A 56,668-nucleotide genomic window follows, 5' to 3' on the forward strand; every position below is an offset into this window, starting at 1 on the left:
TCCCGATCCCCAGCATGGCCCGCAGCTCGTCCCGCAGCAGCGGACCGAAGGGCCAGCCGGTGCGCGCGTGGGCGAGCGCGGCGGCGAGTACGGCGTCGCAGAGCGCGGTGAGCACGAGCAGCGCGACGAGCAGCAGAACGTAGGCGGGGCCGCCCCAGGCTTCGAACACGCCCTGGTTGTAGAGGGGTTGGAAGCAGATGGCGGCGAACCCGGCGGTGAGCACCCGGCGGGCGAGATGGTCGGCGGTCGGCCCCTGTCCGCGCGCGACATGCGGTACGCAGCCGACGAGGGTGGCCGCGACGACGACGGCGACGACCTGAAACGCCCCATGGTGCGTGGCCCGCCCGGCGTCCTCCCCGAGCAGCGCGTACGACAGCGCTCCGGCGGCGGCGAGCGGCGCCGCCTCCCGCGACTCGGGCCCGCTCCACCGCGTCAGCTCCCCGAGCGTGACAAGCAGCCCGAAGGAGAGCGCGACGGCACGCCCGTCGAGGCCGGACCAGAAAGTGTGGGCGAGGGAGAGAAGGGTGAGAAGGGCGGCGGCGGCATGAACGAGGGCTCTCATGTCACCCCGCCGTCACTCCGAACCTGCCCAGGAAGGGGAACGGGAAGGGAAAGGGGATCGGGGCCGGAGTCGGGATCGGGGCTGGGGCCAGGGCCAGGGACACGGCCGGGGAGGCGGCCGGAGTCGGGGAGACGGCCGGGGCCGGAGTCGGGACCAGGGACGGGGCCGGGGCCGGGACCGGGGCCGGGACCAGGGCCGGGGAGACGGCCGGGGAGGCGGCCGGAGTCGGGACCGGGGCCGGGGAGACGGCCGGGGACAGGGCCGGAGTCGGGGCCAGGGAGACAGCCGGGGACGAGGCCGCTGGGACCGGGGACAGGGCCGGAGTCGGGGCACGTTGGTGTCCGACTGGAAACGGGCGGAGTGGGTGGGTAATCACGACGGGACTGGACCCCGTCAGCTGTCACCACCGGATGCCACCCACCCCGTCGGCCGAGCGCACGCGTCAACGCCCCCACCATCACCGGATCGAACTGCGACCCCGCGCACCTCTCCAGTTCCGCCAGAGCAACCCGCACCGGCCGGGCCCGGCTGTACGACCGGGTCGACGTCATCGCGTCGAACGCGTCCGCGACGGCGACCACACGCGCGAACTCCGGGATCTGGCCGCCGACCAGCCCGTAGGGGTACCCGCTCCCGTCCAGCCGCTCGTGATGGTGCAGGATCGCCGACCGGGCCTCCCCGAGGAAGCCGATCCCCCGGACCATCTCGTGTCCGTACTCCGGGTGCAGCTCGATCACGCGCCGCTCCTGGGGGGTCAACGGCCCGTCCTTGCGCAGCAGCCGCGTGGGCACGCCCAGCTTGCCCACGTCGTGCAGGATTCCGGCGAACCGCAGCAGTTCGACCCGCTCGTCGTCCATGCCCAGTTCCCGCGCGATCATCATCGACGCCTGCCCGACCCGCTCGCTGTGCCCGCGCGTGTATCCGTCCTTGATGTCCACGGCCTGCACGAGCGCCCTGATCGTCGCCTGGTGCGCCGCCCGCTCCCGGTGGTACTGCGCGAACACCCACCAGGACACCCACATCGGCAGCAGCACGAGCAACGCGGCGACGGGCCCGTACGGGCCGCGCCACAGGACGGCCATCATCAGCCCGGCGAGCCCGTGCACCCCGACCGGCACCAGTGACCGTACGAACAGCCCCCGCCAGGCCAGCCGCACCGGCACCCGTTCGGCGAGCGCCAGGATGCCTCCGTCGAGCAGGGCCAGGACCAGGCAGAACGCGACAACGGCCACCCCGGCGGTGACCAACGTGTACGGAAAGTAGGAGGAGACGACCGCGTCCGGCCCGCCGAGCGACCAGTGCACCCACGAGGCCGTCCAGGCGCCGATCCCCAGCTGCCCGGCCCGCCAGACCCGACGCGGCCAGGGCGTTCGCTCGCCGCCCCGGACGAGCAGCGCGCCCGGCAGCGGCACAAGGGCGGCAGCCGCGGGCGGCAGCAGGAAGGCAGCGGCGAGCAGGACGGGCGTGTGCCACCGGGGCGGCCCGCCACCGGCGCCCCCGGGGCCGGTGGCGCCCGGCCCCTCGTGCCCCCGGCCCCCGCCGAACCGGCCGACCGCGAGCTGCTCGCACGCGGCGCACAGCGCGGTGAACAGCGCCACGGCGCCCCAGGGGGCGTGCGCGAACCGGACGGGCGCCGCACAGAGGACGGCTCCCACGGCGACGGCGATGACGTAGACACGCGCCCACGGCGTGATCGACCGCATGGCGCTCCCCTCCCCCGCGTCCCGGACCGGCGCCGGCCGGGCTGACGTTCGGCACCAGCCCGTTCAGGCTCCGGGACATGGAGGATAGGACGGCCGACCGCGGCCGTACGGAGGGATTGACCGAATCTCAGGCCTCAGGAACCGCAGATTAGCCCGTTAGGGTGAGCCGACCTGTCGGGTCGACAGACCGGCTCGGCAGATCAGGTCGGCAGGTCGGCAGGTCGGCAGGTCGGCAGGTCGGCAGGTCGGCAGGTCGGCTCAGTACGCCACATCCGCCGCCAGCACCTTGGTCAACTCCTCGACCGTGGCCGGGGATTCGCGCTGGAACGTGGCGATGTCCAGCCCGTCGTCGCCCACGACGGTCAGCAGCGCGCGTTCGCCGACGGCCAGCACGATGACATGCCCGGAGCCGCACCGGGCGACCACCTCGCGCAGAGCGCCGATCTTCGCCTGCTCGGCGATACGACGGCTGACCCCGAGCGTCGCGGCGGCGAGCGCCGCGACCGACTCGGGGTGCACGGTGTCCGCGTCGGCCACGACGAGAAGGCCGTCCACCGTGGACAGAACGCTCTCCGAGACTCCCATCACCCGGTCTCGCAACGAGATCAGGATGTCGGTCAGCTGGGCGGACTGGGGAGATTGAGGGGATCGGGGAGGCTGCGGATTGTCGCTCAGGGGACTCGGAGGGCTCAGGGGACCCATGGGACGTACTCCTTGCGGTCAGTCGGGCTCAGGAAGAGCACGCAACGCATGGCGGACCCGCCGCAGCGTCTCGACAGAGGGTTGATCGGCGGCCAGCTCTTCGGCCGAGGGGCCCAGCTGGGCAGGGTTCGCGGCACCCCGTACGGGAAGCGCCTTCCGTACGGGCAGAGGGGGTTCTCTCACACCCGGGTCGTCTTGGACCGCGTTTCCCTCATCGTGTGCCTCATCGATTCCGTCAGCACGTCGGTCGGTGCTTCCCTCAGCACTTCGGTCAGTGCCTGGGTCATCTCTTCCATCGTCCGCACTCACTTCCCCCCTTTCTCTCCGCCACGGGGCGTGCGCCTCGGCAGCGGCTCGGTTCTCGACGGCACCGGCGGTGGGCCGGCGGCCGGCGTACGGCCAGGGGTGACACGTGGCGCCGTGCTGGGCCGGCCACCGGGGACGGTCGGGGTTTCCCAGCGGAGGAACCCGAGCGTCTGCATACGGATCAGGTCCAGCGTCACGGCGTACAGCCCGCGCCCCAGTGCGAAGGCGATGTCCCGGGCCGTACGGCGCCCGTTGACCTGGTTCAGAATGTCCTCGTGCCGACCGGACAGCGGCCCCTCCACAACCCCCATACCCGGTACGGGGCGCACGCGGACCAGCTCGCCCGGGGGTCCCCACAGGCGGCTGAGCAGCGAGATGCGCCGCGTTGTCTCGGCGGTCAACTGCCGTGGCTCCACGCCCGGTCGGGCGAGGAGTGCCGGCTCCGGGTCGCCCAGCTCCCAACTGCCCGGCGCGCCCAGCGATAGGGCGAAGGCCGCGTCGAACACGGCGGCCGCGCAGACGACTTCGAGTTCGGCGGCGCCCACCAGGCCGTCGGCGACCAGGCGTTCACCGAGCAGGTCCGCGCCGCGCTGCGCGGCGCACGCGGCGAGCCAGTCCTCGTCGCCGATCCGGCCCGAGGTCAGCAGTGTGGAGGTGGCGGTCGGCGCGCCCGGTGTCTCGATCGCGCCCACCAGTCCGTCGCGCAGGTGGATCGTGCCGCCCGGGGTGCCCGCGACCCGTACCGTGCCGCTGAATCCCTCCTCGCGCAGTCCCAGCAGCAGGGCGGGCAGATTGCGCGCGGCAGATGCCCTCATGCACTCACCCACGCTCTCGGGCCGGTCGTACGAGTGGTGCCGGCCGGGCCGGTCATGCCAGCACCTCGCCGGCCAGGTCGCCCATGCTGCGCGCGGCGAGCGCGAGATTGACCCGCGCCCGGTCGAGTCCGGCTGTCAGCAGGAGCGGGTCGCCCGCCGGGCGGCCCACGGTGACCAGGACCTGATGGCGTCGCAGACTGGTCGTGACGACGCTCTCCAGCTCGCCCTCGGCGCCCGCCCGGCCCAGCCGTTCGGCGACGAGGGCGGCGAACTCGGAGCTCTCCGAGCCGTCCCCGGCCTCGGCGGTGTCCCCCGCCACTCCGTAGGTGAGGCCGGTGACGGCGTCGACTAGGGCGACACCGGTGACGCCGGGGGAGTCGAGGAACCGGGCCAGCGAAGCCTCAACTGCCGTCGACATTTCGCCATTCCCCCTTCGCGTACGACCGCTACGCAGTACTTTGAGCGACAACTTTCGTAACGCACAACAAAGTTGATGTTTTGTGACCCGCAAGTCGCTTGAGTTCGATCGTAGTTGCACGGACAGCGACCGGTCAGCGTCACTGAGGAATTGGGGCAGCGGAATGAACATCGAGACAGCGCTCAAGGAAGCCATGACCGTGGACGGGGCGCTCGGAGTGGCGCTCGTCGACTACGACAGCGGTATGTCGCTCGGCACCCTCGGCGGTGGCCCGGGCCTGGACCTTGAGCTCGCGGCGGCGGGCAACACCGAGGTCGTCCGGGCGAAGATGCGCACGCTGGCCTCGCTGGACATGAACGACAGCATCGAGGACATCCTCATCACGCTGGGCAGGCAGTACCACCTGATCCGCCCGCTGGCCAGCAGCAAGGGCGCGCTCTTCCTGTACATCGCGCTCGACCGGTCGCGCAGCAACCTGGCGCTGGCCCGGCACAGCCTGAAGAGAATCGAGAACGGCCTGGACGTCTGAGGTTCGCGACCGGGCGGAAGGACCAAGGGAAGAGATCAAGGGAGAAACGACGATCGGCCCCGCTTCCGCGGGGCCGACGGCGTACGGCTGTGGTCCGGCCGAGTCAGCTCTCGGCAGCCACGTCGTGGTCGGGCACCGCCTGCCCGGAGCGGATCATGTCGAGCCGCCCCATGACCTTGGCGCGCAGGTCGGCCGGCACGTCGTCCTGACCGCAGCAGCGCTTGACGAGCTTCTTCACGGCCTGTTCGAGCCCGTACTTCTCCAGGCACGGAGAGCACTCCTCGAAGTGGACCTCGAACTTGGTGCAGTCCGAGTCCGGCATCTCCCGGTCGAGGAACTCGTAGAGATGATCGAGCACTTCACTGCAGTCCGTCTCGTGATGGTCTCCGCAGCTCATGACCCCGAGCCTTTCGCTTCGTTCGACTCTCCGGCACCGGCCGGGACAAGGCCACGGTCACGGGCGTAGTCCTCGAGCATGCCGCGCAGCTGACGACGGCCTCGGTGCAGCCGGGACATCACCGTGCCGATGGGTGTCCCCATGATGTCCGCGATCTCCTTGTACGCAAAGCCCTCTACGTCCGCGAGATACACCGCGATCCGGAATTCCTCCGGAATCGCCTGCAGCGCTTCCTTGACGTCCGAGTCGGGCAGGTGGTCGAGCGCCTGCGACTCGGCGGAGCGCAGACCGGTCGACATGTGCGACTCGGCACGCGCGAGCTGCCAGTCCTCGATCTCCTCGGCCCCGCTGCGCTGGGGTTCGCGCTGCTTCTTGCGGTACGAGTTGATGAACGTGTTCGTGAGGATCCGGTACAGCCACGCCTTGAGGTTGGTGCCCTCGCGGAACTGGTGGAAGGACGCGTACGCCTTCGCGTACGTCTCCTGCACCAGGTCCTCGGCGTCGGCCGGGTTGCGTGTCATGCGCAGCGCGGCGGAGTACATCTGGTCGAGGAATTCCAGCGCGTCCCGCTCGAAGCGCGCGCTGCGCTCGGCGGTCGACTCGCTCCTGCCCGGACCCTCGGGCTGCTCCGCCTGGCCGTGTTCGGTCCCTGCGTCGGTCCCAGTGACCGGACCCACCTCCTCCAACGACGTGGTGAGACCGAAACCGACCCCACTCGAATCGGAGGATAGACGAACATCGTGTCCGCCCGCCGCCCGAACAGGGGCGGTCTTCGACGCGTGCAGCACCGTCCAGTCCAGGTCAGCGCTGCTGCGGCGATTCGGGCAGATGGTCGAACCCATGCGGCGGACTTCCTCTCGTACGAACGGTCACCCCACGCTCGTGGTGTCTGATCCGCACAACAGTGGTCCGCCGCCCGGCATTCCCGGCCCTCACCCGAGTGACGCGACCCACTCCACGACCCGACCGGTGATCACCGCCATCGCCTCCTCCTGCCCCACGGATGCCCGTTTCGGCACGGCGAAACCATGATCGCCGTACGGCACCTCCACCACCTCGTGATCCCCCGGCGGGAACTCGGCCGGTTTCCCGAACGGATCGTTGCCGCCCTGGACGACCAGGGTGGGCACCCCGGCCCCGAGCAGTTCGGCGGCCCGCGACTTCTCGGGCCTGCCCGGTGGGTGCAGCGGGAAGGAGAGCGCGAGCACGGCCAGGGCGCCCAGTTCCCCGGCCGTACGACAGGCCACGCGGGCCCCGGCGCTGCGCCCGCCCGCGATCACCGGCAGCCCGGGTTGGGCGAGCGCGGGCCAGATTCCCCGCCACCCCACGTCCAGCGTCTTCGGCGCGGGCGCCACCTTCTTCCCGGCCACCCGCCAGGGCTGCTCGACGAGCGCCACGGTGACGCCGTGCGCGGGCAGCTCGCCCGCGAGCGCCCGGAGATCGCGCGCCTCGATGCCCCCGCCGGCGCCATGGCCGACGGCGAGGACGAATCGGGCCTTCGCGGCCGGATGCCAGGTGACGCGGGCGGTGCCGGCGTCGGTCTCGACGGTCTCGATACGTGTGTCAGAAGGGCTCACGTCAGAAGAGTGTGCCCTCCTCGGGCCCCTCCAGCTCGGTCAGCAGCTCCGGTCCGTTGTTGCGGACGTTGCTCACGGCCGTGGGGACGGGATAGGCGCGCATCAGCCCGGTCGGCGGCGGCGCGAGCAGCTCGCGCAGGTCGTCCACGTCGGTACGGGCCGGGTCCAGCCAGGCGTCCCAGCGGTCCGGGGTGAGCATCAGGGGCATCCGGGGATGGATGTCGGCCAGGGCGCGCGGGCCCTCGGCGGGAGCTGCCGCCAGCGGGGAGGTCTCGGCCTCGGTGGTGATGACCGAGCACGTCACCCACCAGGCCAGCGGGTGGTCGTCGGGCAGGGTCCGGTCCCGCCAGAACTCGTACAGGCCCGCCATCGCGAAGACCGATCCGTCGGCGGGCGTCACGAAGTACGGCTGCTTTCGCGGACGCTTCTTCTTCCCCTCGACCTCCAGCTCCCGCTCGCCGGTCCCGGTGACCCACTCGTAGTAGCCGTCGGCGGGCAGGATGCAGCGCCGGGTGGTGAAGGCACGTCGGAACGAGGGTTTCTCGTGGACCGTCTCCGCGCGCGCGTTGATCATCCGGGCGCTGCCCTCGGGCGTCTTGGCCCAGGACGGGACGAGCCCCCATCTCAGCTTCCGCAGCTGCCGAACCGGATCCGGATCCTCGGCGTCCTTGAGAGGGCGGTCGAGGACCGCATAGACCTCTTTGGTCGGGGCCACGTTGTAGTCAGGGGCGAGTGTCTCCTCGGGATCCCACTTCTCGGCCTCAAAGATTCCTGCGAGATCCTCGGGCGCACGACTCGCTGCATACCTACCGCACATACGTGCCACACTGCCAGATTCGAAGCGACGCTAGGGAGCCTCCGCCCACAATGGACAGCACCGCATCCACCTCGCTGGCCGGCCTCTGGGACGAGATATTCGGCAGCCAGCCCGACCCCGACCTGTGGGTGGTGATCGCGACCCTGGTGGCCGCGCTCGCCGTGATCGTCCCGCACCCGCTGTGGCGCCTCTCCCGCAACGCGATCACCATCGCGCACGAGGGCGGTCACGGTCTGGTCGCGCTGCTGACCGGCCGCACCCTCACCGGCATCCGCCTGCACTCCGACACCAGCGGCCTCACCGTCAGCCGGGGCAAGCCGCACGGCCTGGGCATGATCCTCACGGCCGCCTTCGGCTACACCGCTCCCCCGCTGCTCGGCCTCGGCGGCGCCGCGCTCCTCGGCGCCGGTCACATCACCGCCCTCCTGTGGCTGGCAACGGCGCTGCTGGTGGCGATGCTGGTGATGATCCGCAACGCGTACGGCGCCCTCACGGTTTTCGTCTCCGGCGGCACCTTCGTGGCGGTGTCCTGGCTCACCGGCCCCCAGATCCAGGCGGCGTTCGCCTACGCGGTGGTGTGGTTCCTGCTGCTGGGCGGAGTCCGCCCTGCCTTCGAACTCCAGGCCAAGCGCCGCAGGGGCGGCGCGGGCGACTCGGACGCGGACCAGCTGTCCCGACTGACACATGTCCCGGCGGGCCTGTGGCTCTTCCTGTTCCACGCGGTGAGCCTGTGCTCGCTGATCGGCGGGGGCAGGTGGCTGCTGGAGGTATGAGGCGGGTCGCCCCTGTAACGCGCCCCGAAGGGGCAGCGTTACAGGGGAGCGGGGCTGAATCCCTTGTGCGGCTCCGCCGCGGGGCGCGACCAGCCACAACGGCGCCGCACCCGAATAACGACCGCGCACTAAAGTAAACCCATGGCCCCGAACCCCGCAGACCCCGCCCTCTGGCCCGCCCCGCACGCGAGCGGAGCCGTCGACGCGACGGTCCACGTGCCCGGGTCCAAGTCCGTCACCAACCGTGCCCTCGTCCTCGCCGCCCTCGCCTCGGAGCCCGGCTGGCTGCGCCGCCCCCTCCGCTCTCGCGACACCCTCCTGATGGCAGGCGCCCTGCGCACGATGGGCGTCGGCATCGAGGAGACGGTGTCGTCCAGCTCGACCGTCGCGGGGAGCCCCGACGGTTCCGGCGAGGCCTGGCGCGTCATCCCCTCCGGCCTGCACGGCCCCGCCACGGTCGACGTCGGCAACGCCGGCACGGTGATGCGCTTCCTGCCCCCGGTCGCCGCCCTCGCCGACGGGCCCATCCGCTTCGACGGCGACCCGCGTTCGTACGAGCGTCCGCTCCACGGCGTGATCGACGGCCTGCGCGCCCTCGGCGCCCGCATCGACGACGACGGCCGCGGCGCACTCCCCCTGACGGTGCACGGCAGCGGCGCCCTGGACGGCGGCCCGGTGTCGATCGACGCGTCCTCGTCCTCGCAGTTCGTGAGCGCCCTGCTGCTCTCCGCCCCGCGCTTCAACCAGGGCGTGGAGGTCCGCCACACCGGCGCGACCCTGCCCTCGCTCCCCCACATCCGGATGACGGTCGACATGCTGCGCGCGGTCGGCGCCCAGGTGGACACCCCGGAGTCGGGCGGCGAGCCGAACGTCTGGCGGGTCACGCCAGGGGCGCTGCTCGGCCGGGACCTCACCATCGAGCCGGACCTCTCCAACGCCCAGCCCTTCCTGGCGGCGGCCCTGGTGACCGGCGGCAAGGTGACGATCCCCGACTGGCCGGCCCGCACCACCCAGCCCGGCGACCGGCTCCGCGAGATCTTCACGGAGATGGGCGGCTCCTGCGAACTCACCGAGTACGGACTGGAGTTCACGGGCTCCGGCGCGATCCACGGCATCGACGTGGACCTGAGCGAGGTCGGCGAGCTGACCCCGGGCATCGCAGCGGTCGCGGCCCTCGCCGACTCCCCCTCCACCCTCACCGGGGTGGCTCATCTGCGCCTCCACGAGACGGACCGCCTGGCGGCCCTGACCAAGGAGATCAACGAACTCGGCGGCGACGTGACCGAGACGGCCGACGGCCTGCACATCCGCCCGCGCCCCCTGCACGGCGGCACCTTCCACACGTACGAGGACCACCGCATGGCGACGGCCGGTGCGATCATCGGGCTGGCGGTGGAGGGCGTACGGATCGAGAACGTGGCGACGACGGCGAAGACCCTCCCGGACTTCCCCGATCTGTGGGCCGGAATGCTCGGGGCCGGAATGCTCGGGAACTGACGGGCGGACCGGAATCATGCGCCGCTACGGCAAGAACACCGACGAGGACGACATCCGCTCCCGCCCGAACCGCAAGGGCAACCGACCTCGTACGAACATCCGCCCGAAGCACGAGGACGCGGCCGACGGCATGGTCCTCACCGTCGACCGGGGCCGGCTGACCGTCCTGGTCGACGACCGGATCGTCATGGCGATGAAGGCCCGCGAACTGGGCCGCAAGGCCGCTGTGGTCGGCGACCACGTGGCCGTCATCGGCGACCTCTCCGGCAAGAAGGACACCCTCGCCCGCATCGTCCGCATCGGGGCGCGCACCTCCCTCCTGCGCCGCACGGCGGACGACGACGACCCCTACGAGCGCGTGGTCGTCGCCAACGCCGACCAGTTGGCCATCGTCACGGCGCTCGCCGACCCGGAGCCCCGCCCCCGTCTGATCGACCGCTGCCTGGTGGCGGCCTACGCCGGCGGCCTGACCCCGCTCCTGGTCCTGACCAAGTCGGACCTGGCCCCGCCCGACAAGCTCCTGGAGCTGTACGGCGCCCTGGACATCCCGTACGTGGTCACGAGCCGCCAGGAGCTGGAGAGCGGGGCCGCCGTGGCCCGCGTGCGCGAGCAACTGGACGGCAAGATCACGGCGTTCGTCGGCCACTCGGGCGTCGGCAAGACGACCCTGGTCAACGCCCTGGTGCCGAACGACCAGCGGCGCTCGACGGGAGTCGTCAACGCGGTCACGGGCCGGGGCCGCCACACCACCACCTCCGCCCTGGCCCTCCCCCTCTCGGGCGACGCGGGCTGGGTGGTCGACACCCCGGGCGTACGTTCGTTCGGGCTTCACCATGTCGACCCGTCCCTCGTGATCCACGCCTTCCCCGACCTGGAACCGGGTACGGAGGGCTGCCCGCGCGCGTGCAGTCACGACGAGCCCGACTGCGCGCTGGACGAGTGGGTGGAGAAGGGGCACGCCGATCCGGCGCGGCTCTACTCCCTGCGCCGGCTGCTGTCGACCAGGGAGCGGACGGAGGGCGACTGACCTCCGCGTTGTTTGACCGGGGCGGCAGCCGGTAAGTGCATAATCGCACCCAGCCGGATCCGGGCGGGACGAAGCAGTCGACGCGGTACACGGGAGGACAAGACATGGCGTGGCTGCTGGTCGTTGTGGCGGGACTCCTGGAAACCGGCTTCGCCGTCTGCCTGAAACTGTCCCACGGCTTCACCCGTCTCTGGCCGACGGTCGCGTTCTGCGTCTTCGCCCTCGGCAGTTTCGGCCTGCTGACCCTCGCCCTGAAGAAGCTCGACGTGGGCCCGGCGTACGCGGTGTGGACCGGCATCGGCGCGGCGGGCACCGCGATCTACGGAATGATCTTCCTCGACGACCTGGTGTCCGTCCTGAAGATCGTCTCGATCAGCCTGGTGATCATCGGCGTGATCGGCCTGCAGCTGTCGGGCTCGGCCCACTGACACCGGGCGGGACGGCCGGCGCGCTCAGCTCCACACGGCAGCGCCGTCCGGCCTCCGCAACACGCTCCCTACGAGGCCGGCGACACCGCCCTCCCCCGGGGGCGCGGCGACGCAGGACAGGGCGAGCCGGACGGCCAGTTCGCAGGTACGGGACATCTCGGCCACGTCGGACTTGGCCGCGCCGGCGCCGGACAGCACGGTCACGGCACGGTCCCGGACGAGCGCCACGAATTCGCCGGGTGAGGGCAGCGGACCGTCGGCCCGCCGCTGCGCGGGCACCACGGTGGAGGACGGCACGGCGGACAGCGTCGGCGAGGGCAGCCGTTCGCTCCAGCAGCCGGTCAGCAGGGCCCGTACGAGGACGTTGTCGCGGGCGGCCGACGCGGTCCACTCGGCGGCCGTGGTGAGCCGGTCCCGCGCACCGGCACCGGGGTCGGCGGGCCCGGTCAACGCCCGCTCGACGCCCGCGAGGTAGGCGTCGGCCTCTCTGCGGACCAGGGCCCGGGCGAGCCCCTCCTTGCTGCCGAACTCGTTGTACAGGGTCTGCCGGGACACTCCGGCCGCCGCCGCGACGTCGACCATGCGCACCGCGGACCACGGACGACGCGCGAGCGCCGTGTAAGCGGCATCCAGCAAGGAATCCCGCGCTGCAGGCATCATCCGCCTCCCAGGGGCGAGCGGCTCTGGGCCCCAGGTTTGACGCGCACGGAGTCACTGTCAAGGGTTCGCGACAGCGCCCGGGGGCGCGTATCGACATTCGCACCCCCGCGGGAGCCGACGGCGTCGACAGAGCGGGCCGACCGCGCGTCATCCCACCCGCTGCCCCCTGTAGCCCGGCGGCAGCCGTGAAAGATACGGTTCGCCTATGCCCGACTATCTCGATGACCTGCGCCTTGCCCACGTCCTCGCGGACGCTGCCGACGCCACGACGATGGACCGGTTCAAGGCACTCGACCTCAAGGTCGAGACGAAGCCGGACATGACGCCGGTCAGCGAGGCGGACAAATCGGCCGAGGAATTGATGCGGGGCCAGTTGCAGCGGGCCCGCCCACGCGACGCGATCATCGGCGAGGAGCACGGCACCGAGGGCACCGGCCCCCGCCGCTGGGTGATCGACCCGATCGACGGCACCAAGAACTACGTCCGCGGGGTGCCCGTCTGGGCCACGCTGATCTCCCTGATGGAGGCGGGCGAGGGCGGCTTCCAGCCGGTGGTCGGCCTTGTCTCCGCCCCCGCCCTGGGCCGCCGCTGGTGGGCGGCGAAGGGCCACGGCGCGTTCACCGGCCGCAGTCTCTCCTCGTCGTCCCGGCTGCGCGTCTCGAACGTCTCCAAGATGACGGACGCGTCGTTCGCGTACTCGTCGCTCACCGGCTGGGAGGACCGCGGCGTGCTGGGCGGCTTCCTCGACCTGACCCGCGAGGTGTGGCGCACGCGCGCGTACGGCGACTTCTGGCCGTACATGATGGTCGCCGAGGGCGCCATCGACATCTGCGCGGAGCCTGAGCTGTCCCTGTGGGACATGGCGGCCAACGCGATCATCGTCACGGAGGCCGGCGGCACGTTCACCGGCCTCGACGGCCGCCCGGGCCCGCACAGCGGAGACGCGGCGGCATCGAACGGCCACCTGCACGACGAGATGCTGGGATACCTGAACCAGCGATACTGATCCCGACCCCGATCCCCCGCGCGCCCTGTAACAGCGGCACACGCCCCCTTGTTGACCGTCGCTTTACCTGCCACCCTGAAGTTCCCCCCATTTGTGAACTTGTGAAACCCTGAACAAGGCAGCAAAAAAAGGGGCGGGAACTCTCTAGGAGGTGGCTCCACCCCATGCTCGTACGTGACGCAATGAGCACCGTGGTCCTCACCATCGGCCCCGATCACACCCTCCGTCAGGCCGCCGCCCTGATGGCCGCGCGGCGGATCGGCGCGGCGGTGGTCCTCGACCCGGACGCCGGCGCGATCGGCATCCTCACCGAACGCGACATCCTCAACTCCGTCGGCCGCGGCCAGAGCCCCGACGCGGAACGCGCCCACGCCCACACCACCAACGACGTCGTCTTCGCCACACCCTCCTGGACCCTGGAGGAGGCCGCATCCGCGATGGCCCACGGCGGCTTCCGCCACCTCATCGTCCTGGACCGCGGTGAACCCACGGGCATCGTCTCGGTCCGCGACATCATCCGTTGCTGGGCCCCGGCTCGACAGCACGCGCCCGCCTGAACGGAAAACGCACCGAGGGCCGGAGTCCTGTATCGGACTCCGGCCCTCGGCCTCAAGTAGCGGGGACAGGATTTGAACCTGCGACCTCTGGGTTATGAGCCCAGCGAGCTACCGAGCTGCTCCACCCCGCGTCGGTGAACACAACGTTACGTCAGCCCGACCGGCAAAGGCAAATCGCTTACTTTCAGCACCGCCCGGCGCCTTCAGCCCGTCCGGCGTTTGAGGACAAGGCCCGTTCAGGGCCGGAGGGGGGTCTGGGGGCGCAGCCCCCAGGAACGGGATGGGACGGGTAGGGGCGGCGGGGGCGAAAAAGCGAACGCCCACCCCCACCCACCGCACCGTCAGGCGGAAAGCTCCTCCCGCAACGCGTCCCGCAACCGGGCCGCCCGCTCCGCAACCTCCCCCGGCCCCAACGAAACCGCCAGATCAGCCCACCGCTGCCCCTCCGCCAACTCCCCCCGCCGCGCATACACCAGCGCCAACCGCAACGCGGCCCGCCCATGCCCCGCCTCGGCCGCCCGAGCCCACCACACCGCGGCCTCGGGCTCACTCCCCTCCCGAGCCAGCAACAGCCCAAGATTGAACGCCCCGTTGCGGGACCCGGCCTCGGCCGCGGCCCGGTACCACCGAGCCGCCTCCACCACGTCCCCACGAGCCGACGCCAGCATCCCGACCCGCACCTGAGCCCGCCGATGCCCCTGGGAAGCCGCCCGCTCGTACCACTCCTCGCACTCCGTCTTCTCGTGCGCGATCTCACCGAGCTCGTGCGCGGGCGCCTGCGGACGCCGCGCGTCGAGCACGGAGGCCAGCCGATACGCGGCCTCGGGGCTCCCCCCGCCCGCCGCACACCGCAGATACCGCTCGGCCTCCCGCTCGTCACCCTCCCGCAGACGGGCGATCCCGACCTGCAGCGCAGCCTCGGTGTGCCCGGCGCCGGCGGCCCTCTCGTACCACCGCAGCGCGGCCACGTCCTCGCCCCGCCCGGCGTACAGAATCCCGAGGTTGAAGGCGGCGTCGACACTGCCCGCCTCGGCGGCCTTGGAGAACCACGGCTCGGCCCCCGCCGCGTCCCCCACCTGCAACAGCAGAATGGCGAGCGCGTTCGCGGCCTCGCGGTGCCCCGCGTACGCGGCCCGCCGGTACCACTGCTCGGCCTGCGCGGTACGCGACTGCTCGGCGCAGAGCAGACCGAGGTTGTACGCGCCGTTCACGTCCCCGGCGTCCATGGCCGCCCGGTACCAGCGCTCGGCGGTCTGGGTCTCACCGCGCTCGGCGTGCAGCGCGCCCAGCGCGTTGGCCGCGTTGCCGTCCCCGTCCTGGGCAGCCCGCAGCCACCACACGGCGGCGCTCTCGGCGTCCCCCGCGTCACGCAGCAGGAACCCGAGCGCGCACGCGGCCCGGGCGTCGCCGTCCTTGGCGGACGTCAGATACCAGCGTCCGGCCTCCTTGAGCTCACCGCGTCGCTCCAGAATGGCCCCGAGATGCAGCGCGGCCCGCTGATGCCCCCGAGCGGCGGCCTGCCGGTACCACTGCTCGGCCTCTCCCGCGCCACCGTCACCCGCACCGTCCTCGGTGCCCGCGCTCTCCGCACCCTCCGCGGCCCTGCGGTCGAGCGCACGGGCAAGCCGGTACGCGGCCTCCCGGTGCCCCCGCTCGGCGGCGACCCGCATCCACTGCTCCGTGGCCACGTCCCCGCGGTGCTCCAGCAGATCGGCGAGGGCGTACGCGCCCAGCACGTGCCCCTGCTCGGCGGACTGGCGCAGCCAGTACTCGGCGGCCGGCTCGTCGCCGCGCTCGCGGTGGTGGCGGCCGAGCGCGTGCGCGGCGGGGGCGGAGCCGGCGACGGCGGCGATCCGCCACCAGCCGGCGGCGTCGTCCGCGTACCCGCGCTGGTGGAGGAGGACGCCGAGGTTGTTGGCCGCGGCGCGGTCACCGGCGGCGGTGGCGGCACGCAGCTGAGGCTCGGCCCCGTCGAGATCACCGCGGCGCAGCAGCATGGCTCCGAGGACACTCATCGCCTCGACGTCGCCTGCCTCGGCGGCGAGCCGTTGGCGTGCCTCTTCTACCGCCTCGCCGGTTTCGTCCCGGTCGGAAGGCTGCACAAATCGCCCTGTCTCCAACAGAGTTGCCTTGTCCCCCATAACGTCCATCGTCGCACCACCTGCAACCTGGGTACACCTGGTATACCGCAGCCAGTGAGGTCTCTACAGCGTTTTGTCGACATGCCCACAGAGAGACAAGTGAAACACAGTTACCCCCAACTGCCCCGGGTAGGCGCGGCCTTCACCAGGTCGGCACATGCGTTCGCACACCACGAAGGCCCGGATCCTTGGAGGATCCGGGCCTTCGCGATCAGTAGCGGGGACAGGATTTGAACCTGCGACCTCTGGGTTATGAGCCCAGCGAGCTACCGAGCTGCTCCACCCCGCGCCGTTGTGTTGCAACCGTACCACGGCGCGGGAGGGGCAGCGGACGCTGCCTCAGCAGGCCCTCCGACCAGCACTAACCACTGGCGGAACTACTGCTGGAACTGCTGCTGGGACTGGCACTCGGGCTACCGCTGGGACTGGGGCTCGCACTACCGGAGGACCCGCTCCCGGCACCACTCCCGCTGCCGGCCCTGTCTGCCGCGGCCTGCGCCGCCTCAGCCCTCTTGAGCGCGTCCTCAAGGGCCGTCTGCGCCTTGCCGTACGCCTCCCAGTCGCCCTTCTTGAGAGCGGCCTGGCCGTCCTCGAATGCCTGCTGGGCATCGTTGAGGGCCTCTTGGACCGTCGGGTTGTCGGACGACGGTGGCGGCGTCGTACCACCGCCCTCGTCCGGTGGCTCGGTGGTCGTACCCTCCGCCCCGAAGACCTTGTCGAGCGCGGCCTCGAGTGTGTCCTCGAAAGCGGTCTGGCCGTCGTAGGTCACCAACACCTTGCGCAGCAGCGGGTACTTGAGTCCGCTGCCTCGTACGTAGACGGGCTCCACGTACAGCAGGCCTCCGTCGAGCGGCACCGTCAGCAGGTTGCCGTACTCGATCTCCGAGTCCCCGCCTCTCAGCAGCCTGATGGTCTCGGCGATGTCCTGTTCGGAGTTGAACTGGCTCTGGACCTGTTTGGGTCCGCTGACGGTTCCGCTCGTCGGCAGTTTCAGGATTCTGATCTTGCCGTAATCACTCGTCCCCGCCTCGGCGTTGACGGACATGAAGGCACTCAGGTTGTCCCGGCCGTTCGGCGTGAACGTCGTGGTCAGGGAGAACGCCTGCGCCTGCTGGTCGGGCATCCTCATGCTCAGGTAGTACGGCGGCACCGCGTCGCCCGACTTGTTGCTCGGGTCGTCCGGCACCTGCCACACCTCGGAACCGCTGAGGAACGTCTCGGCGTCCGCCACGTGGTAGCGGGTCAGCAGCTCGCGCTGGACCTTGAACAGGTCCTGCGGGTACCGGAGATGGGCCATCAGCGAGGCCGAGATGTCACTCTTCGGCTCGACCGTGTCCGGGAAGGCCTTCATCCAGGTCTTCAGGACGGGGTCCTTGGTGTCCCACTGGAAGAGCTTGACCTCGCCGGTGTACGCGTCGACGGTCGCCTTCACCGAGTTGCGGATGTAGTTGACCTGGTTCTGCTGGGCCACCACCGCGCGCTGGTTGTTGCCTGCGGTGAGCGAGTCCGCCGTCGTGTCTCCCAGCGTGGTGCGAGAGGCGTACGGATAGCCGTTCGTCGTCGTGTAGGCGTCGACGATCCACTGGATCTCACCGTCGATGACGGCCGGGTAGGCGTCACCGTCGATGGTCAGCCAGGGCGCCACCGCCTCGACGCGCTCCTTGGGCGTGCGGTTGTAGAGAACCCGCGAACCCTCACCGATGGCACCGGAGTAGAGGATCTGCGGCTCACCGAACGCGACGGCGTACGCGGCACGGTTTATCGGGTTGGAGAGGCTGACGCCGCTCTTCCCCCGGTAGCTGGTGGTCTTCTCACCGTTGTCGTCGGAGTAGTCGATCTCCTTCTGGGGACCGCCGACGATCGAGTACTGGCTGGTCTTCTCGCCGTAGTAGATCCGCTGCTGGTACGTCCCGAGGTCACCCGTGGACGGCAGGTCGGACTCGGTGAAGACCGGGCGGCCCTGGGCGTCCCCCGTGGTGCCCTTGGCCGCGACCACACCGAATCCGTGCGTGTAGCGGAAGTGGTCGTTGATCCAGTTGTTCTTCGGAATGCCGTTGAGGTTCAGCTCTCGCAGACCGATGACCGTGTCCTGGTCCTTGCCGTCCTTGCTGTACCGGTCGACATCCAGGTTGGTCGGGAACGCGTAGTAGTTCCTGATCTGCTGGAGCTGCTGGAACGTCGGCGACACGATGTTCGGGTCCACGATGCGGATACTCGCCGTGGCGTCGACGTCGTCGCGCAGCTTGGTCTTGTCCTCGGTGTCACTGCGGCCGGCGTACTCGCTGACCTTGGCGCCGTCGATGCCGTACGCCTCGCGCGTCGCCTTCAGGTTCTTCTCGACGTACGGGGCTTCCTTCGCCTGCTCGTTCGGCTGGACCTGGAACTTCTGCACGATCGCCGGGTACAGCCCGCCGATGAGGATGGCCGAGAGGACCATCAGTCCGAAGCCGATGACGGGCAGCTGCCAGGTGCGCCGCCACAGGGTCGCGAAGAACAGCAGCGAGCAGATGATGGCGATGCAGAACAGGATCGTCTTGGCCGGCAGGTAGGCGTTGGCGTCGACGTACCGCAGACCCGTCCAGTTGCCGGTCGCCTTGAAGTCACTCGACTTCACCGCGAGGCCGTACCGGTCGAGCCAGTACGCGACCGCCTTGAGGGCGACGAAGATACCCAGCAGCACGGACAGATGGCCGGTCGCCGCTGCCGTGGCGCGGGCCCCCGGGCTGGTGACGCGCAGCCCGCCGTACAGATAGTGGGTGAGGGCGGCGGCGATCAGGGAGAGGATCGCGGCTGCGAAGCCGAAGCCCATCAGGAAGCGGTACCAGGGCAGGTCGAAGGCGTAGAAGGACACGTCCAGACCGAACTGGGGGTCCTTCTGCCCGAAGGACACTCCGTTGACCCACATCAGCCAGGTCCGCCACTGCCCGGACGCCGACGCGCCCGCGATGAGGCCGACCAGGGCGGTGATACCGAGCAGCAGCCACTTCTTGTACGGGGCGATGCCCATGCGATACCGGTCGAGGCTCTGCTGCTCCATCGACATGGCGCTCAGCGGCGGGCGCAGCCTGTGCGCCAGCCAGATGTTCACCCCTACCGCGGTCGCCATCACCAGACCGAAGACGAAGAAAAGACCGATCTTGGTCCACAGAGTGGTCGTGAAGACCGATGAGTAGTTGACCGAGCGGTACCAGAGCCAGTCCGTCCAGAATCCCGCGAACATGATGAACGCCATGCCGAGGACGGCAAGAACGCCCAGTGTCATGAGCAGGGTCCGGACGCGCCGGGACGGGCGGCCCACTCTGATCCGTGGCCCCTGCGGGCCTCCGCCGCGGTCCGGCATCTGGAAAGCCAAGGTCGGCACCTCAAAAGTCGCTGTCGGTCCGTCAGGTCCCCGTGATCGCGGACCCTCCGTCAGGGCCCGTGATCGTAGGGGCCTCACCTATGCAACTTACTCACGCTTTACTCGGTTCCCGCTTCGGGCCATGAACGAGGCAGGATTGTGACCATGTCCAACACTCCCATGGCGGCGAACCCGCTCACCCGGGCCGTACTCGAGATCGACGAGTACGCCTCCGGCCTCGGCTGGGACCAGCCGGCTCGCCTCTTCGCCCTCGTAGACACCGCCCGACTGCGGGTCCAGGAACCCTCTCTCGCAGCCCAGCTCGGCCTGGCGGACGAGCAGGCGACCACCGGTCTCACCCCGATCGAGCAGGACGAGATCCCGGCGGGCAAGCCGCTGGACGAGTTCCTCGCCACCATCGCCTGGCCTGACGCGGTGGTCGGCTGCGCCCTCACCGTCGAGCGCCTGATGCTCCCGCCGTCCGCGGAGGCGTCGGTTCCGGCGGGACTGAGCGAGAAGAAGCTCTCGGCCTGGGTCGCCGCGCACCCGGACCGTCAGGAGGTCCGGATGACGGTCGCGGTCCTGCGCGACGGCACCCGGGACTCGGCGGTGCGCCTGCGCGAGAAGGACGCGGCGACGGAGGTGCTCACGGGCTCGGGCCTGGTACCGGGCCTGGCGGAGGCACTGTCGGCGACCTTCGCGGACTAGCGGAGGAACGAGGTGGGGTGAGCGGCCCCCAGGACCGCTCACCCCATTCCTGTCTACTTCTTACCGCACTGCGGCAGATCGCTGGTGTCCCCGGAGCGGATGTCCTTGAGGGCGTTCAACGCGTCGCCGATGGTGCCCACCTTGACGAGGGTGAGTCCCTCAGGGGTGTCCTTGGCGGCGGCAGCGCAGTTGTCGGCCGGCGTCAGGAAGTACTGAGCCCCCTTGTCCCGCGCGCCGACGGTCTTCATCTCGATCCCACCGATGGGTCCGACCTTGCCGTCGTCGTCGATGGTGCCGGTGCCGGCCACGAACTTCCCGCCGGTGAGGCTTCCGGGCGTCAGCTTGTCGTAGATACCGAGGGCGAACATGAGTCCCGCGCTGGGGCCTCCGACATCGGCGAGCTTGATGTCGATGGTGAACGGGAAGGTGTGGTCGGTCCCGGCGGAGATCCCCACGATGGCGCGCTCGGCTCTGTCGTCGGCGGACCTGGTGGTCGTGATGGTGACGTCCTGCTTCTTGTTCGGCGCCCGGTTCGCCTTCTCGGCGGCGGCCTGCTCCGCGGCGGGCACGATGGTGAAGACGACCTTCTCACCGGCCTTGTGCTGGGTCACCAGCTTGGCGACGTCGCCGGGCTGCTTGACCGTCGTACCGTCGACGGCCTTGATGACATCACCGGCGTGCAGCTTCCCCTCGGCGGGAGACCCCTTCAGGACGGTGGAGACGATCACCCAGGACTGCACCGGGACGTCGAGTTCCTCCAGGGCCGCGACCTTGGCGCTCTCCTGGGACTGACTGAACTCCTCGGCGTTCTCCTGGGTCGACTGCTCCTCGGTCTTGCCGTCCGGATAGAGCGTGTCGTGCGGCACGACCTTGTTGTCGTGCGAGAGCCACCCGTACACGGCTTCGACGAGGTTCATGTTGTAGTCGGCGCTGGTGACCCGAACGGTGGTCATGTTCAGGTGGCCGGTGGTCGCATAGGTCTTGCGCCCGGAGATCCGCAGCACCGGCTCACCGCCGTGGTCCCCGAGTGTGTTCACGGTCGGCCCCGGTGACATCTCCGCATACGGCACGGTGATGAACACTCCGGCGCACAGGAGCGCGATCAGCATCAGGGTGGAGGCGAGCATCGTCGCGGTGCGGCGTGGCATGGCACGACAGTACGGGACGGTCCTGTCGGCACACCGTCAGGGCCGCCCGTGCGGTCTCTCAGGTACGGGACTTCTCCATGGCCTCGCGGAACCGCACGTAGCCGTCGAGCTCGGGCCCGTCACCGCGTGTCCGGCGCGTCCGGTTGGCCCAACTGCCCCACAGGCCGGCACCGATCGCAGCCACAAGCGGAATCAGCAACCAGGCGAGTGCCGCCATGCCGACCTCCCAACCCCGATGAGCGACCGCAACTGACTGATCAGCAGATTAACCTCCGCCGTGTCAACGCTCACGCCCGGGGGGCGGTTACGCAACCGGAGAGACCTCCCGCACAGGTCCACTCACCCGGCTCAGCAGGCGCCGACCCTCTCTTCCGCCGCCCGGCCACCACCCCTCAACGACGACGCTACGCGCCGACCCACTCTTCGGTCCCGTCGGAGAACGTCTGATGCTTCCAGATGGGCACCTCGTGCTTGAGGTCGTCGATCAGCTTCCGGCAGGCGGCGAAGGCCTCCCCCCGGTGCGGGCAGGACACGGCGACCACGACAGCGAGGTCCCCCACTGCCAGGTCCCCGACCCGATGCACAGCGGCGAGGGCCCGCACCGGGAACTCGGCGACGACCTTCTCGGCGACACGCCGCATCTCGGCCTCGGCGCTGGGGTGACACGAATAGCCGAGCGCGTCGACATCGGCACCACCGTCGTGATTCCGCACGGTCCCCACGAACAGGGCGGTCCCCCCGGCGGAGTCGTCTCCCACAGCCCGGAAAACCTCATCCAGGGAGAGCGGCTCCTCCCGAACGGCAACCAGCTTGATGGGCTCCAGAGCCGTCTGCTCACCGGGATGATCATTGAGGGATGCCATACCCCCATGGTGCCACGCACGGAACTTCCAGCCCGTCCGGCGTTTGAGGACGAGGCCGTTCAGGCCGACAGCGGGAGTCTGGGGGCGGCAGCCCCCAGGGCCGGGACGGGTAGGGGCGGCGGGGGCGAGAAACCCACCCGCACCCCACCCCTCAGATCCGCCGCCGAGCCTTCCTAGCCCGCCGCACCAACGCAGCCGTACCCAACAACGCCACCGTCGCCCCCGCGGCACCCGCCGCGGTCGCGTCCTTCCGCCCGAGCCGCCGACCGGCCACCGTATGCCGCCCGGCGACCTCCCCGAGCAGCTCCGCGAGCACCTCCTCGTTGCTCCACTGAGGCCGCCACCCGGCATCATGCAGCCGACTCCCGCTCACCACCCAGGGGTACATCGTGTACGCCAGATCCCCTGCCGGAGAGGGCGTGAGCCCGATCCGGTGCAGCCGGGCGGCGGCGCCCAGAGCCACGGCGGACGGCAGCTCCATGCGCCGGATCCCGCTGAGCTCCTCGACCTCCTCCTGCTCCAGCCACCCGTCGCACCCGACAGCCAGTTCTCCCTCGACCTTCTCCAGCACCGCGTACTCCAGAGCGCTGCACAGATCCTCGACGTGACAGAACTGCCAGGCGGGCCGCGACCCGGCCACGACAAGCAGCCGAGGCGACTCGAAATACCTGGTCAGAGCGGTGTCCGTGCCCCCGATCAACACCGCGGGACGCACCACCGTCACATTGAGCCCGGGATGTGCCCGCGGTGCGCGCCGGGCGAGTCGCTCGATCTCCAGCAGGTCCCCGACCCCGGTCGCCTCGGCGGTCGCCCGCAGCTCCGCGTCCTCCGCGAGCGGCAGTTCGTTGTCCGGCAACGCCCCGTAGACCATCGCGGACGTGCACAGCACGACCCGGTGCACCCCGGCTGCGGCTGCGGCCGTCAGCACGGTCTGCGTCCCGCGCACGTTGTACGCCGTACGGGCCGCCCCGTCCGTCTCCAGGTCCAGATCCAGGGCCAGATGGACCACGACGTCTGCGCCCCGCAGCTTCTCCGCGATGGCCGGATCCCGCACGTCGAGGATGTGCCACTGCGCCGCCGCGCACTCGCCGCGGCGCTCGTCGATGGCGATGACCTGCTTGATCTCCTCGGACGCGGCGAGCCGCTCGGTGAGCAGCGCTCCGATGCCCGTCGCGGCACCGGTGACCGCGACGACAGGCCCGCGTGGGGCCGGGTTGGTTGAGTGGTTTCGCGCTGCGCGAACCTGCGGATCTGGGGAACTCACCGGCGTCTCCAGCGGTTGTCTTCAGTAAGGACGCGCGTGACGCGTACGTACCAGGTGACATCCATCCTGCCGCAGGCCAGGAGTCGGCGAAGCACCGAGCCCCCAACCGGCCACGGTGTCTAGGCTGGGTGGTGTTGTCGGGCAGCCGCCGTCGAAAGAGCCGACGGCCTTACCAGCCGAGGAATCCCGTGAGTGACACCCCATTCGGATTCGGCCTTCCGCCGGAGGAGCCGGAGAACGGCGACGAGGGCAAGAAGGAGGACCAGCAGAGCGGTGGTGGTCAGGGACCGTTCGGTTTCGGACTGCCCGGCTTCGGCGGTCCCGGAGGCGACAATCCGCTCGCAGCCATGTTCGGTTCCATGAACCCCAACGACCTGGGCGCCGCGTTCCAGCAGCTGGGCCAGATGCTCTCGTACGAGGGCGGTCCGGTGAACTGGGACATGGCCAAGCAGATCGCCCGCCAGACGGTCGCCCAGGGGACCTCCGACGGCATCAAGGACTCCAGCATCGGTCCCGCCGAGCGCACCGCCGTCGAGGAGGCCGTCCGCCTGGCGGACCTGTGGCTGGACGACGCGACGTCGCTGCCGTCCGGTGCCGGCTCCGCCGTGGCGTGGAGCCGCGCGGAGTGGGTCGAGGCGACCCTGCCCGCCTGGAAGGAGCTGGTCGACCCGGTCGCCGAGCGCGTCGGCGCGGCCATGGGCGATGTCCTGCCCGAGGAGATGCAGGCCATGGCGGGCCCGCTGATCGGCATGATGCGCTCCATGGGCGGCGCCATGTTCGGCACGCAGATCGGACAGGCCGTAGGGGTGCTCGCTGGCGAGGTCGTCGGCTCGACGGACATCGGTCTTCCGCTGGGCCCGACGGGCCGGGCCGCGCTGCTGCCGGCGAACATCGAGGCGTTCGGCAAGGACCTGGGTGTGCCGCAGGAGGAGGTGCGGCTGTATCTCGCCCTGCGCGAGGCCGCCCACCAGCGCCTGTTCGCCCACGTGCCGTGGCTGCGCTCGCACCTGTTCGGCGCGGTCGACGGCTACGCGCGCGGGATCAAGGTCGACACGGCCAAGCTGGAGGACGTGGTCGGCCAGTTCGACCCGCAGAACCCGGAGCAGCTGCAGGACGCACTCCAGCAGGGCATGTTCCAGCCGGAGGACACCCCGGAGCAGAAGGTCGCCCTGGCCCGTCTGGAGACGGCCCTGGCGCTCGTGGAGGGCTGGGTGGACGCGGTGGTGCACGCGGCGGCCAAGCCCCGTCTGACGTCCGCGGACGCCCTGCGCGAGACGCTGCGCCGTCGGCGTGCCACGGGCGGCCCGGCCGAGCAGACGTTCGCCACCCTGATCGGCCTGGAGCTCCGCCCCCGCCGCCTGCGCGACGCCTCGCGTCTGTGGGCGTCGCTGACGGACGCGCGCGGTGTCGACGGTCGGGACGGCCTGTGGGCCCACCCGGACATGCTGCCGACCGCCTCCGACCTGGACGACCCGGACGGCTTCGTGCACCGCGAGCAGCTCGACTTCTCCGAGCTGGACAAGATGCTCGGCGAGGCAGCGGGCGGCTCCGCCGAGAAGCCGAACCTGAAAAAGGACGACGACTCCGAGTGACTCTTCACGGCAACGCGGTCCAGGTGCTGGAGAAGTACGAGGATCAGAAAGACCTCCGTCAGGTCTACCTGGACCATCTGGACGGCCATCCCGACGGGATGTGGAAGGACTGCAAGGACGGACACATCACAGCCAGCGCTCTCGTGATCGACCCGGAGCGTGAGCGGGTCCTGCTCACGCTTCACAAGAAGCTGCGGATGTGGCTCCAGACGGGTGGGCACTGCGAGCAGAGCGACAACACGCTCGCCGGCGCCGCGCTCCGCGAGGCCACGGAGGAGTCCGGCATCCCCTCGCTGCGGCTGCTCCAGAGGACTCCGGTCCGCCTGGACCGGCACCACACGCCCTGTGCGTGGCACCTGGACGTGCAGTACGCCGCCGTGGCCCCGCCGGGAGTCGTGGAGGCGATCAGCGACGAGTCCCTGGACCTGCGCTGGTTCGCCTACGCCGAGGTGCCGGACGTAGCGGACGACTCAGTCGTACGACTGCTCGAAGCGGCCCGCGCCAGACTGTGAACGTGTAAGGGGCGACCGCCCATGGTGGTCGCCCCTTACCTGTCCGGCACCGCTAGCTCCAGGCGTTGCCCTGGTTCTGTGTCCGGGCCCCGTGCTGTCCCATACCGAACTGGGCGGCGGCGCCCTGGCCGATCTGGGCGTTCTGCGGCGGCAGCAGCTCGCTGGGCTGGATCAGCGCGTAACCACTGCCCATGAAGCTGAGTTCCCAGCCCTCGCCGGTGTTGCCGCGGCGGCGCCACACTCCGGAGGTGTGCGTCTGGGCCTGCATCTGCACGCGCAGGCCGGTCGACCAGGCGACGATGGCGTCGGCGTCACAGTTGACGTACTTGTCCGGCGTCACCTGCATCATCAGCGGCGCGCCCGAGGTCATCAGGGCGACCCTGCCGCGGCCGGTGATGTTGAGCTGGTACTTCCCGGAGCCGGAGATGCCGTACAGGCTGTCCACGGCGATGACCTCGTGGTGCAGCCCGGAGTCCATCGCCAGCACGTAACTGCTGTCGACCGTCAGCCCGTCCTGTTCCACGTCCACCACATGGATGTGCTGGGCGAGGTTGGCGAGATAGACCGTGCCCTGCCCGTGGCAGCGCATCAGGTCCAGACCCTCGCCCGTGTGCGCGCGAGAGCGGCCCTGGTTGTTGCTCTGGTACTCGGCGTCGAACTCCATCAGACCCTGGTAGGCGACCATCGTGCCCTTGCGGGCGAGGATGTCGTCGTGGCCTTCCAGGGTGACCCGGAGCATCTGCTTGTTCTGGAGACTCCAGCGTTCCTGGGTCTGCGAGTCGTTGTGCGCGAAAAGTGGGCTCTGCATGGCGTTCTGGCTCCCCCTCAGCCCCGGACCCGGAGACGGTCGGTGCTGTCCTCGCTGGGCTGGACGACGACGATGCCCTGGCCGGAGAAGGCCATCTGGTAGGCCTCGCCACTGCCCCGGCCGATGAGCGACTGTGCCTTGAAGCTGCGCTTGCCCTTCACCTTGAGGTTCGGGGACCAGGCGACGAGCGCGTCCGGGTCGACGTACGTCTCGTCGTCGCCGCCACCGCAGTCGACGACGATCGGCTTGCCCCGGGAGGTCAGCGCGACCCAGCCCTGCCCGGAGATCTTGGTGTTCCACAGGCCCTGCCCGGCGAACTTCGCCAGCCCTTTGACCCGCTCGACACCCCAGGTGAGGTGCGCGTCGAAGGCGAGCAGGTTGGTGGCGTTGACGGAGATGCCGTCGCCGTTGAGGTTGATCACGACGACGTTCGCCCCGTAGTCGGCGAGGTAGAGCAGACCGTCGCCGGAGCACTTCATCAGAGGCGCGCCCTCGCCGGTCATCCAGTCCTTGGCGATCTGGCGTACGGCCGGCGGGTTGGGCTCGTACTGGACGAAGCCTTCGTAGGCGACCATCGACCCCACGCGCGCGAGGAGGTCGTTTCCGGTCTGCATGGCGACCTTCAGCATGTGGTTGCCGTGGTTTTCCATGCGGGCGGTGACAGGTGCGGGAGCGTAGCCCGCGAGCGGCTGGTTCATGACGGGCTCCCTCTAGACCTCGTAGGGCTGAACAACGATGAAGTTGCCGGGCGCGCCCCGGAACTGGAGGTTGACGCTCTCCCCGGTGTCGCCGGGGTAGGCGTTGCGGCGCACCCGTACCTGGCTGGAGACGACCACCTGGGAGGCGGCCGACCAGGCGACCACGGCGTTGCAGTCGGCGAACGTGGTGGGCGTGACGGGCAGGACGACGGGAACGCCGTGCGTCTTCACGACGATCGTGCCGGTGCCCGTGAACAGCATGGTGAACAGAGCACCGCCGGGAATGCCGTGTCCCTCGACGCGACGCACCTCGTACTGAAGGCTCTCGTCGAACGCGAGGACGTTCTCGGCGGACACGCAGATGCCGTCGCCCTGGAGCTCGATGGGGTGCAGCATCGTGGAGTTGTCGGCGAGGAACACCTGGCCCTGGCCGGTACAGCGCATCAGCTGCATCTCCTGGCCGGTCGCGTTGCCCGCGATCCGGCCGGCGAATCCGGCGCCCTTGTAGCTGAAGTCGACCTTGCCCTGGTAGAGCACCATGCTGCCCTGCCGGGCCAGCACGGGCTGGCCGCCCATGCCCAGGTCGACGCGGATCAGCTTCTTGTTCTGCTGTGTCCAGCGCTGCCCGGTCGGCGTCTCCTTGAACTGCTGGAGCGCGGCTGTGACACCGGCGCCCTGCCCGGCACCCTGCGGTACGCCCTGGGGCACTCCGTACGAGGCCTGCTGGCCGGGAGCCTGCCCGAACGGGGGCTGCTGGCCGTAGCCCGGGGGCGGGGTCGGCTGCCCGTAACCGGGCGGGCCGGGCGGCGCCTGGGGCGCCTGCGGCTGGCCGTAGCCAGGAGGCAGCGACCCGGTCTGGCCCGGCGGTTGGCCGTACGGCGCCTGAGAGGGCCCCGGCTGTCCGTAGGGCGCGGGCGCCGGAACCGGGGGCGGTACCTGGGCGCCGCCCGGCGGTGTCAGGGGCGCGACGATGGTGGGGGCCGCGTGCACCGGCGGCGCGGGGGCCGGAGCCGGGGGCGCGGGGGCTGCCGGTGGGGGCGCGAAACCCTGGGCGGCGGGCTGCGGAGCGGGCGGGGCCGCCGCCGGAGCGCCGAAAGCGGGCGGGGCGAAGCCGGGAGCGGCGCCGGTCTGGGGCTGCTGCGGAGCGGGGGTCTCCTCCTCGGCGACCTCCCCGCCGAAGTTCTTCAGCAGCGCGTCGAGGCCGCCGTCGAAACCCTGTCCGACCGCGGCGAAGCGCCACACGTCCTTCAGGTAGAAGTCGCCCAGCATCACCGCACGCTCGGTGGAGAACTCGGAGCCGTTGAAGGAGTAGCGGGCCACCTCCTCGCCGCCGGCGACGATGCGGACGTATCCGGGGGCGATCTGCGACATCTGCCCGGCGCCGTCGAGCGTGGCCGTGAACGACAGTTTCTGGATCTGCGGCGGGATCCGGTCGAGCGTGACGCGGAAGGACTCCGTGTCGCCCGCCTGAGCGCCCAGGATCTGGATGGACTCCTCCGGGGACTTCGGCTGGTTGAAGAAGACGAAGTACCGGTCGTCCGAGAGCCGCTCGTCGGCGTCGAGGCCGAAGCAGCTGATGTCGAAGGTCAGCCCCGGTCCGGAGATCTGCACACCCACGTACAGATCCGTGCCCGCTGTGAGATCACTGATCCTGGCCTTGTGGCCGCGTTGGAATTCCCTGGCCATGCGTACCGACCGTCCCCCATCCCGAATGCCGAATGCGTCGGGTCAGGCTAACGGCTAATTCCGGACGCGGCCGAAGCCGGTACAAACCCGGTACACAAAGCCCGGTCGCCGCCGCGCGCTCGCGACCCGGAGATCAGTCCCCGCGCGCGGAGGGCGGATGCGGCAGCCGGTCGGCGGCGACCACTCCTTCGAGGTAGCCACGGGCCCGCTCGGTCCGTGGATACGCGTCCAGGAGCCGCCAGAAGCGGGGCCCGTGCCCGGGGACCAGCAGATGCGCCAGCTCATGGAGGAGGACGTAGTCGACGACGTACTCGGGCATGCCCTGCAGCCGGTGCGACAGGCGGATGCTGCCCTCGGCCGGGGTGCACGAGCCCCAGCGCGTGTTCTGGTTGGTGACCCAGCGTACGGAGGTCGGCCGGGCGCGGCCGTCGAAGTACTGGGCCGACAGCTGCTCGGCACGCTCGGCCAGCTCATTGTCACCGGGCACCCGTTTGTTCTTGCTCTCCTGGGCGGCCAGTTTGTCGAGCATGACGGTCACCCAGCGCTGTTCCTCGGCCTCGGACATCCGGGCGGGGATGAGCACGACGGTGCGATCGCCCTCGCGGTACGCGGAGACCGTCCGGCGTCGCCGGGCGCTCCTGCGAACCTCGATCGCGCTCGCCCCCGAGCCGCTCGGCGGCTGGCTCGTCGTACTGCGCTGTGGGTTTCCGGCGCGGTGCAGTGGGTCGGCGGGCACGGCACGACGTTACCCGCTGTGCACGGAGGAAGTCTTGACTCCGGCGCGGTTCGGCAGCGATCCCCACCATGCGTTTGATTTGTACGACGAATACCCACCGCCTGTGGACAACTTTCGACGCCCGATGAGCAAACCGGGCATGCTGACATCCGTCGGCGGACGAGCACCGACATCCACTGACAAACAGTGACATTCAATGGGGATTTTCTCTGGCTACGGGGGCCTGCCATGCGATCAACCACCACACCTGCACCTGCGTCGGACACGACTGTCGCACTGTCGGCCACAAGCCCCTCGGGCGAGACCCGCCCACGTGTCAGTCACCCGATGATGAAGGGCGCGCTGCGCAGCGGCTGGCGGGATCTGAACACGGTGCAGTTCGGGATGACACCCGCCCATGCGATGACGCTCGGCCCGATGGACACGGCGACAGGCAGTTTCCTGAGCCTGCTCGACGGCACTCGCGGACTGCCGCGCCTCCATGACGAAGGACACCGCATGGATCTGCCGGCCGCCCATGTCGACGGACTGGTGGAGCGGCTGAGCGAGGCCGGCCTCCTCGACGACGCGACAGGCGGCGGCCCGGCCGTCGAAACGCTGCGCGGCAAGACAAAGGTTCTGGAGCGGCTGGCGCCCGATCTGGCCTCCCTCTCCCTGGTCGCGCAGACACCGGGTGAGGCGATGGCACGGCTGGCCGCTCGCAGGTCGCTGCGTGTGCAGGTCCGAGGCGCCGGCCGGGTCGGCGCAGTGGTGGCCTCACTGCTGGCGGGCGCGGGTGTGGGCCACGTCGATGTGCGCGACGGCGGCGTGGTCGAGCCCTGGGACGTCTCGCCAGGTGGCCTGCCCGTCGATTCCGTCGGCGAACGCCGGGACGAGTCCGCGCGACGCGCTGCCCGAAGGTCGGCCCCGGACCGTCCCCCACGGCGTACGGCCGCTCAGTCACCGCCCGGCGCGAACGACCCCGGTCTCTCCCTGGTGATCCTCGCCCCACGCGACGACCTCGCCGTGCATGCCCCCGACCCGGCCGCAGCAGAAGCACTCGTGACCTCGGGCACACCGCATCTGTACGCGGGCGTCGTGGAAGGAACCGGCATCGTGGGCCCCCTCGTCCTGCCGGGCGAGACGGCCTGCGCCGGGTGTCTGGACCGGTGGCGCGTCGACCGGGACCCGGTCTGGCCGCGCCTGGTGGCACAGTGGCGTTCCGCACGTCCACGCCAGGTCAGGGCCTGTGATCTGGCCCTGGCGACGACGGTCGCGGGCCTGACCGCGAGCCACGCGCTGGCCTTCCTTGACGGCAGGACGCCGTCCACCGCGGGCGCCCGCTGGGAGGTCTCCGTACCCGGGCTCGACTGGCACGCACGCCCGGTCTGGGCACACCCCGCATGCCCCTGCGGTGCCGAGGAGAAGGGTAAGAAGGAGGAACACACCTCGGAGGACGGGGAGTCGCACGAGACAATGGCGGAGCAACGGCCGTCGACGGAGTTACGCCGTAAGGCACACGCGGCGCGGCTGTCCGGAACTTGGAGGGCTCATGTCTGATCTTCCCCGGAAGGCGGTCACCCGTACCGCCAAGCTCGCCGCGCTCCCGCTCGGCATCGCCGGGCGGGCAACCTGGGGACTCGGCAAACGGATCGTCGGCGAGTCGGCGGACATCGTCGGCCGCGAGCTGCAACAGCGCACGGCGGAACAGTTGTTCAAGGTGCTCGGCGAGCTCAAGGGCGGTGCGATGAAGTTCGGGCAGGCCCTGTCCGTCTTCGAGTCGGCCCTGCCCGAGGAGGTCGCGGGCCCCTACCGCGCGGCGCTGACGAAGCTCCAGGAAGCGGCCCCGCCGATGCCTACACGCACGGTGCACTCGGTACTGGAGGCACGGCTCGGCGCGGACTGGCAGGACCTGTTCCTGGAGTTCCAGGACAAGCCGTCCGCCGCGGCCTCGATCGGCCAGGTGCATCGGGGGGTGTGGCACGACGGACGCAAGGTCGCGGTCAAGGTGCAGTATCCGGGCGCCGGCGAGGCACTGCTCTCCGACCTGACCCAGCTCAGCCGCTTCGCCCGCCTGTTGGGGCCCCTCATCCCCGGGATGGACATCAAACCGCTCATCGCCGAGCTCCGGGACCGTGTCTCGGAGGAGCTCGACTACGGCCTGGAGGCCCAGGCCCAGCGGACCCACGCGGAGGAGTTCACGGACGATCCGGACGTCGTGGTACCGGCCGTCGTCCACCAGTGCGAGCAGGTTCTGGTGACGGAGTGGATCGACGGCATACCGATGTCGGAGGTGATCACCGACGGTACGCAGGAGCAGCGCGACCGCGCGGGCCAACTGCTGGCCCGGTTCCTCTTCTCGGGCCCCGCCCGCACCGGTCTCCTGCACGCCGACCCGCACCCCGGCAACTTCCGACTGCTGCCCGGCGGCCCGGCCGGCAAGGACGACTGGCGACTGGGCGTACTGGACTTCGGTACGGTCGACCGCCTCCCGGGCGGGCTGCCCACGACGATCGGCGACTCCCTGCGCCTGACCCTGGACGGCCAGGCAGAGGCTGTCTACGAGGCCCTCTGCGCGGAGGGTTTCGTCAAGGACTCGATCGACCTGGATCCCGACGCGGTACTCGACTACCTCCTGCCGATCATCGAACCGGCCCAGGCGGACGAGTTCACCTTCACCCGAGGATGGATGCGCAGCCAGGCGGCCCGCATAGCCGACCCGCGCTCCCCCGCACACCAACTGGGCAAGCGCCTCAACCTGCCCCCGTCGTACCTGCTGATACACCGCGTGACCTTGAGCACCATCGGTGTCCTGTGCCAACTGGGAGCGACGGTCCGCATGCGCGCGGAACTGGAGGAGTGGCTGCCGGGATTCCTGCCGGAGGCCGAAGAGGAGTCCGCGGCTGCCGAGGCATGAGCCGACTTCACCACCAGGCCGAGTCCAGCCGCCCCTCGATCGCCCTGAGGTTCTCCCGGGCACAGGTGTCGCAGAGGTGGTGACGCGTTCCGTTCTCCATCGAGCAGGTCCAGGTCAACGGCAGGCTCTCGGCCTGTGTACCGCAGCGGGCGCACACGACGGGGCGGGAGTCCGTCGAGGAACCGGCATCCTCACCGCCACTGCTGCTGGGAAGACTCGTCACCCGGCGACGATATCGCCGTGGCCGACGGCCGGGAGGGCGCAACGCACCGCGGGGGTCGGTCCGTTCTGACGGACCGACCCCCGCGGGAAGTGGCTGCTGTTACTGCAGAGCTGCCGTGGTCGTTACTGCATGACCGCCATGGCAAGCGCACGGCGGGCACGCAGCGAGGCGCGCTCGGCTCGGCGCTGGAGCCGACGGGCGGTCACCACGCGGTGTGCTTGGCGATCCCGCTCGGCCTCCTGAAGGCGGTCGTGCATATGCGCACGAGCCAGGGCTTCTGGGATGAGTTGCATCTCTCGGGTCCTGTTCTGGCGCGAGTCGTTCGCACCGGTGGTGGTGAAGTCCGGGGTCGCGGAGCCGACGGGCTCGCTGGTGGTCGGCGTCATCGGGGCCTGCTTCTGGGGGTCGTGCGTGAAGGGGCGGTCGATCGTTCCTGTGATGTTCATGCTGTGACCGGGTTCTTGCGCGGACGGCCACGGGGCCGCTTGCGGGCCACAACGACACCCTGGACGAACAGCTCGCCACCCCAGACGCCCCAGGGCTCACGCCGCTCCTTGGCGCCGGCGAGGCAGGCCTCCATCAGCGGGCAGGTACGGCAGAGGGACTTGGCGTACTCGACGTCGGCCGGCGACTCGGCGAAGAAGACCTCCGGGTCGTAGGAACGGCAGGGGACGGGTACGCCGAGGTTCTCGATGGCGTCGTCGAGCGCGGTGAGCGCAGTGAGCGGGATCAAGGTGCAGTCCTCCGTGAGGCCGGGCGGGGGGATCGTTTCGGAAGGCGGTACTGACGGGGCGTGCGCTTCGAGTTGCACGGTTTGTTTTCCTCGTCTGGTCGTTCCGGCCCTGTGGGGCCGGGTGCGGCTGGTACCGGCGGGTTTTCTCTTGTCCCCGAGGCCCCTTCACTCCGTCGTCCCCGTTCGGGGAAAACAGAAGGGCCGCGGATCCCGGATGGGGTTCCGCGGCCCTGAAGGCGCCGGCCTGATCGATCAGGCTGGATCACTCCAGGGTTCTGGCCCACGGAAGGCCCACATCGTGTGGTGCTGCGTCGTCTGCTTGAGGGATCCGGCACCGGCCGCAAAGGCATAGGCCGGGGCCTTTGCCTCTACTGCTCCTGCTTCCAGTGCCTTGCTCGGTCGCTCATTGCGCTCACGGACAGGGAGACCCGCGAGAGACACGGAGGACGCCAGCCGGACGGCAGGAATGCCGGGCAGACCGGTGCCCAGGTTCGAGACGCCGAGCATGCACAGGGAGACGGTCGAGAGATCGGTCATTTTGACCGTGCTGACAGAGCTGGTGTTGATGCTGATCACTGGACTCGCCTCCTCTCGGCGTCTTGGGGGACTGGGGTGAACCAGTCCAACGGATATACGACTATGAAGTACAGCACAGGGCGAGGTCTTCTGAGAAGACTCTGTTCCCGTGGCTAAGAACCTATGGGGATCCCCGGGGCATGCGCAAACTATTTTTCCGACGAGTTTGAATCAGTCACTGCCACCCTCGCCCTCCACTTCCTGACCTGCACAGATGGCCAGAACATCGGATCCGTACCGGTTGAGCTTGCGCACTCCGACGCCGGGGATGCGGGCCAGCTCCCCTGCTTCGTCCGGGACGGTCTCCGCGATCGCCATCAGGGTCCTGTCGGTGAAGACGCAGAAGGCCGGCTGCCCACTGCGCGCCGCCTGGACCGCCCGCCACTCGCGCAGCCGCTCGTAGAGGCCCTCGTCCATGTCGGAGGGGCACTCGTCACAGCGCATCAGCTTCATCTCTCCCGCGTCGGTCAGGGTGCGCCCACAGACCCGGCAGCGGGCCGGGGTTCTCTGGGTCCGGCGCGGGGCTGCCCCGGGGCTGCCTCCGAAGCCGCGCACGATGCCACCGGAGCCTGCCGTGCCCGTCCGGGCGGCGGTGGTGACGGAACCGGGGCGCAGTCCGTCGAGGAAGCGGCTGGGACGGCGGTTCGGCCGGCCCCCGGGCGCGCGGGAGAGAGCCCAGGAGACGTGGAGGCGTTCTCGCGCGCGGGTCACCCCGACGTACAGGAGGCGGCGTTCCTCCTCGATCTGTTCATCGGTCTTCGCGTAGGTGATCGGCATCATGCCCTCGGCGACTCCGACCAGGAAGACGACGTCCCATTCCAGGCCCTTGGCCGAGTGGAGGGAGGCGAGGGTGACGCCCTGGACGGTCGGGGCGTGCTGGGCGTTCGCCCGCTCGTCGAGTTCGGCGACGAGGTCGGCGAGTGCGGCGCCCGGTTTCGCAGTAGTGAAGTCCTGTGCGAGGTTCACCAGTGCGGCCAGCGACTCCCAGCGCTCCCTGACGGCACCGGAGCCGACGGGCGACTGACTGGTCCAGCCCTCCCCCGACAGCACGGCACGCACCTGGGAGGGCAGGTCGACGACGTCGTCGAGGAGGGAGTCGTTGGCTCCGAAGCGGGCGGCGGCGCGCAGCGCGCTGATGGCCTTGCGCACCTCGGGCCGGTCGAAGAACCGTTCGGCGCCGCGCAGCTGGTAGGGGACCCCGGCGTCGGCGAGTGCCTGTTCGTACGTCTCGGACTGGGCGTTCGTCCGAACCAGGATGGCGATCTCGCTGGCCGGAACGCCACCGGCGACGAGGTCCCGGATACGGCGGGCGGCACCCTCGGCCTCGGCGGGTTCGTCGGCGTACTCGGTGTAGGCGGGTTCGGGTCCGGGGCCACGCTGGGAGATCAGTTCCAGACGGTGTTCCGCGGCCCGGCCCCGCGCCTGGGCGAGCAGGCCGTTGGCGAGGTGGACGATTTGGGGTGTGGAGCGGTAGTCGCGGACCAGTTTGACGACGGTGGCACCGGGGTGACGGGTACGGAAGTCGAGCAAATGATCAGGAGTTGCTCCGGTGAACGAATAGATCGTCTGGCTGGCGTCTCCGACCACGCACAGACTGTCCCTCTCCCCCAGCCACAGCTCCAGCAGCCGCTGCTGGAGCGGGCTGACGTCCTGGTACTCGTCGACCACGAAGTGCTGGTACTGGGAGCGGACCTGCTCGGCGATGTCGTGCCGGTCCTGGAGGACGGCGACGGTGAGCAGCAGGACGTCCTCGAAGTCGATGACGGAGCGGTCTCGCTTGACGTCCTCGTAGGTGGCGTAGATCTGGGCGATCTCGGCCGGGTCGCGGGGGGCGACTCGGCCGGACTTGGCGACGGCGGGCACGTAGTCGGCGGGGACGGTCTGGGTGACCTTGGACCATTCGATCTCGGCGGTGACGTCCCGCAGTTCGCCCCGGTCGAGGCGGATGCGGCAGGCGGCGGCGGCATCGGCGACGAGCTGGATCTTGCGGTCGACAAGGCGGGGCATGGAACCGCCGACGGCCTTCGGCCAGAAGTACTGGAGCTGGCGCAGCGCGGCGGAGTGGAAGGTACGCGCCTGGACTCCGCCGGCGCCGAGCTGGCGCAGGCGCCCGCGCATCTCGCCGGCGGCACGGTTGGTGAAGGTGACGGCGAGCACACTGGAGGGCTGGAGCATTCCGGCGCGTACGCCGTAGGCGATGCGGTGGGTGATCGCCCGGGTCTTTCCCGTGCCGGCACCTGCCAGCACGCACACCGGACCGTGCAGGGCGGTGGCCACCTCGCGCTGCTCGGGATCGAGTCCGTCGAGCACCGCGTCGGCCGAGTCCGGAACCTGCGGGAAGAGGGTGGAGTGCGTTGCTGCTGTCACACGGCCATGCTGCCAGGTCGCCGGAGACGGGTGAGCCGGTTGTCCACAGGCAGCCCCTTGCAGTCGTACTAATGCGGCAGGCGCCCTCTCGGACACCGCGGGAATGGTGGCCGGGCCGCGTACGTTCCACCACAGCGAGCACCCGTCCCCCGAACTGCTGAGGAGCGCGAGAGACATGCCGGGCACTGTGACGATGTACAGCACCACGTGGTGCGGATACTGCCGTCGGCTGAAGAGCCAGATGGACCGCGAGGGCATCGCGTACAACGAGATCAACATCGAGCACGACCCGGACTCCGCAGCGTTCGTGGAGAAGGCGAACGGCGGCAACCAGACGGTTCCGACGGTGCTGGTGGTTCCCTCCAACGACGGCCCGGAGGTCGTGATGACGAACCCGAGCCTCGCGCAGGTGAAGCAGGCTCTCGGCGCCTGACCCGCGTGTCCCGGACCCCCGACCGGCCCGGCGGCCGTGCGGGGGTCTTCGCGTGCCCGGCACGTCGGCGGGACCGGCTCAGGGGCCGGCCTCGCGCGTCAGAGCGCGCTGCCCGGCTTCGGCAGCGGCTTGCCGTACCAGAGTTCGATCAGGCGGGCCGCGATCGAGATGCCGTACGGCGGGAGGACCTCGCCGGATTCGAAGCCCGCGCGCAGGTCCTCGCGGGAGAACCAGCGGGCTTCGTGGATCTCGTCGCCGTCGACCTCGATGTCGGTGGAGACGGCGCGGGCCATGAAGCCGAGCATGAGGCTGGACGGGAACGGCCAGGGCTGGCTGGCGACGTACTCGACCTGGCGAACGAGGATGCCGGCCTCCTCGAACACCTCGCGGCGCACCGACTGTTCGATGGACTCGCCGGGCTCGACGAAACCGGCGAGCGTCGAGAAGCGGCCCTCGGGCCAGTGGACCTGGCGGCCGAGGAGGATGCGGTCCTCCTCGTCGGTGACGGCCATGATCACGGCCGGGTCGGTGCGCGGGTAGTGCTCGGCGCCACAGGCCTGGCAGCGGCGGATGTGGCCCGCGGCGGCGATGACGGTGCGCTCGCCGCAGCGGGAGCAGAAGCGGTGCAGGCGCTGCCAGTTCTCCAGGGCGACGGCGTGCACCATCAGGCCCGCGTCGCGGGGCGACAGGAGCAGGCCCGCCTCGCGCAGACCCGCGGGGCGCGCGGACTGGTCCATACGGCCGGGCAGGGCGTCCTTCTGGAGGGCGAAGTAGCTGGTTCCTTCGTCGTCGTTGCCGAGGAAGTAGCGGTGCGCTTCGGTGAGGGGGGCTTCGAAGGAGGGGGTCATGACGAGTTCGGTACGCCCTTCGGACGTCTCGTCGATGAGGACCTGGCCGCCGGAGACCACGAAGCAGCGGGTTGTGGGGTGGCTCCAGGCCGCCGCGAGCCAGGCCTCGTCGAGCCGGTGGTGCGCGGCCCGGTCGATACCGCTGGGGGCGGTGAGCGAGATGGGACGGTCGGCGGTGTGGTCGGTCCAGGTGGTCACAGGTGCTTCCAACTCCCCCGGGGGAACGGATATTTCGGCGGGCGGTTCAGCGGGATGTAGGCGGGGACGCATGGAGGGCCGGGGCTTTCGGACGGTTTTGCGCGGGTGTGGGGCGGGACTTCCCGTGTGCCCCGGGGCAGTGCCCGGTCCGGGCCGGGCGGGATCGTCAGGACTCATGGCGCCAGCTTTCCGCCAGGTCGCCCCACAGGTAGGCGGTGGTCTCGACGCCCTTGAGGAGCAGGTCGATCTCCACCTTCTCGTTGGGGGCGTGCCAACCGTCGGAGGGGACGGAGATGCCCAGGAAGAGCACGGGGGCGCCGAGGACGTCCTGGAGGTCGGCGGCCGGGCCGCTGCCGCCTTCACGTGTGTAGCGGACCCGCTTGTCGAAGGCTCGGCTCATGGCGCGTACGACGGACTGCAGGGCGGGGTGGTCCAGCGGGGTCAGACACGGGCGCGTGGCGGCCGCGAACGTGATCGCGTACCGGATCCCGGCGGGAACCCGGGTCGCGGTCCAGTCGCGGACGATCTTCTCGATGTGGTCGGGGTCCTGGCCGGCGACCAGCCGGAAGGAGAGCTTCACCATGGCCGAGGCCGGGACGATCGTCTTGCTGCCGGGGCCCTGGTAGCCGCCGCCGATGCCGTTGACCTCGGCGGTCGGACGCGTCCAGACGCGCTCCAGGGTGGTGTGTCCGGCTTCGCCGTGGGTGGCGTACGACTTGGCGGTCCGCAGCCACTGCTCCTCGTCGAAGGGGAGTTCGGCCAGGAGTGCGCGCTCGCGGTCGGTGGGTTCGGTGACGCCGTCGTAGAAACCGGGGATCGTCACACGCGCGTGCTCGTCGTGCAGCGCGGCGACGAGGCGGGCGACGGCGGTCGCCGGGTTGGGCACGGCGCCGCCGAAGGAGCCGGAGTGGATGTCCTGGTCGGGACCGTGGAACTGGATCTCGCACTCGGCGAGGCCGCGCATGCCCGTGCACACCGTGGGGGTGTCCCCGGCCCACATGCCGGTGTCGGAGACGATCACGGCGTCGGCGGCGAGCCGGTCGGCGTGCTCCTCGACGAGGGAACGGAAGTGGACGGACCCGGACTCCTCCTCGCCCTCGACGAGCATCTTCAGGTGGACGGCGGGTGCGGTGCGGCCAGTGGTGGCGAGGTGGGCGCGGACTCCGAGTGTGTGGAAGAACACCTGGCCCTTGTCGTCGGCGGCGCCGCGCGCGTGGAGGCGGTTTCCCCGGACGACCGGTTCGAAAGGGTCACTGTCCCAGCCGTCCTCGCGGGCGGCGGGCTGCACGTCGTGGTGGCCGTAGACGAGGACCGTGGGCGCGGCGGGGTCGTCGGCGGGCCACTCGGCGAAGACCGCCGGGGCGCCCGGTGTCGCCCAGACCTCGACGGTCGGGAAGCCGGTTTCCCTGAGTTTGGCGGCGAGCCAGTCGGCACTGCGGCGTACATCGGCGGCGTGGTCGGGCTGGGCCGACACGGACGGGATGCGCAGCCACTCGGCGAGGTCGTCGAGGAAGGCGGCACGGTGCTGCTCGATGTACGTACGGACGGCGCTGTCCGGGGCCTGGCTCATGGTCATGAGCTTATCGGCCCGCGCTGACATCCTCGTCCGGTACTTCGAACGCGGCAGGCTCGTCCAGGAGCAGCCGCTCCAGCGCGGCCCGCTCCGGGAGATCGTCCGGCCGGACGATCTCGCCACTGCGCACGTACAGGAAGGCGGCCCCGACGGCCTCCAGCGGAACACCCTGCTGCTCGGCCCAGGCCAGGCGGTAGACGGCGAGCTGGAGGGGGTCGGCGGTGTGGGCGCGGTGGGTCTTCCAGTCGATGATCTCGTAGGTCGCTTCCGCTCCGTCGCCTTCCTTGTAGACGGCGTCGATCCGGCCCCGTACGACACGTCCGGCGATGTCGAGCTGGAAGGGGGCCTCGACCCGGTAGGGAGTGCGGTGTGCGTACACGGTGTGCTCGAAGGCGTCCTTGAGGGTTTGCAGGTCGCGTTCGTCGGCGATCTCGGCGTCGCTGCCGGGTAGTTCCTCGGGTTCCAGCATGGGGAGCCGCAGTTCCTCGAAGCGGGCCTCGACCCAGGCGTGGAAGCGGGTGCCCCGGCGGGCTGCGGGCTGCGGTGGGCGTGGCATGGGGCGGGCGAGCTCCTGCGCGAGGGCGTCGGGGTCGGCGGCCAGGAGCATCAGCTGGGACGCGGTCAGCGTCGGGGGAAGGACGACGTCCGTGACGCTCTCCCGCGCGCGCAGCAGTTCCCCGGTGAGTGCGTCGAGGTCGCGGTCCCAGGAGGCGACGGCGCGGGCCTCCTCGGGTGTGAGATCCGCTTCGGCGGGGTGTCTGCGTGCGCGGGGCACCGTGGGCGGGTGGTCATGGTCGTGTCCGGTGCGGGGCACGCGCGCGTGGGGCGGGGTCTGTGCGGACGGTTCGGGACGGTCGGTGGTCCAGGCGTCCCAGTCGGCGTCGTCCTCGGCGGGAGAAGCCGCGTCCTCGGCTTCGTCGAGGGGGCCGTCGTCGAGGGGTTCGTCGTCCTCGTACGGAGGCTCGTCGTCCGGCGGCGGGGGCCAGTCCGGGTCGTCGTACGCGTCGGGGTCGTGCGCGGCAGCGGGGTGGCTGTCCTCGCGGGAGGCGAGGGTCTCCAGGTGGGCGAGCACCGTCTCCGCGGCGGCCCGGCGGCGGCGGAACGCGGCGTCGTCCAGGGGCAGGGGCCACAGTTGGTCGGCGGTCGTCGCGTGCAGGGCGGGGTTCTCCTCGTCCTCCTCGGGTTCGTCCGCCCAGACCTCGATCTCGCCGTGCCCGGCGGTGCAGTGGTCGTGGAGGGCCCGCAGGAAGTCGGAGGGGCCGCGGGGCTTCTTCTGGGAGAGGCCCCACCAGTGGCCGGAGCCGAGCAGGAGGGAGCGGGAGCGGGTGAAGGTGACGTAGCCGAGGCGGAGTTCCTCGGTGTGCTGGTGGTCTTTCATCGCCTCCTGGAAGGCCTTCATGCCCCGGGAGTCCCAGGCCTCGATGTCGGGCAGCGTGTCGGTGTCGCCGCGCAGTGCGTGCGGCAGGACCTTGGCCTGGGAGGTCCATCTCTCGCGGCCCCGGTCGCTGGGGAACGTGCCGGTGACCAGGCCGGGGACGGCCACGACGTCCCACTCCAGGCCCTTGGACCTGTGGGCGGTGAGCACCTTGACGGTGTTCTCGCCGCCGGGCAGAGCGTTGTCGAGGCCCTTCTCGTACTGCGCGGCCGTGCGCAGGAAGCCGAGGAAGGCGAGCAGGCTCGCCTCGCTCTCGTGGGCGGCGAACGAGGCGGCGATGTCGAGGAAGTTGGAGAGGGTCTCACGTCGGCGGGCTGCCAGGGCATGCGGGGACGCCGACAGCTCCACCTCCAGGCCGGTGACGGCGAGCACGCGGTGCAGTACGTCCATCAGCGGGTCGGCGAGTGAGCGGCGCAGGTCGCGCAGTTCGGTGGCGAGCCGGGCGAAGCGCACGCGCGCGTCCGGCGAGAAGGGCAGCCCGTCATCGTCGCCCTCGCCTCTCAGAGGTGTTTCCAGGAAGGTGTCGAGGGCGTCCGCGAGCGATATCACCTCGGCGGGATCGACCCCCTCGACGGCCTCGGCGAGCCGGCGGTCCGGGTCGTCGGCGTCACCCACGCGCGCGTGGGACACGAGGAAGCGGGCCCGCCGGCCCAGGAGGGCGAGGTCGCGCGGGCCGATGCGCCAGCGCGGGCCGGTCAGCAGCCGGACCAGGGAGGCGTTGGCCCCCGGGTCCTGGAGCACTTCGCAGACGGACACCAGGTCGGCGACCTCGGGCAGGTGCAGCAGCCCGGAGAGCCCGACGACCTCGACGGGGATGTCCCGGGCGACCAGCGCTCCCTGGATCTCGGCGAAGTCCGTGGCGGTGCGGCACAGGACGGCGATCTCGCCGGGTGCCTTGCCGGTGCGTACGAGGTGGGCGATGGAGTCGGCCAGCCAGTCGATCTCCTCGGCGTGGGTGCGCAGCAGCGCGCAGCGCACCTGGCCGTCGCGTTCGGCGCCGGGTGCGGGGCGGAGTGCCTCCACGCCCGCGTGCATGGCGCGCAGGGGCTCCGCGAGGCCGTTGGCGAGGTCGAGGAGGCGGCCTCCACTGCGGCGGTTCTCGCTCAGTGACTGACGGGCCGCCGAGCCGCCGTCGGCGTGGGCGAAGTGCTCGGGGAAGTCGTCGAGGTTGGCGACGGATGCGCCGCGCCAGCCGTAGATCGCCTGGCAGGGGTCGCCGACCGCGGTCACCGGGTGGCCGGTGCCATCGCCGAACAGTCCTGCCAGGAGGACGCGTTGGGCAACGGACGTGTCCTGGTACTCGTCGAGGAGCACCACCCGGAATTCGTCGCGCAGGACGCGGCCCACTTCGGGGATGCGGGCGAGCGCGGCGGAGAGGGCGATCTGGTCGCCGAAGTCGAGGAGGTCACGCTCGCGCTTGGCGGCCCGGTAACGGGTCACCAGTTCGGCGAGTTCACGGCGGGCCGCGGCCGTCTCCGGGACCTTGCGCAGGTCCGCGTTGGTGAGTTTGGCGCCCTCCAGGGCGCGCAGCAGTTCAGCGTCGTACGCGCGCAGTTGTTCGGGGCGGACGAGGTGTTCGGCAAGTTCGGCGTCGAGGGTCAGGAGGTCGCTGACGAGGTCCGGGAAGGAGCGCGTGAGCGCCGGGTAGGGACCGGGGGCTTCGCGCAGTACGCGCGCGGCGAGCTGGTAGCGGGTCGCGTCGGCGAGGAGGCGGGCGGTGGGTTCGAGGCCGATGCGCAGGCCATGGTCCTTCAGGAGGCGACCGGCGAAAGCGTGATAGGTGGAGATGACCGGTTCGCCGGGAGGGTTGTCGGGGTCGATGACGTCCGGGTCGGTGACGCCCGCCCTGACGAGCGCCTTGCGGACGCGTTCGGCGAGTTCACCGGCGGCCTTGTTGGTGAAGGTGAGGCCGAGCACCTGTTCGGGGGCGACCTGGCCGGTGCCGACGAGCCACACCACGCGTGCCGCCATCACCGTCGTCTTGCCCGACCCGGCTCCGGCCACGATCACCTGCGGGGCGGGCGGCGCGATGATGCAGGCCGTCTGCTCCGGGGTGAACGGGATACCGAGGAGCTCTTTGAGCTGCTCGGGGTCGCTGATACTGGCTGGCACGTCAGAGAGGCTAACTGCGGCCACTGACAGTGGGGGCCAGGTTCGCCGTTCGGGGCGGCGGAAGCGCAGGCCGGCGCAGGTGGTGCCGTACATCACTCCCGTACGGGCATCACCCTCGTACAGGTCCGGCCGGTGTCAGTCGACGACGTGTCGGCCTTCCGGGCGGGCGCTGCACGATGCCCGGAAGGAGCAGTGCGCGCAGTGCTGTCCGGCGGTCGGGGTGAACCGTTCGTCGAGCACCTTGCCGGCGGCGGTGGCCAGGAGGTCGCCGACCCACTCCCCCTCCGCGCCTCCCCCTCCCTCAAGGGGGGCCTGGGCCTGCACCTTGGGCAGTGTCTCGCCGCCGTCCCGCTTCGCGGCGCCCTGGCGCAACTGGACGAGTTCGGCGCCGCCCGGTTCGGGGCGCACACCGTCGAAGGCTTCGTCGACGGCACCTTCGCGGACGGCGAGCTGGTAGACGGCGAGCTGGGGGTGGCGGGCCACCTCGGCGGCGGTGGGCGTCTGTTTGCCGGTCTTGAAGTCGACCACGTAGGCGCGGCCCTCGCCGTCGGCCTCGACGCGGTCCATGGAACCGCGGATGCGCACTTCGTATTCGCCGGCTCCGAGGGTCACGTCGAAGTCGTGCTCGCTGGCCACGGGGGTGCGGCCGGTGCGACTGGAGTCGACGTGCCACGTCAGGAAGCGTTCGAGCGCCACCCGCGCGTGCTCCTTCTCCTGCGTCGACTTCCAGGGCGCGTCGAAGGCGAGCGCGTTCCACACGGAGTCGAGGCGTTCCATGAGGACGGCGAGGTCGGCGGGGGTGTGTCCGGAGGCGACCTCGTCGGCGAGGACGTGCACCACGTTGCCGAATCCCTGGGCGGCGGTCGCGGGGGCGTCGGCCTTCACCTCGCGGCCCAGGAACCACTGCAGGGCGCAGGTGTTGGCGAGTTGGTCGAGGGCACTGCCGGAGAGCACGACGGGCTGGTCCCGGTCGCGCAGCGGGACCTTGCTCTCGGTCGGCTCGTACATGCCCCACCAGCGGTAGGGATGGGCGGACGGCACGAGTGGGCGGCCCTCCTCGTCGGTGAGCGCGGCGAGCCGGGCCAGGCGGCGGGCGGCGGCCTCTCGGATGGAGGCGGACCCGCGCGGGTCGACCGTCGTGGCGCGCAGTTCGGCGACGAGGGCGGCGACGGAGAGGGGGCGGCGCGGGCGGCCCGTCACCTCCTTGGGTTCGACGCCGAGTTCGGTGACGAAGCGGGAGGGCTGGTCACCGTCGTCGGCGGGAGCCTTCACCGCGGTGACGACCAGGCGTTCACGCGCACGCGTGGCGGCCACGTAGAACAGCCGCCGCTCCTCGGCGAGCAGTGCTCCCGGGGTGAGCGGCTCGGCGAGGCCGTCGCGGCCGATGCGGTCCGCCTCCAGGAGGGAGCCGCGGCGGCGCAGGTCGGGCCACAGACCCTCCTGGACACCGGCGACGACCACAAGGCGCCACTGAAGGCCCTTGGAACGGTGCGCGGTCATCAGACGGACGGCGTCGGGGCGCACGGCACGGCGGGTGAGGGTGTCGGCCGCGATGTCCTCGGCGTCGATCTCCTCCAGGAAGTTGAGCGCGCCACGCCCGCCGGTGCGCTCCTCCGCGCGCGCGGAGGTCGCGAACAGCGCGCACACGGCGTCGAGGTCGCGGTCGGCGTTGCGTCCGGCCGCGCCGCCACGCCGGGCGGCCCGCTCCAAGCGTCCTGGCCAGGGTGTGCCGTTCCAGAGGTCCCAGAGGGCTTCCTCGGCGGTGCCGCCGCCCGCGAGGCGCTCCCGTGCCTTTCTGAGCAGTGCGCCGAGGCGCTGGGCACCGCGCGCGTACGTCGGGTCGTGGGAGACCAATCGTTCGGGCTCGGCCAGCGCACGGGCCAGAAGTTCGTCCGAGGGCCGCGGTACGGGGTTGCCCGCCGTCCGTTCCTCCTCGCGCAGGGCGCGGCCGAGGCGGCGCAGATCGGCGGCGTCCATGCCGGCGAGAGGCGAGGTGAGGAGGGTGAGGGCGGTTTCGGTGCCGAGCCAGGCGGTGGCTCCCGGAGAGACGGCGTCGGCGTCCTCGCCGTCGCCGTCCCCTGTCAGTTGGGCGCCCGTCTCCTCGTCCGCTCCCGACACCGCCGCAGTGGCCACCGCGCGGAGCGCCGTCAGCAGCGGTGCCACCGCCGGTTCGTGGCGCAGGGGAAGGTCGTCGCCGTCGATGTCCAGGGGGACGCCGGCGGAGGTGAGGGCGCGCCGGACCGTCGGGATCGTACGGCCGCCGGCGCGCACCAGGACGGCCATCTCGCCCCAGGGGACACCGTCCTCCAGATGTGCGCGGCGGAGGATGTCGGCGATGTTCTCCAGCTCCGTACCGGACGTCGGGTACGTGCAGACCTCGACGCGGCCTCCGTCCCGGACCGGGGCGAGTCCGCGGTGGGCGCGGACCTTCTCGGCCGGGAGACGGGTCAGGGGCATGCGCTGGGTGAGGAGGCGGGTGGCGGTCAGCGGAACGGCGGCGGAGCGGCGGGACGTCCTGAGGACCTCGACCGGGGCGGGGCGGCCGTCCGCGCGCGGGAAGGCGTCCGGAAAGTTCAGGATGCCGTTGACGTCCGCCCCGCGGAACGCGTAGATCGACTGGTCGGGGTCACCGAGCGCGACGAGTGTCCGGCCGCCTCCGGCGAGCGCCTGCAGCAGTCGCACCTGTGCGGGGTCGGTGTCCTGGTACTCGTCCACGTAGACGGCGTCGTAGCGGGCGGCGAGCTGCCCTGCGGTGTCGGGGCGGGTCGCGAGGAGTACGGCGCGGTGCACGAGTTCCGCGTAGTCGAGCACTCCTTGCATGTCGAGGACGTCGAGGTACTCGGCGAGGAAGGCGGCGGCGGCACGCCAGTCGGGGCGGCCGATGCGCCGGGCGAAGGCGTCCAGCGCGTCCGGGCCGAGGCCCAGCTCGCGGCTGCGGGCGAGGACCGCGCGGACCTCGTCGGCGAAGCCCCGGGTGGTGAGACAGGCGCGCAGCTCGTCCGGCCAGCGGACGTGGGCAAGGCCGAGCCGCTCCAGGTCGGGCTGGCCGGCGAGCAGTCCGCGTACGGCCACGTCCTGTTCGGGGCCGGAGAGCAGCCGCAGGGGTTCCACGAACAGGTCGCTGTCCTGGTGGGCGCGGACCAGGGCGTAGCAGAAGGAGTGGAAGGTGGTCGCGCGGGGAGCGCGTGCGGCTCCGATACGCAGTGCCATACGGTCGCGCAGCTCGACGGCCGCCTTGCGGCTGAACGTCAGCACGAGGGTCCGCTCGGGGTCCCCGCCCCGGGCGATCCGGGCGGCCACGGACTCGACGAGGGTGGTGGTCTTCCCGGTGCCCGGACCCGCGAGGACGAGCAGCGGGCCCCGTACGTGGTCAACCACCGCGCGCTGTGCGGCGTCCAGAAGAGGGGGATCCTGCCGCGTGGGCGGGGTGCGCACCAGTCGGTAAGCGCCACGGTTCCCCTGTCGCCCCTGAGGGTGCGACAGGCGCCTGGTGGAGGAAGAGGAGCTCACGTGGTTCGCCGGTCCTGGTGGGTGTGCTGGTTGGCTGACCGCGTGGAGGGCGGTGGCCGGGAGGTGAGGGGGGTGAGTGCAGCCGACGGTACGCCGACGGGCGGTCCGGAAGCAGGGCTTCCGCTTGTTCCCTCCCGCCCCGAGCGTCACCCGGGCCCCTCGCCCCACGAACGTACGCCATGGCACGGACGTGCCCGGTTTACCCCGTACGGGCCACAGGTCCCCCTGATGCCCGTCCGATGGCGGAAGCTGTCAGGTGTGACCCTCCGCCCGCTCCCCGCCGTCCCACCGCGCCCGTCTCATGTCGAGGCGCGGCAGATGCCCCTCGGTGGCCCTGCTCGCCTCCTTCAGGGGTGTGCCCTCCGCGCGGTAGTGGTCGAGAGCCTCCAGTTCGTGCCCCGGGAGCAGGACGCCGTCCGCGCGGACGACCCGCCACCACGGAACGGCCCCTCCGTAGAGGGCCATCACGCGCCCGACCTGGCGCGGTCCGCCCTCCTCCAGCCACTCGGCCACATCGCCGTACGTCATGACACGCCCGGGCGGGATCAGTTCCGCGGCCTCCAGGGCCCGCTCGGCGTACTCCGGCAGGGCATCCGCCGGACGGCTCTCGTCGCTCATCCGGCCCATCCTGCCCCACCCCACCGACAATGTGACGAGACGGCGACCGTGGGTGTTCCTCGCCCCGAAGCGGCGCTTGCGGCAGACTGTGCGCCCCCGCGTTGCACCCTGATGCCCCTGTGTGTCAGTGGGGCATGCCACCATCGTGCGGGCGGTGACCGGTGATACGAGACCAAGAAGAGACCATGAAGCAGCAGGGCGTGCACCCCGAAGGCACGGAGGACACCTCTGAGGTCTCGTCGCGCCCCGGTGCGGACGGCGCCGGCCACGAGCACGAGCGGACACCGGCCGAACCGGCCGCCGACTGCGCCGACGACGACGCCCACGCCGAGGAGGTCGAGGGCGACGAACCGCTGCTCCCCGCGCGCGTGCACCGCCCCTCCGATCTCATGCGGTTCCTGGCCGGCATCTTCGCGATCGTCGTCCTGCTCGCGATCGCCGCGTTCGCGCACGGCACCACCTCGGGGCTCGAACAGGACATCAGCAAGGGCACCGGCCAGGCTCCCGACCTGCTGATCAAGATCGCGGGACTGGCGTCGAGCATCGCGATCCTCCTGGTGCCGGTGGCCTTCGCGATCGAGCGGCTGATCAAGCGGGACGGGCTGCGCATCGCCGACGGTGTGCTCGCGGCGGTCCTCGCGCACGGGGTGACCCTTGCCACGGACCTGTGGGTCGCCAAGGGAGCCCCGGACTCCATCCAGGAGGCACTGACCCAGCCCTCCCCCGGCGACATCCTCGCCCTCACCGACCCGGTGCACGGCTATCTCGCTCCGGTCATCGCGTACATGACGGCCGTCGGCATGTCCCGTCGGCCGCGCTGGCGCGCCACCCTGTGGGTGGTGCTGATGCTCGACGCCTTCTCGATGCTGGTCACCGGCTACACGACACCGTTCTCGATCATCCTGACGGTGCTGATCGGCTGGTCGGTCGCGTACGGAACCCTGTACGCGGTCGGCTCACCGAACGTGCGTCCCACCGGGCGCAACCTGATGGCGGGCCTGCGGCACGTCGGCTTCCGCCCGGTGAGCGCGGCTCGTGAGGAGGTGCCGGAGGCCACGGACAGCGGTGACCGCGGCCGACGCTACTTCGTCACCCTGGAGGACGGCCCCCCGCTGGACGTCACCGTGGTCGACCGGGAGCAGCAGGCGCAGGGCTTCTTCTACCGCATGTGGCGCAACATCACGCTGCGCGGCCTGACCACCCGCAGCAGTCTCCAGTCGCTGCGCCAGGCACTGGAGCAGGAAGCTCTCCTCGCGTACGCGGCGATCGCCGCCGGGGCCAACGCGCCCAAGCTGATCGCGACCTCGGAGCTCGGCCCCGATGCCGTGATGCTCGTCTACGAGCACACCGGAGGCCGCACGCTCGACTCGCTGGAGGACCAGGAGATCACCGACGAGCTGCTGCGCAACGCCTGGCATCAGGTGAGGGCCCTGCAGTCGCGGCGCATCGCGCATCGCAGGCTCGTCGGCGAGGCAATTCTGGTGGATCGTTCCGGCAAGGTGATCCTCACCGACCTCCGGGTCGGCGAGATCGCGGCCGGGGACCTGCTGCTGCGCATGGACATCGCCCAGCTCGTGTCGACACTGGGCCTGCGCGTGGGCGCCGAACGCGCGGTGGCGTCCGCGGTCGGAGTGCTCGGCCCGGACGCGGTGGCCGACTGTCTGCCGATGCTCCAGCCCATCGCCCTGTCGCGCTCCACGCGCGCGACGCTGCGCAAACTCGCCCGCGAGCGTGCCCAGCGTCAGCGCGAGGCGGTCCTGGAGGCGTCCCAGCAGGCCAAGCAGGCCCGGCTGGAGGCGGCCCACCCCGACCCCGGGCCTGTCGTACTGGAAAAGTCCGACAAAAAGTCCGTGCGGGCGGAACAGCGGGCCGAGAAGCGGGCCATCGACGAGGCCCTGGAGGGTGCCCGCGAGGAGGATCTGCTCGCCCAGATCCGTCACCAGGTGCTGCTGATCAGACCGCAGGCACCGGTCGAACCGGCCCGGCTGGAACGGGTGAGACCGCGCACCCTGATCAGTTTCATCGCGGGCGCGTTCGGCGCGTACTTCCTGCTCACCCAGCTCACCCACATCGAGTTCGCCACTCTGATCGACAACGCCGAGTGGGGCTGGGTCATCGCGGCCGTGCTGTTCTCGGCGCTGAGTTACTTCGCCGCGGCGATGAGTCTGCTCGGTTTCGTCCCGGAGCGGGTGCCGTTCATGCGGACCGTGGCCGCGCAGGTCGCCGGGTCGTTCGTGAAGATCGTGGCACCCGCGGCGGTCGGCGGTGTGGCCCTCAACACACGTTTCCTGCAACGCGCGGGCGTGCGGCCGGGGCTCGCGGTGGCCAGTGTCGGCGCGTCGCAGCTGTTCGGGCTCGGCTGCCACATCCTGATGCTGCTGGCGTTCGGCTATCTGACGGGCACCGAGAAGACGCCGTCGCTGTCGCCGTCCCGGACGGTCATCGCGGGCCTGCTGACCGTGGCGGTGCTCGTCCTCGTGGTGACCTCGGTACCGTTCCTGCGGAAATTCGTCGTCACGCGCGTGAGGTCCCTGTTCGCCGGTGTCGTACCGCGCATGCTGGACGTTCTCCAGCGGCCCCAGAAGCTGGTCACCGGTATCGGCGGCATGCTGTTGCTGACCGCGTGCTTCGTGATGTGCCTGGACGCGTCGATCCGCGCGTTCGGCGACGAGTCCACCTCGCTCAGCCTCGCCAGCGTCGCCGTCGTCTTCCTCGCCGGCAACGCGCTGGGCTCCGCGGCACCGACCCCCGGTGGTGTGGGCGCGGTCGAGGCGACCCTCACGGTCGGTCTGATCGCCGTCGGCCTTCCCAAGGAGGTCGCTGCCCCGGCCGTGCTGCTCTACCGGCTGCTGACCCTCTGGATCCCGGTACTGCCGGGCTGGCTGTTCTTCAACCACCTGACGCGCAAGGGCTCCCTCTAGGGAGTGCGGGCCTCGCGCCGGTGCTCCCCGGGGCGTGCGCGGTACCTCGTACGGCTCGCGCCCCGAGCGCCCCGTCGGGTACGACCGCAGGATGGGTGCATGCCCAACCCCTTCCGGCCGCGTGCCGCTGCTCTGACGGCCATCGCCCTCCTGCTGACGTCCCTGACGGCAGGCTGCAGCGACGATTCCGGATCCGCGGAAGAGAATCTGCCGGCCCAGAAGCTCGGTTGGAAGGACTGCCCCGCGCCGTCCGAGTCGGAGGGCGGCGGCGAGGCGCCGTCCCCGCTGCCGGGCGGCGACGCCTGGCAGTGCGCCACCATGAAGGCACCGCTGGACTGGGCCGAGCCGAAGGGTGAGACCATCGGGCTCGCGCTGATCCGGGTGAAGGCGAGCGGCGACGCGAACAAGCGCATCGGGTCCCTGATCTTCAACTTCGGCGGGCCCGGCGGCTCGGGAGTCACCACGCTCCCCGCGTTCGGCACGGACTACGCGACCCTGCGCACGCGCTACGACCTGGTGAGTTTCGACCCGCGCGGAGTGGGCCGCAGTGCCGGTGTGCGCTGCGAGGACGCCGAACAGCTCGACACGTACTTCCAGCAGGACGCGACGCCCGACGACGCCGCCGAACGCGCCGAACTGCTGGACAACACCAGCAGGTTCAACGCGGCCTGCGAGAAGAACTCCAAGAGGGTGCTCCCGCACGTGCGCACCACCGACGCGGCCCGGGACATGGATCTGATGCGCCAGGTCCTCGGCGACGACAAGCTGTACTACTTCGGCATCTCGTACGGCACCGAACTCGGCGGCGTCTACGCACATCTGTTCCCCAAGAATGTGGGTCGTGCCGTCTTCGACGCGGTCGTCGACCCCACCCAGACACCTGACCAGGGCTCGCTCGGACAGGCCAGGGGCTTCCAGCTCGCGCTCGACAACTTCGCCGAGGACTGCACCTCCAAGACCGAGGACTGTCCGGTCGGCGACACCGCGCAGGATGTCGAGGAGCGGATCGGCAAGCTCCTCAAGGACCTCGACGCCAAGCCGATCCCCGGCATCTTCCCGCGCGAACTGACCCAGAGCGCGGCGGCCAACGGCATCGCGCAGGCTCTGTACTCCCAGGACTTCTGGCCCTATCTCACCGCGGGCCTGGAGCGCGCGTACGACGGTGACGGCAAGATCCTGATGCTGCTGTCCGACTCCATGAACGGGCGCAACCAGAACGGCGAGTACAGCAACATCAGCGCGGCGAACACCGCGATCAACTGCTCCGACACGAAGCCGCGTTACACCGTCGCGGACATCGAGGCGAGGCTGCCCGAGTTCCGCGCCGCCTCGCCCCTGTTCGGCGACTTCCTGGCCTGGTCCATGGTCAGCTGCACGGACTGGGCAGTGCCGGGCGCCGCCGACCACCCCGACGTCAGCGCGCCCGGATCGGCGCCGATCCTCGTCATCGGCAACACCGGCGACCCGGCCACGCCGTACGAGGGCGCGCGGAAAATGGTGGGGGCGCTGGGTGCGGGTGTGGGCGTCGAGCTGACGTACAAGGGGCAGGGGCACGGCGCGTACGACAGCGGGGACCGTTGCGTGCGCGCGGCGGTGAACGGCTATCTGCTGAACGGGAAGGTACCGGGAACCGGGACCGTATGTTCCTAGAAAAGTGCAGGTCAGACGGTTATCCACAAGCTCATACGGCCTCGGCGCGATCCGCCTAATATGGCCGGACCGCCATCCGCTGCTCCGAGCGGACGGCTCGCAGGGGGGGAAGTGACATGTCTCGCTTCGTACGCTGGACGGCCGCTGCCGCCGCCGTGCTACTGGCGGCCGGCTGCAGCAACGGCACATCCGACAGCGGTGACGGCAAGGGGTCCGGCGCCACGACACCCTCGTCGACAACTTCCTCGTCCCGGGCTTCGCCGGCGCTGCCTGCCTCGCTGACCTCGCAGAAGCTCGGCTGGGGCCGCTGCGAGGGCACATCTGACTCCCCCACGCCGGGGAGCGACTGGCAGTGCGCGACGCTCAAGGCACCGCTGGACTACACGAAGCCGGACGGTGAGACCATCGGCCTGGCGCTCATCCGCGCCAAGGCCACCGGAGGCGACCGCATCGGCTCCCTCCTGTTCAACTTCGGCGGACCGGGCCAGTCGGGTATCTCCGTGATGCCCTCGTACGCCGGTACGGTCTCCGCCCTTCGCGAGCGCTACGACCTGGTGAGCTGGGACCCGCGCGGGGTCGGGGCCAGCGAGGGAGTGCGCTGCCGCAGTGACAAGGAGATCCAGGCCGCCGAGTCGGTGGACCCGTCGCCGGACGACGCGGCCGAGGAGAAGGCGTACTTCCAGGACTCGGCCGACTTCGGGAAGGGCTGCGCGCAGTCCGCCGGAAAGCTCCTCGCGCATGTCTCGACGACCGACTCCGCCCGCGACATGGACCTGATGCGCCACGTCCTCGGAGACACGAAGACCCACTACTTCGGCATTTCGTACGGCACCGAACTCGGCGGTGTGTACGCCCACTTGTTCCCGAAGAACGTGGGACGGCTGGTCCTCGACGCCGTCGTCGACCCGAGCGCCGACATGGTGGGACACGCGAAGAACCAGGCCCGGGGCTTCCAGCGCGCCCTCGACGACTACCTGACGTCGACGGGCGAGGACCCGGACCAGGGGTCGCGGCAGATCTCGGCGCTGCTGAAGCGGATCGACGCCGAGCCGCTGCCCACGTCCTCCGGGCGGAAGCTGACCCAGGGCCTGGCCGTCACCGGCATCTTCGTACCGCTGTACAGCAAGCAGAGCTGGCCGGCGCTGACCAGCGCCCTGGAGGCGGCCGAACAGGGCGACGGATCGGACCTGCTGGCCCTCGCCGACGGCTACAACGACCGCGACGCCTCGGGCCACTACGGCACGACGACCCATGCCCAACGGGTCATATCGTGCTTGGACGACAAGCAGCGGCCGACCGCGGCGCAGGCCAGGGAGCGGCTGCCCGAATTCCGGAAGATCTCGCCCGTGTTCGGGGAGTTCCTGGGCTGGGACACGGCCGGCTGGTGCCACGACTGGCCGGTGGCCGGTCAGTACGCCACACCGGAGGTCGGCGCGCCCGGCGCGGCGCCCGTCCTGGTGGTCGGCAACACCGGGGATCCGGCGACGCCGTACGAAGGCGCGCGCGAGATGGCGGACGAACTGGGCAAGGGCGTCGGCGTGGTGCTGACGTGGAAGGGCGAGGGGCACGGGGCGTACGGCAGTGGGAGCGACTGTGTCGACTCCACGGTGAACGCGTATCTGCTGGACGGGACGGTGCCGCGGGACGGCAAGGTCTGTACATGACGGCGGCGGGGGCCCCGGGCACCTGTGGTGCGCGAGACGCCCGCCGGCCGAACAGGAGGAACGGGAGAGACGGTGTGGTGAACCGCGGGTCAGTACACCGGCTTGTGAGGCTCGATCTGGTTGACCCAGCCGATCACACCGCCGCCGACGTGGACCGCGTCCGCGAAACCGGCGGACTTCAGGACCGCGAGGACCTCCGCACTGCGGACACCCGTCTTGCAGTGCAGGACGATCTTCTTGTCCTGCGGGAGGGTCGCCAGGGCGGTGCCCATGAGGAACTCGTTCTTCGGGATCAGCTTGGCGCCGGGGATCGAGACGATCTCGTACTCGTTGATCTCGCGGACGTCGATGATCTCGATGTTCTCGCCGTCGTCGATCCACTCCTTGAGCTGCTTGGGAGTGATCGTCGAGCCTGCCGCCGCCTCCTGGGCCTCCTCGGACACGACACCGCAGAAGGCCTCGTAGTCGATGAGCTCGGTGACGGTCGGGTTCGGGCCGCAGACAGCGCAGTCGGGGTCCTTGCGGACCTTGACCTGGCGGTACTGCATCTCCAGGGCGTCGTAGATCATCAGACGGCCGACGAGGGGCTCGCCGATGCCCGCGAGGAGCTTGATGGCCTCGTTGACCTGGATGGAGCCGATGGAGGCGCACAGCACGCCCAGGACGCCGCCCTCGGCGCAGGAGGGAACCATGCCCGGCGGCGGGGGCTCCGGGTAGAGGCAGCGGTAGCAGGGGCCGTGCTCGGACCAGAAGACGGAGGCCTGTCCGTCGAAGCGGTAGATCGAGCCCCACACGTAAGGCTTGTTCAGCAGCACGCACGCGTCGTTGACCAGGTAGCGGGTCGCGAAGTTGTCCGTGCCGTCGACGATCAGGTCGTACTGTCCGAAGATGTCCATCACGTTCTCGGCTTCGAGCCGCTCTTCGTGAAGGACCACGTTGACGTACGGGTTGATGCCCAGCACGGAGTCGCGGGCGGACTGGGCCTTGGAACGGCCGATGTCCGCCTGGCTGTGGATGATCTGGCGCTGCAGGTTCGACTCGTCGACCTCGTCGAACTCCACGATGCCGAGCGTGCCCACGCCCGCCGCGGCCAGGTACATCAGCGCCGGCGAGCCCAGGCCCCCGGCGCCCACACAGAGCACCTTGGCGTTCTTCAGCCGCTTCTGCCCGTCCATCCCGACATCGGGGATGATCAGGTGGCGGGAGTACCTGCGGACCTCGTCTACGGTGAGCTCGGCAGCGGGCTCGACCAGGGGTGGCAGCGACACGGGGACTCCGTTGGTCGGTCAATCACTACGGTTGTTCTCCCCGTAACACTGCCACGCCCTTCTTCATTCCGAGACACCCGTTCCGAGGCGCGAGACGATGTCGTCCCAGTAGCCGGGCATCGTCTCCCAGGGGTCCGCGCGGCCACCTCGGTCCGTACGGTCGGTGAAGTAGATCGTGGCGGCACCCTGCCAGCGGGCGACGCGCAGCGCCTCGTCGAGATGACCGAGCGGCAGTCCGTGCACGAAGTGGCAGAAGCGCTCGGGCGGATGGTCGGCGGTCCACTCGGCCACCTGCGACCAGCGGTAGTCGCTCCAGTGCCCGGAGAACGTGACGAGCTGGTCGGCGTGCTCGGCATAGTCCGGATGCGGATGGGTGCCGTGGCCCAGGACGATGTGGGTGTCCTCGTGCGCCTCGCGGAGCATGCCGATCGTGCGGCGGGTCTCCGGGAGGGCGGTGCGGTCGGTCGGGCAGCGGTCCAGGAGGAAGCCGTCGGTCCTGTACCAGTCGCGGTGCCGCTGCGCCTCGGTGATCAACTCACCGTGCGTGCGCGCCCCGTGGGCCGTGTCGAGGTGGCCGAGCACGCGGACACCCGAGTTGCGCAGGCGGCCGACGGCCTCCAGGCAGTGCGGATCGGGACGGCTGCCCGGGCCGTCGGCGACGTTGAGGACGACCCAGTGCAGGGGCGTGCCCGGGCGACTCAGTTCGCCCCACTCGGTCGGGGCGACAAGAGGGTGCGCGAAGCCCGGGATGCCGAAGCCGGTGCGTACACCGGTGCTCGCGGTGCCCGCCTTGGCACTGGTCAGATGCGGCATGCCGCCTCCATCCAGATGTCGGCGAGGGACTCCTCCAGGTTGATCCGGGGCCGCCAGCCGAGCCGGTCGCGTGCGGTGCGCACATCGGCCTGCTGCCAGCTGCCGCAGCCGTCCGGGTACGGGTACGCGACCGGGGGTGCGTGGTCCGGATCGGTGCGGGGATGGCCGATGGACGCCCTGAGAGGGCCGGGCGGGCCGTCCAGTTCGTGCAGCGCGCCGCCGTATCCGGCCACGCGGGCGAGGACGGAGGCGGCGTCGCGCAGGCGCACGGCGCGGCCGGAGCCGATGTTGATGACGCCCTGCGCGGCCGAGAGCGAGGCGGCGTGCACGGCCCGCGCCACGTCCCGTACGTCGATGAAGTCGCGCTGCGCGCCCAGGCCGCCGAGCTTGAGCTCGCCGTCGCCGGACTGCATCGCGCGGCGCATCGCCTCGGCGAGACGGCCGAGCGGGGAGCCGGCGGGCGTACCGGGCCCGGCCGGTGAGAAGACGCGCAGGACGACGGCGTCGAGGCCGGAACCGAGAACCAGTTCGGTGGCGGCGAGCTTGCTGACGCCGTACGGCCCACCGGGCCGGGGGACGGCGTCCTCGGCCGTGGAGGAACCGGGCTGGCTGGGGCCGTACTCGGCGCCACAGCCGAGCTGGACCAGACGGGCGCCGCAGCCGCTGCGCCGCAGGGCCTCGCAGACGGTGGCGACGGCGACCGTGTTGTGGCGGGTGAGTTCGCGGGCGCCGCCACGCGTGGCGCCCGCACAGTTGACGACGACTCCGGGGTGGACGGCGTCGAAGAAGCGGGTGAGTGCGCCGGGGCTGCCGGACGCGAGGTCGAACCGGACGTCGGCGTCGTCGCCGCGGCCGAGGGCGGTGAGCTGCACGGCCGGGTCGGCGAGCAGTCGGTCGGCGACGAAGCGGCCCAGATAGCCGTTGGCTCCGATCAGCAGAACCCTCATCGGACGACTCCCTCGGCGGACTCTCCGGCTCCGGGTCGGGAGGTGATCATCGGTGTACTCCTTCGGGGGTTACGGTTTCGTTCGTGATGGAGGGCCGGGCGTCGCGGGTTCGGTCGCCTGCCGTGGTCGTTGGTCCGGGATGTCATCCGGCCTCATCCGGCAGCGCGTGAGCCGACGCCCTGGTCAGCGTGCGGGTGGCGTGGAGCAGGAGGACCAGGACGGCCACTCCGCAGGCCGCCGCCGGGATGCCCGCCGGACTCCAGGCGGCCACGACCGTCTCCACCGGGGTGGCCAGGAAGGCGCAGCCGGGGAGGTGGGACGCGAAGGCGGTGGCCAGGGCCGCTGCCTCCGTCGCGGCTGCCACGCCGAGGACCACTGCCGGGGCGTGGGTGAAGCCGTGTGCCGTGAGGAGGCGGGCCAGGAGGAGCAGGGCGCCCAGCGTGACCGTCGTGGTGTAGGCGGCCGGTTCGTGCAGGACCGCCGCGGAGATCGCCACGAGCGCCGCAGACGCGCACAGGAACAGGGCGAACGCGCCCAGGAGGAGGGGTTTCACGGCTGCCGTGAAGTCCGCCAGGCCACGGCTGGCGCCGAGCTTGCGACGGGCTCCCGCCGC

Annotated in this window: 49 protein-coding genes, 2 tRNA genes and 1 pseudogene (2 of these 52 running past the window's edge); 16 read left to right on the top strand and 36 right to left on the bottom strand. The window is 70.7% G+C overall.

Going from position 1 to position 56,668, the window contains the following annotated elements:
• The 5 genes and pseudogenes from IEY89_RS10170 to IEY89_RS10190 form a co-directional block, all read right to left on the bottom strand.
• Window positions 1–562: the 5' end (the start) of an HD-GYP domain-containing protein gene (locus tag IEY89_RS10170; RefSeq protein WP_189146996.1), read on the bottom strand. 665 nt of this gene lie to the left of the window's left edge; the window shows 562 of its 1,227 coding nt (coding positions 1–562); its start codon is at window positions 560–562; the stop codon falls past the left edge of the window.
• A 344-nt stretch (window positions 563–906) separates the two neighbouring features.
• Window positions 907–2,265, bottom strand: a pseudogene (locus IEY89_RS10175) (HD-GYP domain-containing protein); the annotation flags it as partial.
• 258 nt (window positions 2,266–2,523) lie between these two features.
• A complete protein-coding gene (locus IEY89_RS10180) occupies window positions 2,524–2,967 on the bottom strand; it encodes a roadblock/LC7 domain-containing protein (RefSeq protein WP_268240727.1) in 444 nt (147 codons plus the stop codon).
• A gap of 305 nt (window positions 2,968–3,272) precedes the next feature.
• Window positions 3,273–4,088, bottom strand: a complete 816-nt coding sequence (locus tag IEY89_RS10185) for a hypothetical protein (RefSeq protein ID WP_189146997.1) — start codon at window positions 4,086–4,088, stop codon at window positions 3,273–3,275.
• A 52-nt stretch (window positions 4,089–4,140) separates the two neighbouring features.
• On the bottom strand, window positions 4,141–4,506 hold the full coding sequence (locus IEY89_RS10190) for a hypothetical protein (protein ID WP_229695137.1): 366 nt from the start codon (window positions 4,504–4,506) through the stop codon (window positions 4,141–4,143).
• Window positions 4,507–4,669: 163 nt separating this feature from the next.
• On the opposite strand from IEY89_RS10190, the gene IEY89_RS10195 reads away from it, so the two are divergent.
• Window positions 4,670–5,035 (top strand): hypothetical protein, encoded by a 366-nt coding sequence (locus tag IEY89_RS10195; protein WP_189146998.1) that lies wholly within the window; start codon window positions 4,670–4,672, stop codon window positions 5,033–5,035.
• Window positions 5,036–5,138: 103 nt separating this feature from the next.
• Here IEY89_RS10195 and rsrA read toward each other — a convergent pair whose 3' ends face one another.
• The 4 genes from rsrA to IEY89_RS10215 form a co-directional block, all read right to left on the bottom strand.
• Entirely contained in the window at window positions 5,139–5,432 is a 294-nt protein-coding gene (gene rsrA, locus IEY89_RS10200; protein ID WP_189146999.1) for a mycothiol system anti-sigma-R factor, read from the bottom strand.
• The gene (sigR, locus tag IEY89_RS10205) at window positions 5,429–6,109 is read right to left on the bottom strand and encodes an RNA polymerase sigma factor SigR (protein ID WP_189147000.1); all 681 of its coding nucleotides are present in this window, start codon (window positions 6,107–6,109) and stop codon (window positions 5,429–5,431) included. Before sigR ends, rsrA begins: the two co-directional genes overlap by 4 nt.
• Before the next feature lie 255 nt (window positions 6,110–6,364).
• On the bottom strand, window positions 6,365–7,009 hold the full coding sequence (locus IEY89_RS10210; protein WP_189147001.1) for an alpha/beta hydrolase family protein: 645 nt from the start codon (window positions 7,007–7,009) through the stop codon (window positions 6,365–6,367).
• A gap of 1 nt (window position 7,010) precedes the next feature.
• Window positions 7,011–7,826, bottom strand: a complete 816-nt coding sequence (locus tag IEY89_RS10215; RefSeq protein ID WP_189147002.1) for an SOS response-associated peptidase — start codon at window positions 7,824–7,826, stop codon at window positions 7,011–7,013.
• A 50-nt stretch (window positions 7,827–7,876) separates the two neighbouring features.
• Here IEY89_RS10215 and IEY89_RS10220 point away from each other — a divergent pair, with 50 nt between their 5' ends.
• The 4 genes from IEY89_RS10220 (at window position 7,877) to IEY89_RS10235 (ending at window position 11,551) form a co-directional block, all read left to right on the top strand.
• Window positions 7,877–8,599, top strand: coding sequence for a M50 family metallopeptidase (locus tag IEY89_RS10220; protein WP_189147003.1), 723 nt, complete (start codon window positions 7,877–7,879; stop codon window positions 8,597–8,599).
• 141 nt (window positions 8,600–8,740) lie between these two features.
• Window positions 8,741–10,096 carry a 3-phosphoshikimate 1-carboxyvinyltransferase gene (aroA, locus tag IEY89_RS10225; protein WP_189147004.1) on the top strand — a complete coding sequence of 452 codons (1,356 nt, stop codon included), beginning with the start codon at window positions 8,741–8,743 and terminating at the stop codon, window positions 10,094–10,096.
• A gap of 16 nt (window positions 10,097–10,112) precedes the next feature.
• Window positions 10,113–11,123, top strand: a complete 1,011-nt coding sequence (rsgA, locus tag IEY89_RS10230) for a ribosome small subunit-dependent GTPase A (RefSeq protein WP_189147005.1) — start codon at window positions 10,113–10,115, stop codon at window positions 11,121–11,123.
• Between the two features lie 104 nt (window positions 11,124–11,227).
• Window positions 11,228–11,551, top strand: a complete 324-nt coding sequence (locus tag IEY89_RS10235) for a DMT family transporter (RefSeq protein ID WP_189147006.1) — start codon at window positions 11,228–11,230, stop codon at window positions 11,549–11,551.
• A gap of 24 nt (window positions 11,552–11,575) precedes the next feature.
• On the opposite strand, the gene IEY89_RS10240 is transcribed toward IEY89_RS10235, so the two are convergent.
• Window positions 11,576–12,208 (bottom strand): TetR/AcrR family transcriptional regulator, encoded by a 633-nt coding sequence (locus IEY89_RS10240; RefSeq protein WP_189147221.1) that lies wholly within the window; start codon window positions 12,206–12,208, stop codon window positions 11,576–11,578.
• Between the two features lie 208 nt (window positions 12,209–12,416).
• Here IEY89_RS10240 and hisN point away from each other — a divergent pair, with 208 nt between their 5' ends.
• Together hisN and IEY89_RS10250 are read left to right on the top strand one after the other, a co-directional pair.
• Window positions 12,417–13,217: a histidinol-phosphatase gene (gene hisN, locus IEY89_RS10245; protein WP_189147007.1), complete on the top strand. Its 801-nt coding sequence runs from the start codon at window positions 12,417–12,419 to the stop codon at window positions 13,215–13,217.
• A 164-nt stretch (window positions 13,218–13,381) separates the two neighbouring features.
• Window positions 13,382–13,774: a CBS domain-containing protein gene (locus IEY89_RS10250; protein ID WP_189147008.1), complete on the top strand. Its 393-nt coding sequence runs from the start codon at window positions 13,382–13,384 to the stop codon at window positions 13,772–13,774.
• Window positions 13,775–13,831: 57 nt separating this feature from the next.
• Here the strand turns inward: IEY89_RS10250 and IEY89_RS10255 are convergent.
• The 4 genes from IEY89_RS10255 to IEY89_RS10270 all read right to left on the bottom strand — a co-directional run bounded on the left by IEY89_RS10255 (window position 13,832) and on the right by IEY89_RS10270 (window position 19,255).
• Window positions 13,832–13,905 (bottom strand) — tRNA-Met (locus IEY89_RS10255).
• Between the two features lie 210 nt (window positions 13,906–14,115).
• Window positions 14,116–15,924: a tetratricopeptide repeat protein gene (locus IEY89_RS10260; RefSeq protein ID WP_189147009.1), complete on the bottom strand. Its 1,809-nt coding sequence runs from the start codon at window positions 15,922–15,924 to the stop codon at window positions 14,116–14,118.
• 206 nt (window positions 15,925–16,130) lie between these two features.
• Window positions 16,131–16,204 (bottom strand) — tRNA-Met (locus IEY89_RS10265).
• 72 nt (window positions 16,205–16,276) lie between these two features.
• The gene (locus IEY89_RS10270) at window positions 16,277–19,255 is read right to left on the bottom strand and encodes a UPF0182 family membrane protein (protein WP_229695163.1); all 2,979 of its coding nucleotides are present in this window, start codon (window positions 19,253–19,255) and stop codon (window positions 16,277–16,279) included.
• 165 nt (window positions 19,256–19,420) lie between these two features.
• On the opposite strand from IEY89_RS10270, the gene IEY89_RS10275 reads away from it, so the two are divergent.
• Window positions 19,421–19,963 carry a PPA1309 family protein gene (locus tag IEY89_RS10275; protein ID WP_189147011.1) on the top strand — a complete coding sequence of 181 codons (543 nt, stop codon included), beginning with the start codon at window positions 19,421–19,423 and terminating at the stop codon, window positions 19,961–19,963.
• Window positions 19,964–20,016: 53 nt separating this feature from the next.
• Here the strand turns inward: IEY89_RS10275 and IEY89_RS10280 are convergent, their stop codons facing one another.
• The 4 genes from IEY89_RS10280 to IEY89_RS10295 all read right to left on the bottom strand — a co-directional run bounded on the left by IEY89_RS10280 (window position 20,017) and on the right by IEY89_RS10295 (window position 23,238).
• Window positions 20,017–21,111 carry a YlbL family protein gene (locus IEY89_RS10280; protein ID WP_189147012.1) on the bottom strand — a complete coding sequence of 365 codons (1,095 nt, stop codon included), beginning with the start codon at window positions 21,109–21,111 and terminating at the stop codon, window positions 20,017–20,019.
• A 58-nt stretch (window positions 21,112–21,169) separates the two neighbouring features.
• Complete coding sequence (locus tag IEY89_RS10285; RefSeq protein ID WP_189147013.1) at window positions 21,170–21,328, bottom strand: hypothetical protein; 159 nt, start codon at window positions 21,326–21,328, stop codon at window positions 21,170–21,172.
• A gap of 187 nt (window positions 21,329–21,515) precedes the next feature.
• Window positions 21,516–21,974 carry a molybdenum cofactor biosynthesis protein MoaE gene (locus tag IEY89_RS10290; protein ID WP_189147014.1) on the bottom strand — a complete coding sequence of 153 codons (459 nt, stop codon included), beginning with the start codon at window positions 21,972–21,974 and terminating at the stop codon, window positions 21,516–21,518.
• 151 nt (window positions 21,975–22,125) lie between these two features.
• Entirely contained in the window at window positions 22,126–23,238 is a 1,113-nt protein-coding gene (locus IEY89_RS10295; protein ID WP_189147015.1) for an SDR family oxidoreductase, read from the bottom strand.
• A gap of 188 nt (window positions 23,239–23,426) precedes the next feature.
• Between IEY89_RS10295 and IEY89_RS10300 the strand changes: the two genes are divergently transcribed.
• Window positions 23,427–24,830, top strand: coding sequence for a zinc-dependent metalloprotease (locus IEY89_RS10300; RefSeq protein ID WP_189147016.1), 1,404 nt, complete (start codon window positions 23,427–23,429; stop codon window positions 24,828–24,830).
• On the top strand, window positions 24,827–25,342 hold the full coding sequence (locus IEY89_RS10305; RefSeq protein WP_189147017.1) for an NUDIX hydrolase: 516 nt from the start codon (window positions 24,827–24,829) through the stop codon (window positions 25,340–25,342). The genes IEY89_RS10300 and IEY89_RS10305 overlap by 4 nt, the downstream gene beginning before the upstream one ends.
• A gap of 52 nt (window positions 25,343–25,394) precedes the next feature.
• Here the strand turns inward: IEY89_RS10305 and IEY89_RS10310 are convergent, their stop codons facing one another.
• The 4 genes from IEY89_RS10310 to IEY89_RS10325 form a co-directional block, all read right to left on the bottom strand.
• Window positions 25,395–26,150, bottom strand: a complete 756-nt coding sequence (locus tag IEY89_RS10310) for an AIM24 family protein (protein WP_189147018.1) — start codon at window positions 26,148–26,150, stop codon at window positions 25,395–25,397.
• A 17-nt stretch (window positions 26,151–26,167) separates the two neighbouring features.
• Window positions 26,168–26,848: an AIM24 family protein gene (locus IEY89_RS10315; protein ID WP_189147019.1), complete on the bottom strand. Its 681-nt coding sequence runs from the start codon at window positions 26,846–26,848 to the stop codon at window positions 26,168–26,170.
• A 12-nt stretch (window positions 26,849–26,860) separates the two neighbouring features.
• Window positions 26,861–28,534, bottom strand: a complete 1,674-nt coding sequence (locus IEY89_RS10320; RefSeq protein WP_189147020.1) for a TerD family protein — start codon at window positions 28,532–28,534, stop codon at window positions 26,861–26,863.
• A 133-nt stretch (window positions 28,535–28,667) separates the two neighbouring features.
• A complete protein-coding gene (locus IEY89_RS10325; protein ID WP_189147021.1) occupies window positions 28,668–29,270 on the bottom strand; it encodes a M48 metallopeptidase family protein in 603 nt (200 codons plus the stop codon).
• Between the two features lie 327 nt (window positions 29,271–29,597).
• Between IEY89_RS10325 and IEY89_RS10330 the strand changes: the two genes are divergently transcribed.
• On the top strand, window positions 29,598–30,809 hold the full coding sequence (locus tag IEY89_RS10330; RefSeq protein WP_189147022.1) for a TOMM precursor leader peptide-binding protein: 1,212 nt from the start codon (window positions 29,598–29,600) through the stop codon (window positions 30,807–30,809).
• Window positions 30,802–32,166, top strand: coding sequence for an ABC1 kinase family protein (locus tag IEY89_RS10335; protein ID WP_189147023.1), 1,365 nt, complete (start codon window positions 30,802–30,804; stop codon window positions 32,164–32,166). The genes IEY89_RS10330 and IEY89_RS10335 overlap by 8 nt, the downstream gene beginning before the upstream one ends.
• 7 nt (window positions 32,167–32,173) lie before the next feature.
• Here IEY89_RS10335 and IEY89_RS10340 read toward each other — a convergent pair whose 3' ends face one another.
• The 5 genes from IEY89_RS10340 to IEY89_RS10360 form a co-directional block, all read right to left on the bottom strand.
• Window positions 32,174–32,389, bottom strand: coding sequence for a hypothetical protein (locus IEY89_RS10340; RefSeq protein WP_189147024.1), 216 nt, complete (start codon window positions 32,387–32,389; stop codon window positions 32,174–32,176).
• A 122-nt stretch (window positions 32,390–32,511) separates the two neighbouring features.
• A complete protein-coding gene (locus IEY89_RS10345; RefSeq protein WP_189147025.1) occupies window positions 32,512–32,835 on the bottom strand; it encodes a putative WhiB-interacting protein in 324 nt (107 codons plus the stop codon).
• Window positions 32,832–33,200 (bottom strand): WhiB family transcriptional regulator, encoded by a 369-nt coding sequence (locus IEY89_RS10350; RefSeq protein ID WP_189147026.1) that lies wholly within the window; start codon window positions 33,198–33,200, stop codon window positions 32,832–32,834. Before IEY89_RS10350 ends, IEY89_RS10345 begins: the two co-directional genes overlap by 4 nt.
• A 174-nt stretch (window positions 33,201–33,374) precedes the next feature.
• Entirely contained in the window at window positions 33,375–33,698 is a 324-nt protein-coding gene (locus tag IEY89_RS10355; RefSeq protein ID WP_189147027.1) for a hypothetical protein, read from the bottom strand.
• Window positions 33,699–33,869: 171 nt separating this feature from the next.
• Window positions 33,870–36,065 (bottom strand): ATP-dependent DNA helicase UvrD2, encoded by a 2,196-nt coding sequence (locus IEY89_RS10360; protein ID WP_189147028.1) that lies wholly within the window; start codon window positions 36,063–36,065, stop codon window positions 33,870–33,872.
• 175 nt (window positions 36,066–36,240) lie between these two features.
• Here IEY89_RS10360 and IEY89_RS10365 point away from each other — a divergent pair, with 175 nt between their 5' ends.
• Entirely contained in the window at window positions 36,241–36,498 is a 258-nt protein-coding gene (locus IEY89_RS10365) for a glutaredoxin domain-containing protein (RefSeq protein WP_006383423.1), read from the top strand.
• Window positions 36,499–36,596: 98 nt separating this feature from the next.
• On the opposite strand, the gene nudC is transcribed toward IEY89_RS10365, so the two are convergent.
• From nudC to IEY89_RS10390, 5 genes are all read right to left on the bottom strand, one after another.
• A complete protein-coding gene (nudC, locus tag IEY89_RS10370) occupies window positions 36,597–37,544 on the bottom strand; it encodes an NAD(+) diphosphatase (RefSeq protein ID WP_229695138.1) in 948 nt (315 codons plus the stop codon).
• Between the two features lie 166 nt (window positions 37,545–37,710).
• A complete protein-coding gene (locus IEY89_RS10375) occupies window positions 37,711–39,120 on the bottom strand; it encodes a dipeptidase (protein ID WP_189147030.1) in 1,410 nt (469 codons plus the stop codon).
• A 4-nt stretch (window positions 39,121–39,124) separates the two neighbouring features.
• The gene (locus IEY89_RS10380) at window positions 39,125–42,664 is read right to left on the bottom strand and encodes an ATP-dependent DNA helicase (RefSeq protein ID WP_189147031.1); all 3,540 of its coding nucleotides are present in this window, start codon (window positions 42,662–42,664) and stop codon (window positions 39,125–39,127) included.
• A 135-nt stretch (window positions 42,665–42,799) separates the two neighbouring features.
• Entirely contained in the window at window positions 42,800–46,174 is a 3,375-nt protein-coding gene (locus IEY89_RS10385; RefSeq protein WP_189147032.1) for an ATP-dependent helicase, read from the bottom strand.
• A gap of 252 nt (window positions 46,175–46,426) precedes the next feature.
• The gene (locus tag IEY89_RS10390) at window positions 46,427–46,801 is read right to left on the bottom strand and encodes an MGMT family protein (protein WP_373287222.1); all 375 of its coding nucleotides are present in this window, start codon (window positions 46,799–46,801) and stop codon (window positions 46,427–46,429) included.
• 176 nt (window positions 46,802–46,977) lie between these two features.
• Between IEY89_RS10390 and IEY89_RS10395 the strand changes: the two genes are divergently transcribed.
• The 3 genes from IEY89_RS10395 (at window position 46,978) to IEY89_RS10405 (ending at window position 53,027) form a co-directional block, all read left to right on the top strand.
• Window positions 46,978–49,713, top strand: a complete 2,736-nt coding sequence (locus IEY89_RS10395) for a lysylphosphatidylglycerol synthase transmembrane domain-containing protein (RefSeq protein WP_189147034.1) — start codon at window positions 46,978–46,980, stop codon at window positions 49,711–49,713.
• Between the two features lie 99 nt (window positions 49,714–49,812).
• Window positions 49,813–51,363: an alpha/beta hydrolase gene (locus tag IEY89_RS10400; RefSeq protein WP_189147035.1), complete on the top strand. Its 1,551-nt coding sequence runs from the start codon at window positions 49,813–49,815 to the stop codon at window positions 51,361–51,363.
• A 116-nt stretch (window positions 51,364–51,479) separates the two neighbouring features.
• Window positions 51,480–53,027 (top strand): alpha/beta hydrolase, encoded by a 1,548-nt coding sequence (locus IEY89_RS10405; RefSeq protein ID WP_189147036.1) that lies wholly within the window; start codon window positions 51,480–51,482, stop codon window positions 53,025–53,027.
• 89 nt (window positions 53,028–53,116) lie between these two features.
• Here IEY89_RS10405 and moeZ read toward each other — a convergent pair whose 3' ends face one another.
• The 4 genes from moeZ to IEY89_RS10425 all read right to left on the bottom strand — a co-directional run.
• A complete protein-coding gene (gene moeZ / locus IEY89_RS10410; protein ID WP_189147037.1) occupies window positions 53,117–54,295 on the bottom strand; it encodes an adenylyltransferase/sulfurtransferase MoeZ in 1,179 nt (392 codons plus the stop codon).
• A 63-nt stretch (window positions 54,296–54,358) separates the two neighbouring features.
• A complete protein-coding gene (locus tag IEY89_RS10415; RefSeq protein ID WP_189147038.1) occupies window positions 54,359–55,108 on the bottom strand; it encodes a spherulation-specific family 4 protein in 750 nt (249 codons plus the stop codon).
• Window positions 55,096–56,055: an NAD-dependent epimerase/dehydratase family protein gene (locus tag IEY89_RS10420; RefSeq protein ID WP_189147039.1), complete on the bottom strand. Its 960-nt coding sequence runs from the start codon at window positions 56,053–56,055 to the stop codon at window positions 55,096–55,098. The genes IEY89_RS10415 and IEY89_RS10420 overlap by 13 nt, the downstream gene beginning before the upstream one ends.
• Window positions 56,056–56,197: 142 nt before the next feature.
• Window positions 56,198–56,668 carry the 3' end of a hypothetical protein gene (locus IEY89_RS10425; RefSeq protein ID WP_189147040.1) on the bottom strand. The gene runs 840 nt beyond the window's last position, so the window shows 471 of its 1,311 coding nt (coding positions 841–1,311); its start codon lies beyond the right edge, outside the window — the gene reads right to left on this strand; the stop codon is at window positions 56,198–56,200.

This window comes from Streptomyces lacrimifluminis (genome assembly GCF_014646095.1).
Lineage (GTDB): Bacteria > Actinomycetota > Actinomycetes > Streptomycetales > Streptomycetaceae > Streptomyces > Streptomyces lacrimifluminis.

Coding starts and splice junctions, on each gene's coding strand:
- IEY89_RS10180 (WP_268240727.1), bottom strand. CDS start 2,967: ATGGGTCCCCTGAGCCCTCCGAGTCCCCTGAGCGACAATCCGCAGCCT.
- IEY89_RS10320 (WP_189147020.1), bottom strand. CDS start 28,534: ATGGCCAGGGAATTCCAACGCGGCCACAAGGCCAGGATCAGTGATCTC.
- IEY89_RS10185 (WP_189146997.1), bottom strand. CDS start 4,088: ATGAGGGCATCTGCCGCGCGCAATCTGCCCGCCCTGCTGCTGGGACTG.
- IEY89_RS10310 (WP_189147018.1), bottom strand. CDS start 26,150: ATGCAGAGCCCACTTTTCGCGCACAACGACTCGCAGACCCAGGAACGC.
- IEY89_RS10275 (WP_189147011.1), top strand. CDS start 19,421: ATGTCCAACACTCCCATGGCGGCGAACCCGCTCACCCGGGCCGTACTC.
- IEY89_RS10280 (WP_189147012.1), bottom strand. CDS start 21,111: ATGCCACGCCGCACCGCGACGATGCTCGCCTCCACCCTGATGCTGATC.
- rsrA (WP_189146999.1), bottom strand. CDS start 5,432: ATGAGCTGCGGAGACCATCACGAGACGGACTGCAGTGAAGTGCTCGAT.
- IEY89_RS10260 (WP_189147009.1), bottom strand. CDS start 15,924: ATGGACGTTATGGGGGACAAGGCAACTCTGTTGGAGACAGGGCGATTT.
- IEY89_RS10215 (WP_189147002.1), bottom strand. CDS start 7,826: ATGTGCGGTAGGTATGCAGCGAGTCGTGCGCCCGAGGATCTCGCAGGA.
- rsgA (WP_189147005.1), top strand. CDS start 10,113: ATGCGCCGCTACGGCAAGAACACCGACGAGGACGACATCCGCTCCCGC.
- aroA (WP_189147004.1), top strand. CDS start 8,741: ATGGCCCCGAACCCCGCAGACCCCGCCCTCTGGCCCGCCCCGCACGCG.
- IEY89_RS10420 (WP_189147039.1), bottom strand. CDS start 56,055: ATGAGGGTTCTGCTGATCGGAGCCAACGGCTATCTGGGCCGCTTCGTC.
- IEY89_RS10330 (WP_189147022.1), top strand. CDS start 29,598: ATGATGAAGGGCGCGCTGCGCAGCGGCTGGCGGGATCTGAACACGGTG.
- IEY89_RS10415 (WP_189147038.1), bottom strand. CDS start 55,108: ATGCCGCATCTGACCAGTGCCAAGGCGGGCACCGCGAGCACCGGTGTA.
- IEY89_RS10400 (WP_189147035.1), top strand. CDS start 49,813: ATGCCCAACCCCTTCCGGCCGCGTGCCGCTGCTCTGACGGCCATCGCC.
- IEY89_RS10220 (WP_189147003.1), top strand. CDS start 7,877: ATGGACAGCACCGCATCCACCTCGCTGGCCGGCCTCTGGGACGAGATA.
- IEY89_RS10190 (WP_229695137.1), bottom strand. CDS start 4,506: ATGTCGACGGCAGTTGAGGCTTCGCTGGCCCGGTTCCTCGACTCCCCC.
- IEY89_RS10240 (WP_189147221.1), bottom strand. CDS start 12,208: ATGCCTGCAGCGCGGGATTCCTTGCTGGATGCCGCTTACACGGCGCTC.
- IEY89_RS10285 (WP_189147013.1), bottom strand. CDS start 21,328: ATGGCGGCACTCGCCTGGTTGCTGATTCCGCTTGTGGCTGCGATCGGT.
- hisN (WP_189147007.1), top strand. CDS start 12,417: ATGCCCGACTATCTCGATGACCTGCGCCTTGCCCACGTCCTCGCGGAC.
- IEY89_RS10315 (WP_189147019.1), bottom strand. CDS start 26,848: ATGAACCAGCCGCTCGCGGGCTACGCTCCCGCACCTGTCACCGCCCGC.
- IEY89_RS10235 (WP_189147006.1), top strand. CDS start 11,228: ATGGCGTGGCTGCTGGTCGTTGTGGCGGGACTCCTGGAAACCGGCTTC.
- IEY89_RS10405 (WP_189147036.1), top strand. CDS start 51,480: ATGTCTCGCTTCGTACGCTGGACGGCCGCTGCCGCCGCCGTGCTACTG.
- IEY89_RS10395 (WP_189147034.1), top strand. CDS start 46,978: ATGAAGCAGCAGGGCGTGCACCCCGAAGGCACGGAGGACACCTCTGAG.
- IEY89_RS10250 (WP_189147008.1), top strand. CDS start 13,382: ATGCTCGTACGTGACGCAATGAGCACCGTGGTCCTCACCATCGGCCCC.
- IEY89_RS10290 (WP_189147014.1), bottom strand. CDS start 21,974: ATGGCATCCCTCAATGATCATCCCGGTGAGCAGACGGCTCTGGAGCCC.
- IEY89_RS10335 (WP_189147023.1), top strand. CDS start 30,802: ATGTCTGATCTTCCCCGGAAGGCGGTCACCCGTACCGCCAAGCTCGCC.
- IEY89_RS10270 (WP_229695163.1), bottom strand. CDS start 19,255: ATGCCGGACCGCGGCGGAGGCCCGCAGGGGCCACGGATCAGAGTGGGC.
- IEY89_RS10365 (WP_006383423.1), top strand. CDS start 36,241: ATGCCGGGCACTGTGACGATGTACAGCACCACGTGGTGCGGATACTGC.
- IEY89_RS10375 (WP_189147030.1), bottom strand. CDS start 39,120: ATGACCATGAGCCAGGCCCCGGACAGCGCCGTCCGTACGTACATCGAG.
- IEY89_RS10390 (WP_373287222.1), bottom strand. CDS start 46,801: ATGGGCCGGATGAGCGACGAGAGCCGTCCGGCGGATGCCCTGCCGGAG.
- IEY89_RS10195 (WP_189146998.1), top strand. CDS start 4,670: ATGAACATCGAGACAGCGCTCAAGGAAGCCATGACCGTGGACGGGGCG.
- IEY89_RS10345 (WP_189147025.1), bottom strand. CDS start 32,835: ATGAACATCACAGGAACGATCGACCGCCCCTTCACGCACGACCCCCAG.